The sequence below is a fragment of the Roseovarius sp. genome, assembly GCF_030373445.1.
Lineage (GTDB): Bacteria > Pseudomonadota > Alphaproteobacteria > Rhodobacterales > Rhodobacteraceae > Roseovarius.
Map to the genome: position 1 here is coordinate 107,478 of NZ_JAUCYU010000009.1, position 57,671 is coordinate 165,148.

At 67.0% G+C, this 57,671-nt stretch carries 46 protein-coding genes, 1 tRNA gene and 1 pseudogene (1 of these 48 only partly in view); 23 read left to right on the forward strand and 25 right to left on the reverse strand.

Features of this window, described 5'->3' with window-relative positions:
• Positions 1-50: 50 nt before the first annotated feature.
• The gene (locus QUV18_RS16510; RefSeq protein WP_300895117.1) at positions 51-488 is read left to right on the forward strand and encodes a MaoC family dehydratase; all 438 of its coding nucleotides are present in this window, start codon (positions 51-53) and stop codon (positions 486-488) included.
• A 10-nt stretch (positions 489-498) separates the two neighbouring features.
• Positions 499-1,272, forward strand: a complete 774-nt coding sequence (locus tag QUV18_RS16515) for a ZIP family metal transporter (protein WP_300895118.1) — start codon at positions 499-501, stop codon at positions 1,270-1,272.
• A 5-nt stretch (positions 1,273-1,277) separates the two neighbouring features.
• On the opposite strand, the gene QUV18_RS16520 is transcribed toward QUV18_RS16515, so the two are convergent.
• The 3 genes from QUV18_RS16520 to QUV18_RS16530 all read right to left on the reverse strand — a co-directional run bounded on the left by QUV18_RS16520 (position 1,278) and on the right by QUV18_RS16530 (position 3,334).
• Positions 1,278-2,081: a hypothetical protein gene (locus QUV18_RS16520; protein ID WP_300895119.1), complete on the reverse strand. Its 804-nt coding sequence runs from the start codon at positions 2,079-2,081 to the stop codon at positions 1,278-1,280.
• Entirely contained in the window at positions 2,078-2,869 is a 792-nt protein-coding gene (trpA, locus tag QUV18_RS16525; RefSeq protein ID WP_300895120.1) for a tryptophan synthase subunit alpha, read from the reverse strand. Before trpA ends, QUV18_RS16520 begins: the two co-directional genes overlap by 4 nt.
• A 63-nt stretch (positions 2,870-2,932) precedes the next feature.
• On the reverse strand, positions 2,933-3,334 hold the full coding sequence (locus tag QUV18_RS16530; protein WP_300895121.1) for a VOC family protein: 402 nt from the start codon (positions 3,332-3,334) through the stop codon (positions 2,933-2,935).
• 131 nt (positions 3,335-3,465) lie between these two features.
• Here QUV18_RS16530 and ychF point away from each other — a divergent pair, with 131 nt between their 5' ends.
• Positions 3,466-4,563, forward strand: a complete 1,098-nt coding sequence (gene ychF / locus QUV18_RS16535; protein ID WP_300895122.1) for a redox-regulated ATPase YchF — start codon at positions 3,466-3,468, stop codon at positions 4,561-4,563.
• Between the two features lie 234 nt (positions 4,564-4,797).
• Here ychF and cysG read toward each other — a convergent pair whose 3' ends face one another.
• The 11 genes from cysG to QUV18_RS16590 all read right to left on the reverse strand — a co-directional run bounded on the left by cysG (position 4,798) and on the right by QUV18_RS16590 (position 19,784).
• A complete protein-coding gene (cysG, locus tag QUV18_RS16540) occupies positions 4,798-6,225 on the reverse strand; it encodes a siroheme synthase CysG (protein WP_300895123.1) in 1,428 nt (475 codons plus the stop codon).
• Positions 6,226-6,238: 13 nt separating this feature from the next.
• Positions 6,239-7,189 carry a glycosyl transferase family protein gene (locus QUV18_RS16545; protein WP_300895124.1) on the reverse strand — a complete coding sequence of 317 codons (951 nt, stop codon included), beginning with the start codon at positions 7,187-7,189 and terminating at the stop codon, positions 6,239-6,241.
• Positions 7,186-9,816: a nitrate reductase gene (locus QUV18_RS16550; RefSeq protein WP_300895125.1), complete on the reverse strand. Its 2,631-nt coding sequence runs from the start codon at positions 9,814-9,816 to the stop codon at positions 7,186-7,188. The genes QUV18_RS16545 and QUV18_RS16550 overlap by 4 nt, the downstream gene beginning before the upstream one ends.
• The gene (gene nirD, locus QUV18_RS16555; protein ID WP_300895126.1) at positions 9,816-10,145 is read right to left on the reverse strand and encodes a nitrite reductase small subunit NirD; all 330 of its coding nucleotides are present in this window, start codon (positions 10,143-10,145) and stop codon (positions 9,816-9,818) included. The genes QUV18_RS16550 and nirD overlap by 1 nt, the downstream gene beginning before the upstream one ends.
• A complete protein-coding gene (nirB, locus tag QUV18_RS16560; protein WP_300895127.1) occupies positions 10,142-12,580 on the reverse strand; it encodes a nitrite reductase large subunit NirB in 2,439 nt (812 codons plus the stop codon). Before nirB ends, nirD begins: the two co-directional genes overlap by 4 nt.
• Before the next feature lie 13 nt (positions 12,581-12,593).
• Entirely contained in the window at positions 12,594-13,538 is a 945-nt protein-coding gene (locus QUV18_RS16565) for a GAF domain-containing protein (protein WP_300895128.1), read from the reverse strand.
• A gap of 26 nt (positions 13,539-13,564) precedes the next feature.
• Positions 13,565-15,241 carry an ABC transporter ATP-binding protein gene (locus tag QUV18_RS16570; RefSeq protein ID WP_300895129.1) on the reverse strand — a complete coding sequence of 559 codons (1,677 nt, stop codon included), beginning with the start codon at positions 15,239-15,241 and terminating at the stop codon, positions 13,565-13,567.
• A 5-nt stretch (positions 15,242-15,246) separates the two neighbouring features.
• On the reverse strand, positions 15,247-16,323 hold the full coding sequence (locus tag QUV18_RS16575) for an ABC transporter permease (protein ID WP_300895130.1): 1,077 nt from the start codon (positions 16,321-16,323) through the stop codon (positions 15,247-15,249).
• 76 nt (positions 16,324-16,399) lie between these two features.
• A complete protein-coding gene (locus QUV18_RS16580; protein WP_300895131.1) occupies positions 16,400-17,767 on the reverse strand; it encodes a CmpA/NrtA family ABC transporter substrate-binding protein in 1,368 nt (455 codons plus the stop codon).
• A 266-nt stretch (positions 17,768-18,033) separates the two neighbouring features.
• A complete protein-coding gene (locus QUV18_RS16585) occupies positions 18,034-19,203 on the reverse strand; it encodes a CmpA/NrtA family ABC transporter substrate-binding protein (protein ID WP_300895132.1) in 1,170 nt (389 codons plus the stop codon).
• Positions 19,200-19,784 carry an ANTAR domain-containing protein gene (locus tag QUV18_RS16590; RefSeq protein WP_300895133.1) on the reverse strand — a complete coding sequence of 195 codons (585 nt, stop codon included), beginning with the start codon at positions 19,782-19,784 and terminating at the stop codon, positions 19,200-19,202. The genes QUV18_RS16585 and QUV18_RS16590 overlap by 4 nt, the downstream gene beginning before the upstream one ends.
• A 297-nt stretch (positions 19,785-20,081) precedes the next feature.
• Here QUV18_RS16590 and QUV18_RS16595 point away from each other — a divergent pair.
• Together QUV18_RS16595 and QUV18_RS16600 are read left to right on the forward strand one after the other, a co-directional pair.
• A tRNA-Ser gene (locus tag QUV18_RS16595) sits at positions 20,082-20,171 on the forward strand.
• A gap of 242 nt (positions 20,172-20,413) precedes the next feature.
• Positions 20,414-21,289 carry a hypothetical protein gene (locus QUV18_RS16600; protein WP_300895134.1) on the forward strand — a complete coding sequence of 292 codons (876 nt, stop codon included), beginning with the start codon at positions 20,414-20,416 and terminating at the stop codon, positions 21,287-21,289.
• 43 nt (positions 21,290-21,332) lie between these two features.
• On the opposite strand, the gene QUV18_RS16605 is transcribed toward QUV18_RS16600, so the two are convergent.
• The 4 genes from QUV18_RS16605 to QUV18_RS16620 all read right to left on the reverse strand — a co-directional run bounded on the left by QUV18_RS16605 (position 21,333) and on the right by QUV18_RS16620 (position 25,515).
• Positions 21,333-22,112, reverse strand: a complete 780-nt coding sequence (locus QUV18_RS16605) for an IclR family transcriptional regulator (RefSeq protein WP_300895135.1) — start codon at positions 22,110-22,112, stop codon at positions 21,333-21,335.
• Between the two features lie 13 nt (positions 22,113-22,125).
• A complete protein-coding gene (locus tag QUV18_RS16610; RefSeq protein ID WP_300895136.1) occupies positions 22,126-23,484 on the reverse strand; it encodes a TRAP transporter large permease in 1,359 nt (452 codons plus the stop codon).
• Position 23,485: 1 nt separating this feature from the next.
• On the reverse strand, positions 23,486-24,154 hold the full coding sequence (locus QUV18_RS16615; protein ID WP_300895137.1) for a TRAP transporter small permease subunit: 669 nt from the start codon (positions 24,152-24,154) through the stop codon (positions 23,486-23,488).
• A 125-nt stretch (positions 24,155-24,279) separates the two neighbouring features.
• The gene (locus QUV18_RS16620; RefSeq protein WP_300895138.1) at positions 24,280-25,515 is read right to left on the reverse strand and encodes a TRAP transporter substrate-binding protein; all 1,236 of its coding nucleotides are present in this window, start codon (positions 25,513-25,515) and stop codon (positions 24,280-24,282) included.
• Positions 25,516-25,632: 117 nt separating this feature from the next.
• On the opposite strand from QUV18_RS16620, the gene QUV18_RS16625 reads away from it, so the two are divergent.
• From QUV18_RS16625 to QUV18_RS16665, 9 genes are all read left to right on the forward strand, one after another.
• On the forward strand, positions 25,633-27,264 hold the full coding sequence (locus QUV18_RS16625) for a choline dehydrogenase (RefSeq protein WP_300895139.1): 1,632 nt from the start codon (positions 25,633-25,635) through the stop codon (positions 27,262-27,264).
• A gap of 202 nt (positions 27,265-27,466) precedes the next feature.
• Positions 27,467-28,504 carry a LacI family DNA-binding transcriptional regulator gene (locus tag QUV18_RS16630; RefSeq protein WP_300895140.1) on the forward strand — a complete coding sequence of 346 codons (1,038 nt, stop codon included), beginning with the start codon at positions 27,467-27,469 and terminating at the stop codon, positions 28,502-28,504.
• The gene (locus QUV18_RS16635) at positions 28,501-29,868 is read left to right on the forward strand and encodes an FAD-dependent oxidoreductase (RefSeq protein WP_300895141.1); all 1,368 of its coding nucleotides are present in this window, start codon (positions 28,501-28,503) and stop codon (positions 29,866-29,868) included. The genes QUV18_RS16630 and QUV18_RS16635 overlap by 4 nt, the downstream gene beginning before the upstream one ends.
• Complete coding sequence (gene ilvD, locus QUV18_RS16640; protein WP_300895142.1) at positions 29,865-31,559, forward strand: dihydroxy-acid dehydratase; 1,695 nt, start codon at positions 29,865-29,867, stop codon at positions 31,557-31,559. The genes QUV18_RS16635 and ilvD overlap by 4 nt, the downstream gene beginning before the upstream one ends.
• On the forward strand, positions 31,556-33,022 hold the full coding sequence (locus QUV18_RS16645) for an aldehyde dehydrogenase family protein (protein ID WP_300895143.1): 1,467 nt from the start codon (positions 31,556-31,558) through the stop codon (positions 33,020-33,022). The genes ilvD and QUV18_RS16645 overlap by 4 nt, the downstream gene beginning before the upstream one ends.
• Before the next feature lie 57 nt (positions 33,023-33,079).
• Positions 33,080-34,084, forward strand: coding sequence for a TRAP transporter substrate-binding protein (locus QUV18_RS16650; RefSeq protein WP_300895144.1), 1,005 nt, complete (start codon positions 33,080-33,082; stop codon positions 34,082-34,084).
• A 62-nt stretch (positions 34,085-34,146) separates the two neighbouring features.
• Complete coding sequence (locus QUV18_RS16655; RefSeq protein WP_300895145.1) at positions 34,147-34,671, forward strand: TRAP transporter small permease subunit; 525 nt, start codon at positions 34,147-34,149, stop codon at positions 34,669-34,671.
• Positions 34,662-35,939, forward strand: a complete 1,278-nt coding sequence (locus QUV18_RS16660; protein ID WP_300895146.1) for a TRAP transporter large permease — start codon at positions 34,662-34,664, stop codon at positions 35,937-35,939. Before QUV18_RS16655 ends, QUV18_RS16660 begins: the two co-directional genes overlap by 10 nt.
• Positions 35,940-35,942: 3 nt before the next feature.
• Positions 35,943-37,646, forward strand: a complete 1,704-nt coding sequence (locus tag QUV18_RS16665) for a GMC family oxidoreductase N-terminal domain-containing protein (protein WP_300895147.1) — start codon at positions 35,943-35,945, stop codon at positions 37,644-37,646.
• 9 nt (positions 37,647-37,655) lie between these two features.
• Here the strand turns inward: QUV18_RS16665 and QUV18_RS16670 are convergent, their stop codons facing one another.
• From QUV18_RS16670 to QUV18_RS16680, 3 genes are read right to left on the reverse strand one after another with little or no spacing between them, the layout of a single operon-like run.
• Positions 37,656-39,206 (reverse strand): TRAP transporter large permease subunit, encoded by a 1,551-nt coding sequence (locus QUV18_RS16670; protein WP_300895148.1) that lies wholly within the window; start codon positions 39,204-39,206, stop codon positions 37,656-37,658.
• The gene (locus QUV18_RS16675; protein WP_300895149.1) at positions 39,203-39,697 is read right to left on the reverse strand and encodes a TRAP transporter small permease subunit; all 495 of its coding nucleotides are present in this window, start codon (positions 39,695-39,697) and stop codon (positions 39,203-39,205) included. Before QUV18_RS16675 ends, QUV18_RS16670 begins: the two co-directional genes overlap by 4 nt.
• A 58-nt stretch (positions 39,698-39,755) precedes the next feature.
• Complete coding sequence (locus tag QUV18_RS16680; protein ID WP_300895150.1) at positions 39,756-40,841, reverse strand: TRAP transporter substrate-binding protein; 1,086 nt, start codon at positions 40,839-40,841, stop codon at positions 39,756-39,758.
• 370 nt (positions 40,842-41,211) lie between these two features.
• Here QUV18_RS16680 and QUV18_RS16685 point away from each other — a divergent pair, with 370 nt between their 5' ends.
• From QUV18_RS16685 to QUV18_RS16700, 4 genes are read left to right on the forward strand one after another with little or no spacing between them, the layout of a single operon-like run.
• Positions 41,212-42,384, forward strand: a complete 1,173-nt coding sequence (locus QUV18_RS16685; RefSeq protein WP_300895151.1) for a glycosyltransferase family 4 protein — start codon at positions 41,212-41,214, stop codon at positions 42,382-42,384.
• Positions 42,381-43,337 carry an NAD-dependent epimerase/dehydratase family protein gene (locus QUV18_RS16690; protein ID WP_300895152.1) on the forward strand — a complete coding sequence of 319 codons (957 nt, stop codon included), beginning with the start codon at positions 42,381-42,383 and terminating at the stop codon, positions 43,335-43,337. Before QUV18_RS16685 ends, QUV18_RS16690 begins: the two co-directional genes overlap by 4 nt.
• On the forward strand, positions 43,337-44,578 hold the full coding sequence (locus QUV18_RS16695; RefSeq protein ID WP_300895153.1) for a glycosyltransferase family 4 protein: 1,242 nt from the start codon (positions 43,337-43,339) through the stop codon (positions 44,576-44,578). The genes QUV18_RS16690 and QUV18_RS16695 overlap by 1 nt, the downstream gene beginning before the upstream one ends.
• The gene (locus QUV18_RS16700) at positions 44,575-45,333 is read left to right on the forward strand and encodes a hypothetical protein (RefSeq protein ID WP_300895154.1); all 759 of its coding nucleotides are present in this window, start codon (positions 44,575-44,577) and stop codon (positions 45,331-45,333) included. Before QUV18_RS16695 ends, QUV18_RS16700 begins: the two co-directional genes overlap by 4 nt.
• Here QUV18_RS16700 and QUV18_RS16705 read toward each other — a convergent pair.
• The gene (locus QUV18_RS16705; protein ID WP_300895155.1) at positions 45,300-47,006 is read right to left on the reverse strand and encodes a DUF2194 domain-containing protein; all 1,707 of its coding nucleotides are present in this window, start codon (positions 47,004-47,006) and stop codon (positions 45,300-45,302) included. The two genes, QUV18_RS16700 and QUV18_RS16705, sit on opposite strands and share 34 nt — an antisense overlap.
• Before the next feature lie 297 nt (positions 47,007-47,303).
• Between QUV18_RS16705 and QUV18_RS16710 the strand changes: the two genes are divergently transcribed.
• From QUV18_RS16710 to QUV18_RS16730, 5 genes and pseudogenes are all read left to right on the forward strand, one after another.
• Positions 47,304-48,488: a nucleotide sugar dehydrogenase gene (locus QUV18_RS16710; RefSeq protein ID WP_300895156.1), complete on the forward strand. Its 1,185-nt coding sequence runs from the start codon at positions 47,304-47,306 to the stop codon at positions 48,486-48,488.
• Between the two features lie 36 nt (positions 48,489-48,524).
• Positions 48,525-49,529 (forward strand): annotated as a pseudogene (locus QUV18_RS16715) (glycosyltransferase family A protein).
• A gap of 3 nt (positions 49,530-49,532) precedes the next feature.
• Positions 49,533-50,858 (forward strand): glycosyltransferase family 2 protein, encoded by a 1,326-nt coding sequence (locus QUV18_RS16720; protein ID WP_300895157.1) that lies wholly within the window; start codon positions 49,533-49,535, stop codon positions 50,856-50,858.
• Between the two features lie 307 nt (positions 50,859-51,165).
• Positions 51,166-51,840: a sulfotransferase family 2 domain-containing protein gene (locus tag QUV18_RS16725; RefSeq protein ID WP_300895158.1), complete on the forward strand. Its 675-nt coding sequence runs from the start codon at positions 51,166-51,168 to the stop codon at positions 51,838-51,840.
• A gap of 65 nt (positions 51,841-51,905) precedes the next feature.
• The gene (locus tag QUV18_RS16730; protein WP_300895159.1) at positions 51,906-53,009 is read left to right on the forward strand and encodes a Stf0 family sulfotransferase; all 1,104 of its coding nucleotides are present in this window, start codon (positions 51,906-51,908) and stop codon (positions 53,007-53,009) included.
• A gap of 21 nt (positions 53,010-53,030) precedes the next feature.
• On the opposite strand, the gene QUV18_RS16735 is transcribed toward QUV18_RS16730, so the two are convergent.
• The 3 genes from QUV18_RS16735 to QUV18_RS16745 form a co-directional block, all read right to left on the reverse strand.
• Positions 53,031-55,946 (reverse strand): glycosyltransferase, encoded by a 2,916-nt coding sequence (locus QUV18_RS16735; protein ID WP_300895160.1) that lies wholly within the window; start codon positions 55,944-55,946, stop codon positions 53,031-53,033.
• A 6-nt stretch (positions 55,947-55,952) separates the two neighbouring features.
• Positions 55,953-57,002, reverse strand: coding sequence for a hypothetical protein (locus tag QUV18_RS16740; RefSeq protein ID WP_300895161.1), 1,050 nt, complete (start codon positions 57,000-57,002; stop codon positions 55,953-55,955).
• A gap of 69 nt (positions 57,003-57,071) precedes the next feature.
• Positions 57,072-57,671: the final stretch of a mannose-1-phosphate guanylyltransferase/mannose-6-phosphate isomerase gene (locus tag QUV18_RS16745; protein WP_300895162.1), read on the reverse strand. Its footprint extends 825 nt past the window's final position; the window shows 600 of its 1,425 coding nt (coding positions 826-1,425); its start codon lies off the right edge, out of view; the stop codon is at positions 57,072-57,074.

Genomic DNA, 57,671 nt, shown 5'->3' on the forward strand with positions numbered 1-57,671 from the left:
GCAGGACAGGAGGGCGCGCTGTGACAAATACGAGCAGGACAGGGGACGCGATGTTTTTCGACGATTTCCCGGTGGGGTACACCTACGAGACGGCGAGCCGGGAGATGCCGCGCGACGAGATCGTGGATTTCGCCGGCGAGTGGGACCCGCAGGCGTTCCACATCGACGACGAGGCGGGGCGTGCCTCGCCCTATGGCGGGCTGATCGCGAGCGGGTTTCACACGCTGGTGACGGCCTATCGCCTGACGCTTGAAACGGGGATCTGGACCGAGGCCTCGATGGGCTCGCCGGGCATGGAGCACGTGCGCTGGTTGCTGCCCGTGCGGCCCGGCGATACGCTGCGGGTGAAGGCGACGGTGACGGCGAGCCGCGCCTCGGCCTCGCGCCCCGACCGGGGGCGGACGACGATCCTCTACGAGGTTCTCAACCAGAAGGACGAGATCGTGATGAGCTACAGCGCCATCCATATCCTGCGGCGCCGGGCATGAGGGGCGGCGCATGAGCCTGACCCTGATCGGCCTTCTGGCCAGCCTCTGCGCCGGGCTGATGACGGCGGTGGGGGCGATCCCGGTGCTGTTCGGGCGGAGCCTGTCGGCGCGGCTGAGCGATACGCTTTTGGGGTTCGCCGCGGGCGTGATGCTGTCGGCGTCGTATTTCTCGCTGATCCTGCCGGGGATCGAGGCGGGGGAGGGCTTGTATGGCTCGACGGAATGGGCCGCGCTGGTGGCGGGCCTGGGCATCGCGCTGGGCGCGGGGGCGGTGGCGGGGCTGAACGCCTTCGTGCCGCACCGGCATTTCGTGTCGGGGCCGGAAGGGTCGGACCCGAGCGCCTTGCCGAAGATCTGGCTGTTCGTCTTCGCGATCACAATTCACAACTTTCCCGAAGGTCTCGCCGTGGGCGTTGGGTTCGGCGGCGGGAACCTGACCAACGGCATGTCGCTGGCCACCGGCATCGGGTTGCAGAACGCGCCCGAGGGGCTGGCCGTGGCGGTGGCGCTCAGGGGGCAGGGGTACAGCCGGGGCTATGCCTTCATGGTGGCCATGCTGACCGGATTGATCGAGCCGGTGGGCGGGTTGATCGGGGTGAGCGCGGTGCAGGTGTCGCATCACATGCTGCCGCCGGGGCTGACCTTTGCCGCCGGGGCGATGCTGTACATCATCAGCCACGAGATCATTCCGGAGACGCATCGGCGGGGGCACCAGACCTCGGCCACGACGGGGCTTCTGACGGGTCTGATCCTGATGATGCTGCTGGACGTTATTCTCGGGTAGGCGCTTTAGCGGAAGGTAATGCGCGCGCCGGGCAGGTCGATGCCGGTCAGGCGGGTTTCCCACGTGTCGCCGGGCGAGAGCGGGACGGCATCGGTGAGGGTGCCGGTGGTGATGATCTCGCCTGCGGAGAGCGGGGTGGCTTGCGGGTCGGCGGCGAGCGTGTCGAGGAGGTAAGACAGCGCCTGAAGCGGGCCGTCGAGCACGTCGGAGCCGCGGCCTGTGAGGCGTTTGCCGTCAGGGCCGTCGAGGGTGATCGAGAGGTTGGGCAGGGTCGCGGCGCGCTCGGGTGTGAGCGGCAGGCGGGGGCCGGTGAAGAGGGCGCCGTGCAGGCCGAAGCCGGCCTGGCAGTCGGTGACGTCGAATGTCCAGCCCGGGAAGGGGGAGAAGACGATCTCGAACCCGTGGGAGACCCAGTCGATGCAGTGGGCGAGGTCTTCGAGACTCATGCCCGCGGAGGGGGCGGATTTCAGGCCGAGGATGATTTCGGGTTCGAGCCGGGGCTCGGGGAGGTTCGGCAGGGTGACGGGGTCGTCGGAAAGCTCGTGAAGGGTGGTGTTCCAGACCGGGCCCCAGATCGGGCCGGTCACGCCGTAGATCGGCCAGATCGAGCGGTTGGTGAAGCCGATCTTGCGGCCGACCATCCGCTCGCCCCGGGCCGTGCGGGTGGCGGTGATGTGGTGGGCGACGCGGCAGGCGGTGGCGGCGTCGAACCCGTGTATGCGGCCTGACAGCGGGGCGAGCGGGCGGCCGCTGTCATAGGCCTCCAGCAACGCGGCGGCAAGGCCGGGCGCGTCTGGATCCGGTGTCACGCGCTATGGGCCCCGTCGGCGAGGCCGCGCACGAAATCAATCACTTGGGCCGGGGTTTCCCCCTCGGCCAGCTTGGCGACGATGGCCGAGCCCACGACCGCGCCGTCGGCGACGCTGGCGATCTCGCGGCTGGTCTCGGGCGTGCGGATGCCGAAGCCCACGATGACCGGCAGGTCGGTCTTGGCCTTGATGCGCCTGACCTCGGGCCCGACATCGGCGGCCTGCGCCGCGGCTGCGCCGGTGATGCCGGTGATCGAGACGTAATAGACGAAGCCGGAGGTGTTGGTCAGCACCTTGGGCAGGCGCTTGTCATCGGTCGTGGGAGTGGCGAGGCGGATGAAGTTGAGGCCGGCCTGCTGGGCGGGAATGCAGAGCTCCTCGTCCTCCTCTGGCGGCAGGTCGACCACGATCAGCCCGTCGATGCCGGCTTCCTTGGCGTCGGCGAGGAACTTGTCGACGCCGCGGTTATAGATCGGGTTGTAGTAGCCCATCATCACGATCGGGGTGGTATCGTCGGTCTTGCGGAACTCGGTCGCCATGTCGAGCGTGCGTTGCAGGGTCATGCCGCCTTCGAGGGCGCGCTGGCCGGCGAGCTGGATGGTGGGGCCGTCGGCCATCGGGTCGGTGAAGGGCAGGCCCAGTTCGATGATGTCGACGCCGGCGGAGGGCAGGCCCTTCACCACTTCGAGGGAGGTCTCGTAATCGGGGTCGCCGGCCATGACATAGGCCACGAAGGCCTTCTTTCCGGCGGCTTTGAGCTCTGCGAACTTGGCGTCGATACGGGTCATCCGGGCATCCTGCAGTCTGGTTCCCGGTGGTTTCGCGCAAACGGCGCCGGAGTGCAACAAGGATCATGCCTCGGTCATGATCATCCAGTGGGTGCCATACCGGTCGCGCACCATGCCGAAGCCGGGGGAGAAGAATTTCTCGCCATAGGGGTCGATCACCTCGCCGCCATCGGACAGCCGGTCGTAGAGGGCGCGGCCTTCGCCCGCGTCGGAGACAACATGGGAGATGGAGACGGCCTTTTGGGGATCGCCCTCGAACCCCGGGGGGAAATCGCTTGCCATCAGGCGCGTGCCGTCGGGCAGGGCGAGATGCGAATGCATCACCCTGTCGCTGTCGATCTTCCGTGGCGTGTCGGCGGGCAAGTCGGAGTATTTCATAACGGTTAACTCACCGCCGAAAACGTCGGCGTAGAAGGCCATGGCGTCGGCGCAGTGGCCCTGGAAGTGCAGGTAGGGGTAGGGCATCGCGGTTTCCCTCTGGTTAAGGCGCGGAACGCTTCATCGTGCAACGTGGGCAGGCCTTGCGGCAAGCGGCGCCTTGCAACGCGCCCGGTTGCGGCATAGAAGCGCCGCGTTGCCGTAAAGGAGGGCGCGAGATGGGTTTCAAGATGGGTATCGTGGGCTTGCCGAACGTGGGGAAATCCACGCTCTTCAACGCGCTCACCCGCACCGCCGCGGCGCAGGCCGCGAACTTCCCCTTCTGCACGATCGAGCCCAACGTGGGCGAGGTGGCCGTGCCGGATGCGCGGCTGGACAAGTTGGCCGAGATCGGCAAGTCGAAACAGGTGATCCCGACGCGGATGACCTTCGTGGATATCGCGGGCCTGGTGAAGGGCGCTAGCAAGGGCGAGGGGCTGGGCAACCAGTTCCTGGCCAATATTCGCGAGACGGATGCGATTGCCCATGTGCTGCGCTGTTTCGAGGATGGCGACGTGACCCACGTGGAGGGCCGTGTCGACCCGGTGGCGGATGCCGAGGTGATCGAGACCGAGCTGATGCTGGCCGACCTCGAGAGCATCGAGAAGCGGCGCGCGGGGCTGGTGCGCAAGCTGAAGGGCAACGACAAGGAGGCGGTGGTGCAGGACCGGCTTCTGGCGCAGGCGCAGGAGATGCTGGAAGAGGGCCGCCCGGCGCGGCTGGTGCAGGTGGGCGACGAGGACGCCAAGGCGTGGAAGAACCTGCAATTGCTGACCACGAAGCCCATTCTGTATGTCTGCAACGTCGACGAGGCGAGCGCGGCGGAGGGCAACGCCCATTCCGCCGCCGTCGCCGCGATGGCCGCCGAGCAGGGTGCGGCGAGCGTGGTGATCTCGGCCCAGATCGAGGAGGAAATCAGCCAGCTCGACGCCGATGAAGCGGCGATGTTCCTCGAGGAGATGGGGCTGGAGGAGGCCGGGCTCGACCGGCTGATCCGGTCGGGGTACGACCTGTTGCATTTGCAGACGTATTTCACCGTGGGCCCCAAGGAGGCGCGGGCCTGGACCATCCGGCGCGGCACGCTGGCGCCGCAGGCGGCGGGGGTCATTCACGGCGATTTCGAGAAGGGCTTCATCCGGGCCGAGACCATTGCCTACGACGATTTCGTGGCGCTGGGCGGCGAGCAGGGAGCCAAGGACGCCGGCAAGATGCGCTCGGAAGGCAAGGGCTACCTCGTCAAGGATGGCGACGTGCTGCACTTCCTGTTCAACAACTGAGTTCGCGACTGTCCTAACGTTTGGTTGCGCCCTGCGGACGGTGGGGGTTTGCCTGCTTGAGGCGAATCATGCCGTGCGGCCCGGTTAACAAGGGGTTTGGGGCCAGTTTGGCGATGTCGGTATTACGTCGGTATCTTGTCGGTATCGCGTCGGTGCGGGCGGCGGTGGAACCTCGGGTTGATGTGGCGCTCGGTGTGGGGTGGCCCGAGATGTGGTGCCGGGCGCAACAGGGCATCACAGGGCGATTGCCGGTTTTCTCCATGACGCGTCGTGCCCAGCAAGGCCCCGATCGTGGGCCCGGTGGGCGTGCTGCCGCTTCGGCCAGGTCACCAGCAGCACGGCACATCCGGAGACGTCGTTCCCGTGCAGGGTTTCGGCCAGGGCCCCGAGCGTGGTTCCGATATGCCGCTGGCCGGGCTTGGAGACGTCGACCGCGACATCGACCGGGGCGCTGGCCGGCATCCCCTTGGCCATGAGATCGCCGGCAAGGCGCCCGGCATGGCGCACCCCCATGTAGAACGCGGTCGTGGTGCCGGGCCCGGAGTGACGGGTGCTGTCCGGCGCGGGGTCGCTGGCGCAGCCGGTGCCGGTTGCCAGAACGAGCGTGTCGGCGACGTTCCTTTCCGTCAGGCTTTGGCACAGCATGGCGCCCGCGGCCGAGGCCGCGGTCACGCCGGGCACCAGTTCGATCGGAATGCCGGCGGCGCGGGCGGCCTCGATCTCTTCGGTGGCGCGGCCGAAGATGCCCGGGTCCCCGGATTTGAGGCGCACGACGCGTTGCCCCTTGCCCGCCGCGGCCACGATCATGCGGTTGATCCGGTCCTGCGGCCAGGCATGGGCGCCGACATGCTTGCCGACGAAGACCCGTTCCGCGTCGCGGCGGGCCAGTTCGAGCACCTCTTCATCGACGAGGCGGTCGTAGAAGATGACATCGGCCTCCTGCAGCCGTTCCACGGCGCGCAGGGTCAGCAGGTCTCGGGCGCCGGGGCCGGCGCCGACGAGGCTGATCTGGCCGGAGGTTTCCCCGTGCGGCGGTGCGCCGGCCTCGATGGCGGATTTGAGCGCGCGGGCGGCGGCGCGTTCCTGCCCCCGGGTCCAGGCGTCCCTCGGGGCGCCCTTGAAGACCCAGGACCAGAAGGCGCGGCGCCGGGCCCGGGGCACGCGGCGCTCGACCGCCGGGCGCAGGCGCCCGGCCAGCGCGGCCAGTCCGCCGAGGGATTGGGGCAGCATCTGTTCCAGGCGGGTCTTGATGTCGCGGGTGAGAACCGGCGCCGTGCCCTCGCTGCCGATGGCCACGACGATGGGGTCGCGGTCGACGATGGCCGGCGTGGTCATGTCGCAGAGATCGGGCCGGTCGACGACGTTGACCGGGCAGTGCGCGGCCTTGGCCAGCGCGTGGGCCGCGGCATCGAGCGCGGGGCACCCGGTGCCGATGAAGGCCATCGCCGCGCCGGTGAAGCATTGGGCGGAGAGGTCGGGGTGATGCGAGGCCCGCCCGTTGTCCACCAGCGCCTGCAGCTCGTCCTCGAGGGTGGCGGCGACGAGGACCAGGGTGGCGTCGGTCTTGAGCAGGAGGCGGGCTTTCTGCGCGGCCTGTTCGGCCCCGCCGACGATGACGACGCGGCGGCCGGTGGTGCGGATGAACATCGGGAAGGATTTCATCGGGGAACTCCTGTCATGCGGCGCGCCGGGCGGCGCGGGATTGCCAGAGCGTCCGGGCGCGGGCGGCGGCATTGCCGTCGCCCAGCGTGTCGAGGGCCAGTGCCGCCGTTTCGAGGATCACTTCTGTCTCGAAGGCGGCGGTGTGCCGGCCCTGCCAGAGGTCGGTGAGAGAGAGCGCGGCGCTGTCGGACAGCCTGCGGGTTTCGTCGTTCGTGGCGGCAAGCGTGCCGTCCCAGGCGCGCCCGGCCCGCAGGCCGAAGGCCGCGATCTCCTTGGCGGGGTTGCGTTCGAACTCGCCGCCGCCGCCCTTGATGACGCTCAGCGCGTCCCAGCCGAGACGGGCGGCGGCATCGGACTGGAGCAGCCGGTAGGAGGGATGAAAGACGCCCTGCACGCTGGCCGGTGCGCCGGTCGGGTTGAGCATCCGGCAGACGGTGTTGACGCAGGACCGCAGGCCGAGGGCATCGCGCAGGGCGAGCAGGCGGAACAGCTCGGGGTGCAGGTGATCGAGTGGCATGTAAGCGATGCGGTCACGGTCCAGCAGGCGGGCGGCCGCGTCGGGGCGGGTGGCGATGCCGATGCCCGCCTCGGCCAGCCCGTCGCGCAGCTTTCCGTGGGGGCCGTTCCAGCCGTGCAGCAGGACGCGGTGCCCGGCATCGGCCACCAGGCGGGCGGAGAGCAGGAACCACGGCTGCCCGCGCGTGCGCCCGGCGGCGTAGCTGGGCCAGTCGAGGTCGACGGGCGGCAGGGCCGGGGCCGCGGCTGTGGCCGCCTCGGCAAGGCCCGCGATCTCGTCCGCGGTTTCGCCTTTCATCCGCAACAGCATCAGCAGGGCGCCGACGGCCTCGGGCGCGGCCTGGCCGGAGAGCATGAGCCGCATGGCGTCGCGCGCCTCGTCCCGTGTCAGGCTGCGGGACCGTCCGGGCCCGCGCCCGAGGGTGCGCACGTGATCGGACAGGGTCATTCCGCGGCCTCCTTCGAGGTCAGGCTTTGCAGCAGGTCCACGATCTCGGGGCGGCAGGAGCCGCAATTGGTGCCGGCGCCGAGGAGCTCTCCGATGGCGTCGACGGTGAGGGCGCCGCGGGTTTCCGCCGCCTCGATGATGGTGTTCACGCCTACCCCCAGGCAGGCGCAGACCATCGGACCGGGATCGGGCGTGTCCGCGGGCGTGCGGCCGGTCAGGCCTTCGGCGCCGGTGCTGCCCGGCAGGGTGGCGAGGTAATCGCGCATCACGGCGACGGGACGGGGCGCCACGAAGAGGGCCCCGACGACGACGCCCTCTTCCTGCAGGACGACCCGCGCGATGCCGCGCGTGGCGTCGGTGATCGTGGCGGCGGTGGCGTCGGGGGCGGCGAACAGCCTGCGGGCCTCGGCCTCCCAGTCGTCGACCGCGGAGCGCCCGGCCAGTTCGGCGCGGTAGCCGGCCTGCGTGCGGACCCGGGCCCAGTAATCGGAGGCCGGGGCCATTGGCCGGGAGGAGACGGCAAAGCCGTACCACGCGGCCTCGAAGCGGGTCACGGCGACGACCCCGGCCTTGCTTTCCGGTTGCCCGGACACGGGGTCGGTGGCGGCGGCGACAAGCGCGTCGATCCGGGCCGAGGGGGCGGTTTCGCCTGTCCAGTGCATCGGCGCGAAGACCTGTCCGGGCGCGACGGCGTCGGTGATCCGGGCCCGCAGGATGGCCGTGCCCGACGGGCTGGTGACGCGGACGAGGTCGGAGCTGTCGATCTTCAGCTGCGCGGCATCGGCCGGATGGAGTTCGAGGAACGGTTCGGCCAGGTGGGCCGAGAGGCGCGGGCTGAGGGCCGTGCGGGTCATCGTGTGCCATTGGTCGCGCACGCGCCCGGTGTTCAGGCGGAAGGGAAAGCGCGGCTCCGTGCGCGCCGCCGGGGCGCGCCAGTTCACCGGGAGGAGGCGTGCCTTGCCGCCGGGGTGGTAGAAGGATCCGTCGCCGAAGAAGCGCCCGCCCCGGCGCGTGGCGGTGACGGGCCAGCGTTGGGGCGCCATCTGTTCATAGGCGCGGTCGTCGATGTCCGACAGGCCGGAGATGTCGAAATCGCGGCCGAAGCGACTGGCGATGCCGGACAGGGCGGCGTGTTCGCGGAAGATCTCGGCTGGGCTGGCATAGTCGAAGGCGCGGGTGAAGCCCATGTGCTGGCCGACCTGGGCGATGATCTGCCAGTCGGGCCGGGCGTCGCCGGGCGCCGGCAGGACGCGGCGCTGGCGGCTGATGGTGCGGTCCGAGTTGGTGACGGTGCCGTCCTTCTCGGCCCAGGCCGCGGCGGGCAGGAGAACGTCGGCCAGCCGCGCGGTATCGGTCTGGCCGGTGATGTCGCTGACGACGGTGAAGTCGCAACCGGCGATGGCCGCCTGCACGGCGTCGGCCTCGGGCATGGTGACGGCGGGGTTGGTGTGGATGATCCAGAGCGCCTTGATGCGCCCGTCGCCCACGGCGCGGAAGAGGTCGACCGCCTTGAGGCCGGGCGCCTCGGGCATGCGGGGGGCGTTCCAGAAGGCGCGCACGGCGCCGCGATGGTCGGCGTTCTCGATATCGAGGTGGCAGGCCAGCATGTTGGCCAGCCCGCCCACTTCCCGCCCGCCCATGGCGTTGGGCTGGCCAGTGACCGAGAACGGCCCGCGGCCCGGCTTGCCGATCCGTCCGGTGGCGAGGTGGCAATTCAGGATGGCGTTGACCTTGTCCGAGCCGGAGGTCGACTGGTTCACGCCCTGCGAATAGATGGTGACCACGCGTTCATGGCGCATCCAGAGGCGGCAAAAGGCCGTGACCTGGTCTTCGTCGAGCCCGGTGACGGAGAGGTCGGAATTCCGCGCGGCTGCGAGCGTGGCGTCGAAGCCCTCGGTGCGCGCGAGGAATGCCGTGTCGAGCGCGCCGCCTTCGTAGAGTGTCGTGAACAGGCGGTTGAACAAGGCCACATCCGAGCCGGGCTGCAAGGCAAGGTGCATGTCCGCGCCATCGCAGCTGGCGGTGCGGCGCGGGTCGATGACGACGATCTTCGTGCCGCGCGCTTTCCGGGCGGCGAGCAGGCGCTGGTAGAGAACCGGGTGGCACCACGCGAGGTTGGAGCCGACCAGCACCACGAGATCGGCCTCGGCGATATCCTCGTAGGTGCCGGGCACGGTGTCGGTGCCGAAGGCGCGCTTGTGGCCGGCGACCGAGGAGGCCATGCAGAGGCGGGAGTTGGTGTCGATATTGGCCGAGCCGATGAACCCTTTCATCAGCTTGTTGGCGACGTAGTAATCCTCGGTCAGCAACTGGCCGGAGACGTAGAAGGCCACGCTGTCGGGCCCGTGTTTCTCGATGGTGTCGGTGAACCGGTCCGCGACCAGTTGCAGGGCGTCGTCCCAGCCCGCGTCGCGCCCGTCGATGCGCGGGCGGAGCAGGCGGTGGTCGAGCCCCACCGTTTCGGCCAGCGCCGTGCCCTTGGAACAGAGCCGCCCGGCATTGGCCGGGTGGGTGCTGTCGCCTTTCACCTTCAGCCCGCCCGTGCCGTCGCGCTGCAACAGAACGCCGCAGCCGACGCCGCAATAGGGGCAGGTGGAGCGGGTCCAGCCCTGGTCGGCCCCGTCCATCACGCGGCGGTCCGACCGGTCAGGCCGGAGGCGTCGATCAATACGCGCCCCTCCTCGACCCTGAGCGGGTAGGTGGCGATGCTGCCGGCCTCGCCATGTGCCTGGCCGGTTTCGAGGTCGAAGACCCAGTTGTGCAGCGGGCAGGTCACCGACTGGCCATGCACGATGCCGTCGGAGAGCGGCCCGCCCTTGTGCGGGCAGGTGTTGGAGGTGGCGAAGACCTCGTTCTCGGCGGTGCGGAACACGGCGATGCAGCCCTGCGCCGTCTTGAGTTTGCGCGCGCCGCGCAGGGGGATGTCGTCGATGGCGCAGATGTCGGTCCAGCTCATTCCGCGGCCTCCAGTGTCAGGTCGGCCAGCGGCTGGTACCGCTCGGCCTGTTTCGCGTGCTCGGCCCAGGGATCCTTGCGGTAGATCGACTGGCTGAGCTCGAAGGCCTCGACCAGGCGGGCGCGTTCGTCGGCACTGGCCAGGGTTTCCTTCACCCAGTCCAGCCCCACTTTGGCGATCCACTTGTAGGGGCGGTCGAGGTACTTGGCGTTCTCCCGGTAGAGCTGGATGAAGGCGGTGGTCCACTCGATCGCCTCGGCCTCGGTGGCGACGTCGACCAGCCTTTCGGTTTCCTTCACGTCCATGCCGGCCGCGCCCCCGATGCCGACCTGGTAGCCGCTGTCGACGCAGACGATGCCGACATCCTTGCAGGTGGCCTCGGCACAGTTGCGGGGACAGCCGGAGACGGCCAGCTTGACCTTGTGCGGGGTCCATGACCCCCAGAGGATCTGTTCCAGCTTGATGCCGAGGCCGGTGCTGTCCTGCGTGCCGAAGCGGCAATGATCGGTGCCGACGCAGGTCTTCACGGTGCGCAGCCCCTTGGAATAGGCATGGCCCGAGACCAGCCCCGCCTTGCCCAGGTCATCCCAGATGGCGGGGAGATCCTCGCCCCGGACGCCGAGGAGGTCGATCCGCTGGCCGCCGGTGACCTTGACGGTGGGCACGTTGTATTTCTCGGCCGCGTCGGCGATGGCGCGGAGCTCGGCGGCGCTGGTGATGCCGCCCCACATGCGCGGCACGACGCTGAACGTGCCGTCCTTCTGGATGTTGGCATGCTTGCGCTCGTTGACGAAGCGGCTTTGCGGGTCGTCGCGGTATTCGAGCGGCCAGTCGGCGAGCAGGTAGAAATTCACCGCCGGGCGACAGACGTGACAGCCGTTGCGCGTCTTCCAGCCCAGCTCCTGCCAGACGGCCTCCTGGCTTTTCAGCTCGCGGCCCTTGATCAGGCGGCGGACGTCCTCGTGGCTGAGGTCGCAGCAGGCGCAGATGGGTTGCGCGGTCGGCGCCTCGAAATCATCGCCCAGCGTGACCTGGAGCAGCTGTTCCACCAGCCCGGTGCAGGTGCCGCAGGAGGCGCTGGCCTTGGTCTGGGCCCGGACGGCCCCGAGATCGGTCGCGCCACCGGCGATGGCGTCGGTGATGGTGCCCTTGCAGATGCCGTTGCAGCCGCAGATCTCCGCGTCACGCGGCAATGCTGCAACGGCTGAGAGAGGGTCCGCGTCGGGCCCTCCCTGGTAGGCGGGGCCGAAGATCAGCGTCTCGCGCATGGCGGAGATATCCTCGCCCGACTGGATCAGGCCGAAGAACCAGTTGCTGTCGGCGGTGTCGCCGTACATCACCGCGCCGATCAGGCGGTCCGCCTCGATCACCAGGCGCTTGTAGACGCCGCGCGCCGGGTCGCGGTAGACGATATCCTCGCGCCCGTCGCCTTCGGCGAAGTCGCCGGCGCTGAAGAGGTCGCAGCCGGTGACCTTGAGCTTGGTCGACAGCTCCCTGGGTTTGAAGGCGGCCTCGGTGCCGGTCAGCGTCGCGGCGGCGACCTTGGCCTGGTCGTAGAGCGGCGCGACAAGGCCGAAGACGGCGCCATCATGCTCGATGCATTCGCCGACCGACAGGATGTGCTCATCCGAGGTGATCATCTGGTCGTCGACATGGATGCCGCGGCCCACGGCCAGCCCCGCCTCGGCGGCGAGCGCGGTATTGGGGCGGATGCCCACGGCCATGACCAGCAGGTCGCAGGGAAGCTCGGTGCCGTCCTCGAGCACCAGCGCCTTTACCTTGCCGTTCTCGCCGAGGATTTCCTTGGAGTTGGCCGAAACCCGCACGTCGATGCCGCGGCCTTCGAGATCCTTGCGCAGCAGGTATCCCGCGGCCTCGTCAAGCTGACGGTCCATCAGGTGCCCCATCAGGTGCACCACGGTCACCTCCATCCCCCGAAGGCGGAGGCCGGCCGCGGCTTCCAGGCCCAGAAGGCCACCGCCGATCACCACGGCGCGCGCGCCGGGCGTCGCGGCGGCGTCGATCATGCGGTTGGTGTCCTCGAGGTCGCGATAGGCGATGACGCCGTCGAGGTCGTGGCCGGGCAGCGGGATCATGAACGGGTTCGATCCGGTCGCGATGAGCAGCTTGTCATAGGCCACCGTGCCGGTCTCGCCCGTCACGGTTCTTGCCGCGCGGTCGACCGCCAGCACCCTTTCGCCGAAGCGGCAGGTCACGCGATGATCGGCGTACCAGTCATCGTCATGGATGACGATTTCCCCGTAGGATTTCTCGCCCGACAGGACGGGCGACAGCATGATGCGGTTGTAGTTGCCACGCGGCTCGGCGTTGAACAGGGTCACGTCCCAGCCGTCGGGATCGGCGTCGAAGAGGTGTTCCAGCGCACGGCCCGAGGCCATTCCTGCGCCGATCACCACGAGTTTCTTGCGTGTCATGGCTTCGTTCCTCTCAATTGTACCAGGCGACGATGTGGGTGAGCGTCTCGCCGCGGTAGACCGGCAGGCCGACGAAACTGGTGTAATCCGCCGGGAGGCCGGAGCCGCCCTGCGCCGCCACGGGCAGGCCGGAGCCAAGCACCTGGCCCACCATGCCCTTCCAGGCGACGGCTGTGGGTGCCTCGCCCCGTGTGCCGTCGCCGTCGTCGCGCCAGAGCGGACCTTCGCGTTCGCAGATGCCGTCAGACAGGATCGCGCGGCCATCGCGGGCGGCGCGGGCGTCCCAGATCTCGAAGCGGCGGGCGATGGGCGTGCCACGGGCCGACAGGAGCGTCAGCACGTAGGGCTGCAACGTCGGGGTCGAGACGGGAAGGCCGAGCCCGGTGGTCAGCCCGGCCTTGCCCGCGGCGGAGGCGCGGATGAACCTGTAGCCCGAGCCGAGGTCGCGCATCAGGATCGGGGCCTGCGCGGCCCAGACGCCGCCGGGCAGGCCCTGGCCCTTGGGGAAATGGGTGTGTTGGGAGACGAAGGCGAACTCCTCGGCGGCGCCGTAGTAGCCGTCATCCAGCATCAGCATGCCGCTGCGGTCCTCGGTCCAGACCTCGATGGCGCCGATGCGGGTGTCATCGTCGCCGCAGAGCACGACCAGCACGGCCCTCAGCGTGGCCCCGGCGAAGACCGGCACGGCGACCGCGCTGGTCAGGCCGGCCTCTTTCGCGGCCTCGATGCGCCGGAAATACGAGCCGTCGAAGCCCTTGAGGACGACCGGCCGCGCCTCGTCCCATGCCTTGCCGGGGAGGCCCTCGCCCTTGGCGAAACTGGTCTTGCGAGAGGTTTCCTCGAACGCGGCAAGACCGTTGTAGTTGCCGTCCGCGAGGACGAGACGGTCGTTCTCGGGCACCCAGACCTCGCAGACCTGGATGAAGGTGTCGGACGTGGTTTCGGGGATAGCGTCCATGGCAGGGCTCTCCTTGACGGGCGCGGTCATGCCGCCGCCTTGCGCGATGCGCTGGGCCCGGGTTTCGCGCCGTGCTCGTATTCCTCGAGGAAATCGAGCACCTGCTGGCGATAGCGGTAGTAATCGGGATGCGCGAGCAGGGCCTTGCGGGTGCGCGGGCGGGGCAGATCGACCTTGGTGATGCGGCCGATCGTGGCCTGCGGGCCGTTGGTCATCATCACCACGCGGTCGGCCAGCAGGATCGCCTCGTCCACGTCATGGGTGACGCAGATGGCCGTGACCTTGGTGCGTGACCACACTTCCATCAGCACTTCCTGCAACTCCCAGCGGGTCAGGCTGTCGAGCATGCCGAACGGTTCGTCGAGCAGCAGGAGCTTGGGCGACAGGGCGAAGGCGCGGGCGATGCCGACGCGCTGTTGCATGCCGTTGGACATGTCGCTGGCGGTTTTGTCCATCGCGTCGGCCAGCCCGACCCGTTCGAGGTAGTATTCCACGACATCCTGCCGCTCGGACTGGCTGGCGCGGGGGTAGACCTTGTCGACGCCGATGGCGCAGTTCTCGCGCGCCGTCAGCCAGGGGAAGAGGTTGGGCGACTGGAAGACCACCGCCCTTTCCGGGTCGGCGCCTTCGACGTGGCGCCCGTCGAGCTTGATCGCGCCTTTCGAGATCCCGTTGAGCCCTGCCGCCATGGTCAGCACCGTGGATTTCCCGCAGCCCGAGTGACCGATCAGCGAAATGAACTCCCCCCGGTCGATCTTGAGGTCGAAATCCTCGACCACCGTCAGCGGGCCCTTGGGCGTGGGGTAGACCTTGTGCAGTTCGCTGAAGTCGAGGAAGCGTTCATCGACCAGCCCCTGCTGCGCCTTCTTGACCGCGCTTGGCAGGCCGTGGATCGGTGTCACGTCGGGCAGGCGGCGGGTGCCTTCGACCTTGGCTTCGATGCCGACCTCCATCAGGTAGCTGGTCACGTCGGCGCGCAGGCGCCTGAAGGTGTCGTCGGTGTTCATCTCCATCCGGTCGCGGGGGCGCGGGATGTCGACGGTGAACGCCTCGCCCAGCGTGCCATCGGGGTTGAGCGCGATGATCCGGTCGGCGAGGATGATCGCCTCGTCCACGTCGTTGGTGATCAGCACGCAGGTCTTGCGGTCGGCCTGCCAGATGCGCTCGATCTCGTCGGCGAGGTTGGCGCGGGTCAGCGCATCGAGCGCGGAGAGCGGCTCGTCCAGCAGCAGCATCTCGGGGTTCATGGCCAGGGCGCGAGCCACGTTGACCCGCTGCCGCATCCCGCCCGACAGTTCCGCCGGGCGGCGTGTCGCGGCGTGGCCAAGGCCGACCATGTCGACGTAATGGGCCACCTTCGCGGCCTTTTCGGCGCGGGAGAGGTGGGGGAACACCGTGTCCACCGCCAGTTTCACGTTCCCGTTCACCGTCAGCCACGGCAGGAGTGAATAGCTCTGGAAGATGACGCCCCGCTCGGGCCCCGGCCCGGTGACGGGGGCGCCCTTGAAGGTGACGCTGCCTTTCGTGGGCATTTCCAGCCCGGCGATCAGGTTGATGAGTGTCGTCTTGCCGGTGCCGGAAAAGCCCAGCAGCACGAGGAATTCGCCTTCCTGCACCTCGAGGTCGATGTTCTTCAGGACGTGGGTGGCATGCAGGCCGGTGCCGTAGCTCTGGCTGACATTGTCGAGTTTGAGAATGCTCATTGCGATCACCGGTTGTTCGTGAAGGTGAAGAGGGATTGCAGCGCGAACATCACCCGGTCGAGCAGGAAGCCGATGATGCCGATGGTCAGCACCGCGACCATGATCCGGGCGAGGCTTGAGGAGGACCCGTTCTGGAACTCGTCCCAGACGAATTTCCCGAGGCCCGGGTTCTGGGCCAGCATCTCGGCGGCGATGAGGACCATCCAGCCGACGCCGAGCGACAGGCGCAGACCGGTGAAGATCAGCGGCAGCGCGGAGGGCAGGACCAGCTTGGTGATCTTGGTCCAGGTGTTCATCTTGAGCACCTTCGAGACGTTCACCAGGTCCTTGTCGATCGAGGCGACGCCGAGCGCGGTGTTGATCAGGGTGGGCCAGAGCGAGCAAAGCGTGACGGTGACGGCGGAGATGATGAAGCTCTTGGGAAAGAGCCCGTCCTCTGTCGCGGCCAGCGCCGAGACGATCATGGTGACGATCGGCAGCCATGCCAGCGGCGAGACCGGCTTGAAGATCTGGATCAGCGGGTTGAGGCCGGCATTGGCGGTGGGCGAGAGCCCCGCGAGGATGCCAAGGGGGACGGCGACCAGCGTGGCGAGAAGGAAGCCGAAGAACACCGTCTGGATCGAGGTCCAGATCTGCTGGTAGTAGCTGGGGGCGCCGGTATAGGCGCGCTCCTTGGGCTCGCGTCCGTTGGCGATCAGCCGTTCGTTGAGCTGGTCGACCTTGGCCTGGAACTCGGCGCGCTTGGCGGCCTTGGCCTGTGCGTCCTCGTGCAGGTTGATGGCCTCTTCCCAGACCTGCCCCGGGCCGGGCACCGCCCCGAGCGAGGTTTCGACCTTGGGCGCCAGCAGCGCCCACAGCAGCAGGAAGGCGGCGATGGCCAGAAGCGGCACGGCCAGCAGGCGCCAGATTTCCCTGACCTGGGCCCTGGGATTGTCGCCCGCGGCGGCCCTGAGCAGCGGTGTTGCCCAGCTCAGCCCCAGGACCTGGAACCACTTGTCGGCGGCGTTGATGCGGGTGAAGAGCCGCGCGCGCCGCGCCTCGCGATCGGCGGTCTCGGTGAAATTCGGGTCGACGGTTGTCATCTGAAAGCTTCCTTGGTGTCCGGGTGGCGATGGTGCCACGCCGGCCCCGCGGGGGGGCGGCGTGGCACGGCGGGCGTCAGCCCTCGACGTCGGTGCCGACGACGACCTGCTCGCCCTTGAGGCCGATGGGCAGGCTGTCGAGGTAGGCGTTGGGTGTGCGGCCGTCATAGGCGATGCCGTCGATGATATCCCCGGCCGGGGTCGGCGCCTTGTAGCCGTCGCTGTCCCAGGGGAAATCCTCTTCGTCGGCCAGCCCCTCGTCGACCAGCATCCGGGCCGCTTCGAGATAGATCTCGGGCTTGTAGACCGAGCGCGCGACCTCGTCGTACCAGCTGTCGGGCCGGGGCTCGGAGATCTGGCCCCAGCGGCGCATCTGGGTCAGGTACCAGACGGCATCCGAGTAGAACGGGTAGGTCGCGTTGTAGCGGAAGAAGACGTTGAAATCGGGAATGTCGCGCTTGTCGCCCTTCTCGAACTCGAAGAAGCCGGTCATCGAGTTGGCGATCACCTCGGCATCCGCGCCCACGTATTCCGGGCGGCTGAGGATCTCGACCGCCTCGGGGCGGTTGGCGTTGTCGTTGGCATCCAGCCACATGGCCGCGCGGATCAGCGCCTTGGTGACCGCCAAGGTGGTGTTCGGGTTTTCCTCGGCGAATTCGGCCGTGATGCCGAAGACCTTCTCGGGGTTGTTCTTCCAGAGCTGGTAGTCGGTGATGACCGGCACGCCGATGCCCTTGAACACCGCCTGCTGGTTCCACGGCTCGCCCACGCAGTAGCCGTAGATCGTGCCGGCCTCGAGCGTGGCGGGCATCTGCGGCGGCGGGGTCACCGAGAGCAGCACGTCGGCGTTGATCTGGCCCGAGATGTTCTCGGGGCTGTAATAACCCGGGTGCAGGCCGCCGGCGGCGAGCCAGTAGCGCAGCTCGTAATTGTGGGTCGAGACCGGGAAGACCATGCCCATGTTGAAGGGTTTGCCCTGCGCCTTGTAATCCTCGACCACCGGTTTGAGCGCCTCGGCCGAGATCGGGTGCTGCGGGCGGCCGTCGTCGAGCTTGGGGATATGCGGGAGCATCTGTTCCCAGATCTCGTTCGAGACGGTGATGCCGTTGCCGTTGAGGTCCATCGAGAAGGGCGTGATGATATGCGCCTCGGTGCCGAAGCCGATGGTGGCGGCGAGCGGCTGACCGGCGAGCATGTGCGCCCCGTCGAGCTGCCCGTCGATCACGCCGTCGAGCAGCACCTTCCAGTTGGCCTGTGCCTCGAGCGTGACGAAGAGGCCTTCGTCGAGGAAGTATCCCTGTTCATAGGCAACGGCGAGGGGGGCCATGTCCGTCAGCTTGATGAAGCCGAACGTCAGTTCGTCCTTTTCCAGGTCCAGCATCTCGGCCGGGGCCGGGCTGGAGAACGCGGTGGCGGCGGCAAGTCCGATAAGAAGTCTTTTCATCATTCGTCCTGTCGATGCGCCCGGGATGGCGTGAGGAGAAACCGGGCTGGAAACGCAAAAAAGGCCGTTCACCATCCCCCGACGCGTGTCGGTGGAGAGCGAGCGGCCTTGCTCAGACTGTCCCTGTCATTGGGAAGAATTCGGTTCGATCCACCCCGTTGCGGATCGACGCCTCCCTTCTGACGCGTCTGTGGTCACGTGGCCAGAAATTTCCGGGCGGACCGGCCGGAAAAGCCGGATCGCCTGGCCCGGCGCCTAAAAAGTGATCAGCCCGGATCGTCCGGGTCGAAAACCGCGCCATCAAAAAAACGATCCGGCAGCAGGTTCAGCTCCCCTCGGGAGGAGGCCACCGCCGTGGGATGGAGAATCGCCCCCTCCAGTTTTGCCGAGGCGCCGGGCAGGTCCGCATCGGTCTGCGCCATGTGCTGGCGGTAGAGATCCGACCGGAAGACCGCGGCGGCGGCGTCGGTGTCTGCTGCCATGCCATGCGCGGCGGCGAGGCGATGGGCCAGCCATTTCGACTGGCTGCGCCAGGGGAAGGTGGCGGCGGAGCCCTGGAAGCGGAGGAAGCCGTCGCAATCGCGCTGCTCGCCCTTCCGTGACAGGATCATCCGGCCCGACAGCGCCCGGTCGATCAGTTCGAGCGGCAGGTCGAGATATTCCTCGCGGGAGAGGATCTGGGCCGCGGTGATCCGGCTGTCGGGCTTGGCCAGCCAGCGGCTGGCCTGCCACACCGCCCGGATCAGCCGGCCCAGCAGGTCCGGTTCGGTCTCGGCCCAGTCGGTGCGCGTGGCCAGCACTTTTTCCGGGGCCCCCTGCCAGATCGCGCGTCCGGGCAGCAGCAGCGCGCCGACGCCACGGTCTACCGCGACCGAGCCCCAGGGCTCGCCGACACAGAAGGCATCGATATCGCCGGCCTCGAGCGCGTCGGCCATGAGCGGGGGCGGCACGGTGCGGATCTCGATACTGTCGAGGCCCAGTTCGGTACGCTCAGCCCAGTAGCGCAGGAGCTCCACGTGCATGGAGAACGGGAAGGGTACGCCGAACACCAGTTTGCCGGTGCTCGCCCGTTTCAGGGCGGTGGCCGCGGCGGCGGCATCCTCGAAATCGAACCCGTATTCCGCGGCGCGCAGCCTGTCCTCGAGCGGTCGCCCGACACCGATGACGTTGCCGTTGACCGAAAGAACGCAGACCGCGGCGAGCGAGGTGCCCATGCCGCCCAGCCCCATCTTCATGGCGACGGGCACCGGGGACAGCATGTGCGCCGCATCGACCCGGCCGAAGCCCAGCATGTCGCGCAGCGACGACCACGACGGGGCGGGAACCAGTTCCAGTCCGATGGCCTCGGCCTCGGCGAAGCCGAGTTCGTGGGCGACGATCAAGGGGGCTGCATCGACCAGCGGCATGTAGGCAACTGGAATGGTGACACGCCTCATCCCAGCAACCCTGCCGCCGTGACGAGCGCCTCGGCCACGTCGGCCACCTTGCGCCCCTGGTCCATGGCCGTCTTGCGGAGGAGGGCATAGGCGGCGTCCTCGTCGAGCCCCTTGGCCTTCATCAGCAGACCCTTGGCGCGGTCGATCACCTTGCGTTCTTCCAGTGCGCGGCGGGTTTCTGCCAGTTCGTTGCGCATCTGGCGGACCATGCTGAACCGCGCGATGGCGGTGTCCATCACCGGCTTGACCCGCTCGGGCGCCAGGCCGTCGACGACATAGGCCGAGACGCCGGCCTCTATCGCCTCCCGCGCCAGCCCGCCGGCCGCGCCCGAGACGAACATGGCGACAGGCCGGTCCAGCGGGCCGGAGGCCAGCGTCAGTTCCTCCATCGTGTCGCGGGTCGGGTTGTCGATATCGATCAGGACGATATCCGGGGCATGCTCGGCGATCTTGCGGGCAAGGCTTGTGTAATTGCCGATCACGTAGACGTCGCAATCGCCGGTCTTCTTGAGCGCGTCGACGATCCCGGTGGCCCGGTCCCGATCCTCTTCCACAACGACGACTGTCAGCCGGTTTTGCATGGGACCTTACTGCAGTTCGGCGGGGCGGCACTCAATAGGCGCGGTTTCCTTATCCGTCGACCGGGATCGTTTTGCCGCGGCGCCGTGGTGCTTGCGTCCATTTTTTAGGCAGTCGCGGGGGCGCCGGACGGGGCGGGACAGGGCACTTTCGATCGGGGGGCGAGGGGCGCGGGACGGCCACGAATTTCGATCGCGCCACGCGCCAGCACCGGCGGGTTCCGCCTGCCGCGGGGGATTGCCCAAGTTTTTGAAGTTTCGCCTTGTAATGCGGGGGATTGCCCAGCTATACGCGTCGGCGGAGACGTGGCCGAGTGGTCGAAGGCGCTCCCCTGCTAAGGGAGTAGACGGGAAACCGTCTCGAGGGTTCGAATCCCTTCGTCTCCGCCACCCACCCATTATCAGACATTGCGCCCCGCGACGCCGAGCGCCGGCCGCAGGGGTGGTGGTCCCTTCGCTGGTCGGGGGGAGATACGCCGGTGCCCCCGTCATGTTAGATTGCCTTTCGCCGGATAACGCGAGATGGTGCCGCAAATCGCGCCATGATCTTCGAGGCCGGGGCGGCCCGTGTTGCACGGGTCCTTCAGATTGAAGAGGGCGCTTCAGACGCGAAGACAAGCTTGGAGCCGCAGTTGAAGCCAAAACTCATCTTGCATGTCGGCCTGCCGAAGACCGGCACCACGTCGATTCAGGAATGCCTCTACATCAACCGCGACCGCCTGGCCGGTATGGGGCTGAGATTCGCGGACCGGCTGGGGCGTGAAAAGGGCTTCGGGCATCACAAGCTGGGGCGCCTGCTTGCGACATCCGGGCCGGGGGCCTTCATCGACCAGCTTGGCCGGCAGGACGCCATCGTTTCGGCCGAGAACCTGTCTTACATTTTCCTGCGCGACACGGAGGGCAAACTGGCCGCGCTGGCCGATGTCTACGATCTTCATGTCATCGTCTTCGTGCGCCGGGCCGATTACCTGCTCGAAAGCGCCTTTGCGCAGATGGTCAAGATGGGCATGAAACTCAATATCGAGCGGTTCCGTCACGCCATCCTGGAGCCCGCGGCCATCGTCAACAGCATCACGAATGTCATCGGCGACGAAAGGGTGTCGTGCGTGCTGTATACCGATCCGGGGTTCGACAGCTGGGCGGCGTTCTGTGCCGCGGCCGGGTTTCCGGAGCTGCCCCGGGCCGAGAAGCGGGCGAATGTCTCGATGCACCGCCGCAAGACGCTGTTGCTGTCAAAGGTGGCGATCAAGAAGCGCGAGCTGGCTATCAAGCTGAGCGAGCACGTGGCCGCCTGCGACACCGTCGAGGATGACGGTATCAGGTTCCTGGCATCACTCGACAAGCGTCGGTCTGTCATTCGGGATCACGAGCTTGCCAACCGGGATCTTTGCGAGCGTTTCGGTCTGGATGCCGATTACATGATGGCCGAACCTGATGACGACTGGCACAAACCGAAGCCGATTACCCCGCAGGAGTGGGTGGACACGCTTTGGCTGTCGCGAGACTGACGGTCCGGTAGACCGCGATGTGCGGTATCTGCCCGGCAGCGCGTCAGGACGGTTCGGTATCGGAAACGAGGTTGGAGAGGTCTTTCGCCGCCTCTTTCATCGGGTCCAGGTATTCCAGGGCGCGGGGGATGTCGAAGCGCTGGCTCGGGGCGTGGAAGGAGAGGGTGGCCATCAGGCGACCATTGGTGTCCTGGATCGGGACGGCGACGGCGATCATGTCTTCCATGAATTCCTCGCGGTCGAGGGCGTAGCCGGCATTGCGCACCTCGGCGATCTCGTCGAACAGCGCGTCGGGATCGGTGATGGTGTTCGGGGTGCGCTGTTCGAGGTCGGTGGCTTCGAGGTAGGAGCGCAGGTGATTGGTTGCCAGTGAACTGAGGTACATCTTGCCGCTGGCGGTGCAGTAGAAGGGCACGCGCGTGCCGATGGGCAGCTGGATGCGCAGGGGCCATTCGGTTTCGACCCGCTCGAGATAGGTCATGCAGTCGCGGTCGGGCAGGGCGATGTTGCAGGTTTCGCCGATCTCGCGGCTGATGCGCTTGAGCACCGCCTGGCGGGCCGTGCGGATGCGCAGGGAGGACAGGATGCCGCCGGCCATCTCGCGCAGGCGGGGGCCCGGGGAATAGGTGCGTCCGTCCATGTCGCGCTGGAGGAAGCCTTCCTCCTCGAGCGTGCTGAAGAGGCGGTGGATGGTGGGCTTGGGCAGGCCGATCTGGGCGTTCACCTCGGTCGGCGTCACCGGGACGCCGGCGCTGGCGATCTGTTCGATCACCATCAGCAGCCTCAGGTTCGTCGGGATCGACCCGGATTTCTCGCCATCCATCAGCCTGTCTTCTTCATCGTTGCGGCAGCAGCGCGGTCGAGAGGGCCGGAACGAGGGCCACGATGATCCAGACCGCGATCAGGGCAATAAGGTAGACGAGGGAATACCGCAACAGCCTGAAATAGGGCACGCCGGTCACGCCGGAGGCCACGTAGAGGTTGAGGCCGTAAGGGGGCGTGATGAAGCCGATCGAGGCGCCGACGAGGAAGATGACGGCGAATTGCACCGGTTCGACCCCCACGGAATGGGCGACGGGGGCGAGGATCGGGGCGAGGATGATCGTCACCGGCAGGCTTTCCAGCACCATGCCGAGGACGAAGACGATGGCCATCGAGGTGAAGAGCACCGCGTGGTAGCCGCCCATGGAGGTGACGAAATCGCCGATCGCCTGCTGGGCGCCGAGCACCGAGAGGATCTGCTGCATGACGACAGAGACGGCGATGAGCGGTGCGAGGATACCGGTGATCTGGGCCGAGCGCATGGTGATCGAGGGCAGTTCCAGCGGGCCGAAGCCGTGGACGACCAGCATTTCGGAGATGGATTTCTCGGAGACGTCCTTGTCCTGCCGTCCGCCGATGAGGCGGTGGATGGGCAGGCAGAGGAAGCCCACGATGACGCAGAAGCCGACGGTGACGCCAGCCGCCTCGGTCGGGGAGAACTTGCCGGTGTAGATGCCCCAGAGCACGAGGCCGATGGCGAAGAAGCCGAGCCAGGCGCCCACCGCCGTCTTGATCACGCGCAGCGGGCTGAGGGCGATCAGGTGGCCCCAGGCGTTCTTCCAGCAGACGATGAAGCAGGCGATCATCATCCCGCCCACCATCATCGCGCCCGGGATGATGCCGGCCACGAAAAGCTCGGAGATCGGCAGGTTGAGGAGGAACCCGTAGACGATGAAGATGATCGAGGGCGGGATGATGATACCCACCGTGCCGCCGGCCGCCGCGGTGGCGGCCGAGAAGCGTTCGTCGTAGCCGCCCTTGACCATCTCGGGATGCAGCATCGAGCCGATGGTGGCCGTGGTGGCGGAGTTGGAGCCGGAGATCGCCGCGAAGAGCCCGCAGGCCCCGAGCGAGGCCATGGCGAGCCCGCCGCGGATCCAGCCGAGGCAGGCATAGGCGAAATCGGAGAGTCGCCGCGCGATGCCCGAGCGGTTGATCAGGTCGCCGGTGAGGATGAAGAGCGGCATGGCGAGAAGCGCGAAGCCGTCGGTGAAGACGTCGGCCAGCGCCGCGCCGATATTGTCGAGCGGCATGCCCAGCAGGAAGGACATGCCGATCACCCAGTAGCCGATCACGAGGAAGACCGGCACGCCGAGCATGAACAGGAACGTCACCCCGATCGAGATGAGCGTGATGATCATCGGGTCGCTCATGTCAGTCTCCTCCGATCACGGCCTGGCGCAGGAGCGGCGCGCCGCTGCGGTAATTGGCAAAGTCTTCGATCAGGTTCTCGAGCACGCGGGCCACCAGCACGGTGAAGGCGAGCGGCACCGAGATCAGGAACCACCATTGCATGATATTGTCGGTGCCCAGCATGATCTGGAAATTCGAGGCGGAGTTGGCGACGACCCGGGTCGAGGTGACGACGACGACCCAGGAGAAGCCGATCCAGAGTGCCGCGTCGAGCAGCAGGCAGGCCATCTGGCCCGTGCGCGGCATGGCGGTGCGGAACTCGGCGAAGGCGAGGTGGGTGCGCAGCTTGACGTTATAGCTGCAGCCGAACCACGTCATGATCAGGAACAGGAAGGGCGGCAGGGTGGTCGACCACGGCGCCTGTTCCGACAGGACGAAGCGGCGGAAGACCTCGACGAAGATGATGCCGCCGATGGCGAGGTAGGAGACCACCATGACGGTGGATTCGAAATTGCGCTCGAACCAGGGGCTGAGGCGGTAGAGGAGGAGGATCAGGACCGCCGCCGCCAGCATGGCGGCCAGCCCCAGCGGCCAGACGGCCGGGGCGCGCATCGCCTCGCTCAGCATCCATGAATCGCCTTCGGCGAGGGCGCTGAAAATCTCGCCTGCGCCGTCGAACCAGCCGGTCATTGCCTGTTCCTCCTGTTGGGTCGCGGATTGGGTCGCGGTGTGCCTGCGCGGTCTTGGATGCCGCGTGTGCGGGGCCGGGCCGCGCGCGTGTCGCGGCGGCCCGGCCCGGTCTTATCGGTAGCAGGTCAGGCCGAGCGCCACCAGCGGCGCGGCTCGACATTCTCGGGCTTGGTGTCGGCCGGGATCTGGCGGGCGACGTCGTAGATTTCCTGGTAGGTGTCGAGGCCGCCGGCCCAGTTGTTGAGCCGCTCGCGCCATTGTGCCCAGGGCTCGGGGTTGTACTCGGGCGAGCACATTTCCTCGGCCATCTTGATCTGGTCGTCGGCGAGGAAGGCCGGACGCACGTTTTCCTTGACGAAGATCGTGTCGGGAAGCTGCGGATCGGAAAAGCCGACGGTCTTGACCAGCGCGGCCTCGTTCGCGGCCTGCACGTGGGCCTGGGCCCAGTAGGCGGATTCCATGATCGCGTCCTGCAGGTGCGGCTCCATGCTGTCGAAGACCTTGGCGGACATCGAGGTATGCTCGGTGCCGCAGAAGAACTTCAGGTCGACCGACTGGCTGACCACGGGCGACATGTTGGCATAGGCCACGGCCGAGGCCCATGTCTCGGCACCGTCGATCAGGCCCTGCTTGAGGCCGTCGAGCGTTTCCTCCCATGCCACGGGCACGGGGTTGAGGTTGAGAAGCTGCATGGCGATGCGGCCCAGCTGGGTGCCGGTGACGCGGTTCTTGGTGCCGAACAGTTCCTCGAGCTTGGTGACGGTGGGCTTGTCGGCGAAGGACTGGCCCATCTGCAGGCCGCGGAGTTCGCAATGGCTGAAGAGGAATTTCAGGCCGTGGCGTTTTTCCAGCGGCTCACGCAGGAGTTTCATGGATTCCGGGCTGTAGAGGAAATGGTACTGCGAGGCCCGGGTGGGGAACATGTAGGCGTAGTCGAGCACGTTGAGATAGGGTGCTCCGCCCGCCGAGTTCTGGGTGGAGGCCGCGTACATGTCGACCACGCCGAGCTGGGTTTTCTCGACGCAGGAGAGCTGGCCGCAGATCTGGTTGTCTCCGATGAACTCGACGCGGATCTCGCCCTCGGTGCGTTCCTCGAGGTCGCGGCAGAATTCCAGCGCGCCCATGCGTTCGATCAGCAGGTTGCGCGCGTTGAAGCCCGAGGCGCCCATCTTGAGGGTGTGCTTGGCTTCCTTGGCGAAGCGCTTCTCATAGGTGCTTTCGGCGGCCTTGGCCAGCGAGGACAGGCTGGCCGCCCCTGTGAACGCCCCTGCGCCCAGCAGCACCGACGACATGCCGAACTGTCCCGACAACCGGAACAGATCCCGGCGGGTGATCCCGCTCAGGGCTTTGGATACTTTCATGGTCTCCTCCCACGTTGCGTATTTTTGATACTTGCAGTCTCAATATTGGTCGACCTATGTTCGATCTGGCAAGAGAAATCTTTTCTCTGCCCAATGTTTGGAGGAGGACGCCCGAAAATGCCCGAATTGTCAGCGGATTACGTGATTGTCGGTGCTGGCTCTGCGGGCTGTGTTCTGGCGAATCGGTTGTCGGCTGACCCGACCATCAAGGTCGTTCTGATGGAAGCGGGCGGGCGGGACTGGAACCCGTGGATCCATATCCCGGTGGGGTATTTCAAGACCATGCACAACCCCTCGGTCGACTGGTGCTATCGGACCGAGCCGGACCCGGGGCTGAACGGCCGGCGGCTTGACTGGCCGCGGGGCAAGGTGCTGGGCGGATCGTCGTCGCTGAACGGGTTGCTGTATGTGCGGGGGCAGCCGCAGGATTACGACCGCTGGCAGCAGATGGGCAACCCCGGCTGGGGTTGGGACGACGTGCTGCCGTTGTTCAAGCGGTCGGAGCGTCAGGAGCGGGGGGCGGACGAGTTTCACGGTGACCAGGGCCCGTTGTCGGTGTCGAACATGCGGCTGCAGCGGCCGATCTGCGATGCGTGGGTCGCCGCGGCGCAGGAGGCGGGGTATCCGTTCAACCCGGATTACAACGGGGCGCAACAGGAGGGAGTGGGGTATTTCCAGCTCACCGCCCGCAACGGGCGGCGGTGTTCGAGCGCGGTGGCGTTCCTGCATCCGGTCAAGTCGCGGCCGAACCTGACGGTGCTGACGAAGGCGGCGGCGAGCCGGATCGTGTTCGACGGCAACCGGGCCGTGGGCGTGGCCTATCGCGACGGGGCGGGGCAGGAGCATGTCGTCAAGGCGGGGGCGGAAGTGATCCTGTCCTCGGGCGCGATCGGGTCGCCGCAGCTTCTGATGGTGTCGGGGATCGGCGAGGCGGAGCAGTTGCGGGAGCACGGGATCGAGGTGCGCCGCGATATCCGGGCCGTGGGCAAGAACATGCAGGATCACCTGCAGGCGCGGCTGGTGTTCAAGTGCAACGAGCCGACGCTGAACGACGAGGTGCGCAGCCTGTTCAACCAGGCGCGGATCGCGGTGAAGTATGCCATGTTCCGCTCTGGCCCGATGGCGATGGCGGCGAGCCTTGCGACGGGGTTCCTGCGGACGGGCAAGCATGTGGAGACGCCGGATATCCAGTTCCACGTGCAGCCCTGGTCGGCGGACAGCCCCGGGGCCGGGGTGCATCCGTTCTCGGCCTTTACGATGTCGGTCTGCCAGTTGCGGCCCGAGAGCCGGGGGGAGATCCGGCTTGCGGGGGCGGATGCGGGAATTTACCCGACGATCCATCCGAATTACCTGTCGACCGAGACCGATTGCCGGACGATCGTGGAGGGGATCAACATTGCCCGCCGCATCGGCCGGCACGAGCCGCTCAGCCACAAGATTTCCGAGGAGTTCCGCCCGGACGCGACGCTCGACATGGACGATTACGAGGGCACGCTCGACTGGGCGCGGAACAATTCGACGACGATCTACCACCCGACCGGCACCTGCAAGATGGGGCCGGGCCCCGATGCGGTTGTCGATGCACGGCTGCGGGTGCATGGCATTGCCGGGCTGCGGGTGGCGGATTGCTCGATCATGCCCGAGATCGTGTCGGGCAATACCAACGCCCCGGCGATCATGATCGGCGAGAAGGCCTCGGACATGATCCTCGAGGACCGGAAGGCGGCGGTGGCCGCGGCGGTGTCCTGACCCGGGAGCGGCGCCGTTTGGCGGTAAGGGTCTGAGCTAATTCCAGAATCAGAGTGACGGGCAAGGGGCCGTGCGGGCCCCCGCGGTGGTTCACGTGGCGTTGCGGCCCGCGGGGCGTGCCGGCCGCAGGCGTGTCTTTTCCATTGAATGACTACGTAATCATAGATTAGATGCAATAAATGATGATTCGGAATCGGCATTCATGAAATCGAAATCAACTGCCACGAGCAAAGACCTTGCGCTGGCCGCCGGCGTGTCGCAGGCGACGGTGTCGCGGGTGTTCCGGGGCGAGGAGAACGTGAATGCCGAGACGCGGCAGCGGGTTCTGGATGCCGCGAAGCTGATCGATTACCGGCCGAACGCGCTGGCACGGGCGATGCGCACCAGCCGTCTGGGCGTGATCGGGGTGGTGGTCGCCCGGCTGAGCAACCCGCTTTACACGGAAATCCTGTGCGCGCTGAACGAGGTGCTGGCGCACAAGGGCCTCAAGGTGGTGCTGTGGGACACGGAGGGAACCGGCGAGGTGGCGGCAATCGACGCGATCAGCCAGTCGCTGGTGGACGGGCTGATCTTCGCGGCGGTGACGCGGAATTCGCCGGTGCTGCACGAGGCGATCCGGGCGTCGGCGCCGCTGGTGCTGATCAACCGGACGATTGACGACCTGAGCTGTGACCAGGTGTCGAGCGACAATCATGCCGGGGGGCGCGCGGTGGCGTCGTACCTGCTGGACCATGGCAAGCGGCGGATCGGCTTCATCAGCGGGTCGCTGGACGTGAGCACGGTGCGCGACCGCGAGGCCGGGTTCCTGGAGGCGATGGCGGAGCGGGGGCAGGAGATCGAGACCTCGATGATCCGCCGGGTGCCGTTTTCGCATGAAAGCGGGCGGTCGGCGATGCAGTCGCTTCTGGACCTGTCGGACCCGCCGGACGCGGTGTTCTGTGCCAACGACCTGCTGGCGCTGGGGGCGCTGGACGGGGCGTACGAGCGCGGCTGCCGGGTGCCGGAGGATTGCTGGATCATGGGGTTCGACGATGTGGAGCAGGCCTCGTGGTCGACGCTGTCGCTGACCACGGTGCGCCAGCCGGTGCAGAAGATCGTCGAGGACGGCGTGAACCTGTTGCTTGAACGGCTGGCGGAGCCGGCGCTGGAGCCCCGCCGGATCGTGCATCCGGTCGACCTGATGATCCGGCGCAGCACCGCGAGGGCGCGGCTGGGCACGAATGACGAGGCGAAGACATGACGCATGTGACCGAACCCGAAAGACGCACCGAGATCCGCGAGCGTGTCGACGTTCTGGTGGTGGGCGGAGGCTCGGCCGGGATTGCCGCCGCCGTCGCTGCGGCGCGCAGCGGCGCGCGGGTGATGCTGGTGGAGCGGATGGGGTTTCTGGGCGGGACGCTGACGGCGGTCACGCTGGGCAGTATCTGCGGGCTGTACGGGCTTGACGGCGGGCGGGTGCAGCGGCTGGTGCGCGGGTTGGCGGACGAGATCATCGAGCGGGTGCGGGCGCGGGGCGGGGCGGCCGCGCCCAAGGTGTGGCTGCAGACCGCGTCACTGCCCTATCACCCCGAGCCGATGAAGCGGGTCGCCGACGACATGCTGCGCGAGGCAGGTGTGGCGGTGCGGTTCCATTCGCTGGCGGTCGAGGTGCTGAAGCGCGACGGGCGGGTGAGCGGCGCGGTTTTCGAGTCGATCGACGGGCGCTGGGCCGTTGAGGCGGGCGTTGTCGTCGATGCCAGCGGCGACGGGCAGATTGCCGCGCTGGCCGGGGCGGAGTGGGCCTGCGACGTGGAGGATCTGCAGTTTCCGACGACGATGATCCGGTTTGGCGGGGTCGATACGCGCAAGGTCGAGGAGACGGACAGGGCGGCGCTGCACGGCTATCTCGAGACGGCGGTTGCGGCGGGGTTCGACCTGCCGCGCACGGCGGGCGGGATCTTTGCCTTCAACGAGGCGGTGGTGCACCTGAACATCACCCGGATCGAGCAGGATGGCCGGGCGCCGAACCCGCTGGACATGGCGGAGATGAGCGCCGCCGAGGCCAGTGGCCGGCGGATGGCGGAGCTGTACCTGGAGGCGTTCCGGGCGCATGTGCCGGGCTATCGCGATGCGTGGCTGCTGGATACCGGCACGCAGATCGGCGTGCGCGAGAGCCGGCGGGTGGCCGGGGATCACATGCTGACCGAGGAGGAGGTGCTGGGCGGCGCGCGGTTCGCCGATGCCATCGGCGCCTGTGCGTGGCCGGTCGAGGAGCATGGCGCCGACCGGGCGACGCGCTGGGTCTGGCTGCCGGACGGGAGTTACTACCAGATCCCGTGGCGCTGCCTGTTGCCGCGGGGCATCGACGGGCTGGTGATGGCGGGGCGCTGCGTGTCGGCGACCCATGTGGCGCAGGCGTCGCTGCGGGTGGCGGGCACCTGCTTTGCCATGGGCGAGGCGGCGGGGATCGGCGCCGCGCTGGCGGCGGAGCGGCATGGCGGCGACCTGCGTGCGCTGGACGTCCAGGCGTTGCGGTCGGAGCTGGCGGCGCGGGGCGCGTACCTGGGCGATGCCGCGCCGGAGTGTTTCGTGCCGGGCGAGCCCGTGCTGGAGGGCGCGCAATGAGGAAGCTGAGGAGCAATTTCGCCGAGGGCAGCACGCTCTGGGCGCTGCGGCGGGCGCAGTGGACGGCGCTGGGGATCGACGAGGCGGACATGGCGAAGCCCAAGATCGCCGTCATCAACACCTCGTCGGAGCTGTCGAGCTGTTTCTCGCATCTCGACCGGGTGGCCGAGGCCGTGAGCGCCGCCATCCGCGAGGCCGGGGGGCTGCCCTTCGTGGTCAAGACGACCGCGCCGAGCGATTTCATCCACTGCGCGGGCTCGTCGGGGAGTTACATCCTGCCGTCGCGCGACCTCGTGGTGAACGATATCGAGGTGTCGGTCGAGGGGCCGCAGCTTGACGCGATGGTGTGCCTTGCCTCCTGCGACAAGACGGCTCCGGCGCAGCTCATGGCGGCGGCGCGGCTGGATATTCCGACGCTGCTGGTAATTGGCGGCTACCAGGCCTGCGGGGCGCTGAACGGCGAGACGGTCGATATCGAGGACGTGTTCGAGAGCGTCGGCAAGCTGGGCACGGGCGAGCTGAGCGTGGCGGATATCGAGTGCATGTCGCGGGTGGCGGTGGCGGGGCCGGGGGTCTGTGCCGGGATGGGCACCGCGAACTCGATGCATATCATGAGCGAGGCGCTGGGGATGACCCTGCCCGGCAGCGCGCCGATCGCGGCGGAAAGCGAGCGGATGTACGAGCGCGCCCGCGCAGCGGGGCGGCGGATCGTCGAGATGGTTGACGAGGATTTGCGCCCGTCGGCGATCCTGACGCCCGAGGCGTTCCGGAATGCTGCGGCGGTGGCGATGGCGCTGAGCACGTCGATCAACGTCATGCGCCATTTGCAGGCGGTGGCCGAGGAGGGCCAGGTGCCGGTCGATATCTACGATGTGTTTGCCGGGCTTGACGGCAAGGTGCCGGTGCTCTGCGCGATCAAGCCGAATGGCGACGGGCGGATCGAGGATCTCGATGCCGCGGGCGGCACGCTGGCGGTGATGAGCCGGCTGCGCGGGCTGCTGGACGAGGCCTGCGTGGGCGTGGACGGGCAGAGCCTTGGCGCGCGGCTGGATGCGGCCGGGGTGGCCGAGGGCGGCGCGGTGGCGTCGGTGGGCCGGCCGGTGGCGGAGGGGCCGTCGCTGATGGTGCTGAAGGGGAACCTGGCGCCGGAGGGGGCGATCATGAAGCTGGGGACCGGGGCGTATCAGAGCCTCGTGTTCGAGGGGCCGGCGCGGGTGTTCGAGACCCAGCAGGCGGCGCTTGACGCGCTGGAGGCGGGCGAGATCCGGGAGGGTGACGTCGTTGTGCTGCGCGGGCTGGGGGCGCTGGGCGGGCCGGGTGTCGCGTCGGCCTCGTGGTTCGCGGCGGCGCTGGCGGGCAGTGCTCTGGCCGGGCAGGTGGCGCTGGTGACGGACGGGCAATTGTCGGGGCTGAACCGGGGGATCGTCGTCGGGCAGATCATGCCGGAGGCGGCGATGAACGGGCCGCTGGGGCTGGTGGCGGATGGCGACCCGATCCGGATCGATATCGCGGCGCGGGTCGTCGACCTGGAGGTGCCGGAGGCCGAGCTGGCCCGGCGGAGGAGCGGCGGGCGGCCGAAACTGAAGATGCGGGACGGCTGGCTGGGGTTCTACCAGCAGCTTGTGACGCCGCTCAGCCGGGGGGGGATCCTTCGGCCCGGGCGCGAAGCCTCGGAGGAGGGGAAACGATGACGGCGCATTTCGATTTCACGCAGAAGCCCTGGCCGCTGTTGATCGGCGGGCGGGAAAGCGCGGCCGAGAGCGGGCGGATGTTCGAGACGCTGGACCCGTCGACGGGCAACGTGCTGGCGCGGGTGGCCGATGGCGGGGCGGCGGATGCCGACCGGGCGATTGCCGCCGCACGGGAGGGGTTCGAGACTGGCTGGGGCACGCTGACGCCCAAGGCGCGGTCGCGGCACCTGATGCGGTTTGCCGATGCGATCCGGGCGCGGGCCGAGGCGTTTGCCTGGGCCGAGACGCTGGACGTTGGGCGGCCGATCTCGATCACCTCGACGGAGGTGGAGGGGCTGGCGGATTCGGTGGAGTATTACGCCGGTATCCTGCTGGGGCTGTCGGGGGAGACGCTGAACGTTTCGGACCCGACGCTTGCGGATTTCACCCTGCGCGAGCCGATCGGGGTGTGCGGGCTGATCACGCCGTGGAATTACCCGGCGCTGCTGGCGGTGCTGAAGATCGCGCCGGCACTGGCGGCGGGGAACACGGCGGTGCTGAAGCCGTCGGAGGTGACGCCGGTGTCGTCGGCGCTGCTGGCGGAATGCGCGCTGGAGGCGGATTTGCCGCCCGGCACGCTGAACGTGGTCCATGGCGGGGCCGAGCCGGGAATGCGGCTGGTGACACATCCGGACGTGGGCAAGATTTCGTTCACCGGCGGCACGGTCACCGGGCAGCGCATCTTCGAGGCGGCGGCGAAAGGCATGAAGCGGATGACGCTGGAGCTGGGGGGCAAGTCGCCGCTGCTGGTGATGGAGGATGCCGATATCGGCGCCGCGGTGGAAGCCGCGTTTACCGACAACGTGCGCAATTCCGGGCAGGTCTGTGCGGCCTGCACGCGGCTGATCGTGCAGCGTTCGGTGCACGACGAGTTCGTGGCGGCGCTGGAGGAGCGGTTGCGCGGGGTGCGCGTCGGGCGGGCGCAGGACCCGGAGACGCAGATGGGCCCGGTGGTCAGCGCGGCGCAGCGCGACCGGATCGCGGGCTGCATGGCGGCGGCGGAACGCGAGGGGGCGGAGGTGCGCCGCTACGTCGATCTTGACGGGCGGGACGACCTTGAGGGCGGTTATTTCCTGTCGCCCGCGCTTCTTCTGAATGCCCGCGCCGGGATGAGCACGACGCGCGAGGAGATTTTTGGCCCGGTGCAGAGCGTTCTGTCCTTCGACACCGAGGCGGAGGGCATCGCATTGGCCAATGACACGGAATACGGCCTCGCCGCCGCGGTGTTCACCCGCGACAGCGGCAAGGCGATGCGCGCGGCCCGCCAGATACGGGCCGGGACGGTCTGCATAAACGCGGGCCGGAAGGTTTCGGTAGACGCCCCGTTCGGCGGCTTCCGGATGAGCGGGTTCGGCAAGGAGCGCGGGAAGGATGCGCTGCTGGACGATACCCAGTTGAAGAACGTCCGCTATGCCCTGGACTGAGAGGAAAAACCGGCAGGGCGCGGCCGATCGAACCATAAACTGAAATGGGAGGATGACATGAGTTTTATCAGGAGCGTGGCGCTGGGCGCCGCGATGACGTTGACCGGTACGGCCGGGGTTCTGGCGCAGGAGGTGGAGGAGCGGACGATGACGCTGGGCCACGTGGTGGCCGAGCAGTTCCCTTACCACACCTCGGCGATGTTCATGAAGGAGACGATGGCGGAGGAGACCGATGGCAAGTGGACGCTGGAGGTGCATCCGAGCGGCGCCATGGGCGGCGAGCGCGACGCGCTTGACGCGCTGCTGCTGGGCACGATGGATTTCACCTGGGTTCACACGGCGGCGATGGCGAGCTTCGTGCCGTCCTTCGAGCTGTTCAACATGCCCTTCGTGTTCCACAGCCCCGAGCATATCGAGGAGGCGCTGAGCACGCTGGACTTCTCGAAGTTCTACGAGGAGGCGGATGCGGCGGGCTTCAAGCTGATCGGCATCGGCTCGCCCGCGTTCCGCTATCCGATGAACAACATCCGCCCGATCGAGACGGCCGAGGATTTCGCCGATATCAAGATGCGGACGATGGGTGTTTCGGCGCATATCGACACCTACGAGGCGCTTGGCTCGCAGGTGGCCTCGACCTCCTTCGCGGAGCTTTACGGTGCGCTGCAGACCGGCACGGTGGACGGCAACGAGAACGCGCTTTCGGCGCTGAGCGCGATGCGCTTCAACGAGGTGCAGGAATACCTGACCCTGTTGCCGACGGTGGCCAATATCGCGGTTCTGGTGATGAGCAAGTCGACCTTTGACGCGATGTCGCCCGAGGAGCAGGCGCTTGTCGAACAGATCGGCCAGCAGACGGTCGAGAAGAACAACAGCGACTACGCGACGCTGGATGCCGAGGCGCTGGAGGCGATGAAGCAGGAGGGCCTGAAGGTCAACGAGGTGGACGACCTGTCGAGCTTCGTCGAGGCCACGGCGCCGGTGCGCGAGAAGTACTCGGCCGAGCTGGAACCGTGGGTTCGTGACCTGATGGCCGAGATCCAGGAACTGCCCTCGGCCAACTGAGGCAAACCCGGCCCGGCGCGTTGCGAGGCGCGCCGGGCCCTGAACGCGGGAGGAGGTTCGCCTTGGAGCGGATACATCGCATCAGCCTCGTGATCGAAAGCCTGGTCCGCATCCTCGTGGTGGCGGTAATGCTGTTCATGCTGGGCGCCGTGCTGCTGGACGTGCTGGTGCGCAACTCGTCGCTGCGGGTGCGCGGGCTGGACGAGCTGGCGCGTTACTCGTTGGTCTGGATCGTGTATTTCGCCACGGCCGCCGGGGCGCGGTATGGCGACCTGATCGGCATGGAGAGCCTGGCCAATGCCTGCCCGCCGAAGGTGCAGGTGGTCCTGTGGCTGCTGCGCCGGCTGATCCTGCTGCTCTTTCTGGCGGCCTTCACTTGGTACGCGCTGGGGCTCGTGCGGCTGATGATCCAGACCGGGCGGTCCTCGGCCAACCTTCATATTCCCCTCTGGCTGGTCTACGGGCCGCTTTTCCTTGGGACGTTCCTGATGTTTCTTTCCCTGCTGGTGGACGCGATGCGCCGCGTGGCGGTCAACGACATTCTGACCCCGCCGGACCCGGATGACGGGGGGCGCCTGTGGAACTGACCGCGCTTGCCGTCACCTTCTTCCTGACGCTGCTGATCGGGCTGCCGATCTATGCCGTGATGGGCGCGTCGGTGGTGGTGTATTTCATCTTCTCGGGCGTCAACCCGGTGACCATTCCGCACCGGGCCTTTGCCGGGATCGACGTCTTCGTGCTGATGGCGGTGCCGTTCTTCATGCTGGCGGGCAACCTGATGAACGCGGGCGGCACGACGCGGCGGCTGGTGGCGCTGGCGGAGGCCATGGTCGGCTGGGTGCGCGGGGGGCTGGCGCATGTGAACATCGTGGTGTCGATGCTGTTTGCCGGCATCTCGGGCTCGGCCGCGGCGGATACGGCGGCGGTGGGCAGCATCATGATCAAGTCGATGCGCGAGCGGGGCTATCCTACGGAGTTTGCCACCTCCGTCACGATCTCGTCGTCGCTGATCGGGCCGATCATTCCGCCGAGCATCATCCTGATCGTCTATGCCGTGGTGGCGGGCGTGTCGGTCAACGCGCTGTTCCTTGCAGGGATCGTGCCCGGCATCCTTCTGGGGGTGGCGCAGATGCTGCTGGTCTCGGTCTATGCCTGGCGCTACGGGTTCGGCGAGAGGGGGCGGTTTTCATTCATCGCCTTCCTGCGGGCGTTTCTTGACGGGCTGGTGCCGCTTGGCATGCCGATCATCATTCTCGGCGGGATATTCTCGGGGTTCTTCACGCCGACCGAGGCGGCGGCGGTGGCCTGTCTTTACGCGCTGGTGGTGGGGATGGTGATCTATCGCGAGATCCGGTTCCGCGACCTGCCCGGCATCGTTCTGCAGAGCGCCCGGACGACCGGCAGCGCGCTGGTGATCGTCGCCATCGCCGCGCCGCTGAGCTGGATCCTGACCAAGGAGCAGGTGCCGGCGACGGTAACCGCGGCGATCCAGTCGGTGTCGGACAACCCGATCGTGATCCTGTTGCTGATCAACCTGATGCTTCTGGTGCTGGGGGCGTTCATGGAGATGATCGCGGCGCTGATCATCCTCGTGCCGATCCTGCTTCCCGTGGTGACGGGGCTGGGGGTGGACCCGGTGCATTTCGGGATCATCGTGGCGATCAACCTGACGATCGGGATGATCACGCCGCCGGTGGGGATCAGCCTGTTCATCGGGGCGACGATCGCGAAGATATCGCCGGAGCGATTGGCGCTGTCGAACATGCCGTTCCTGCTGGTCTCGATCCTGGTGCTGCTGATCATCACCTTCGTGCCGGGGCTGGTGATGGTCCTGCCCGATCTTTACGGCGGGTAGGCGATGGCGGAGCGGTACGATTACGTCGTGATCGGCGGGGGGTCCTCGGGCTGTGTCCTGGCGAACCGGCTGTCGGCGGACGGGCGCAGCCGGGTGCTGCTGGTGGAGGCGGGGCCGGATACGCCGCCCTATGCCGTGCCGGCCTCGATCTATGCCGATGGCTACCTGCCGGATTATTTCAAGGACAACCGGTACTGGACCGGGCTGACCGTGACGCGCGATCCGGTGGGCAATGGCAGCGGGAGGGAGCTGGAGGAGCACCGCTACGAACAGGCGCGCGTGATGGGCGGCGGGTCGAGCGTGAACGGGCAGGTGGCGCTGCGCGGTATCCCGTCGGATTACGACCGGTGGGAGGAGCTGGGCGCGGCGGGCTGGAGCTACGAGGAGTGTCTGCCCTATTTCCGCAGGCTGGAACGGGACATGGATTTCGGCGGGCCGAAACATGGCCGTGACGGACCGGTGCCGCTGCAGCGGACCTTTCCCGAGAACTGGTCGCACTTTGCGCTGGCGTTCCGCGATGCGCTGGAGCGGCGGGGGCTGCCCTATCACGACGATTGCCACGACACGACCAGCGACGGGTGTTTTCCGTTTCCGAAGAACAATGTCTATGGCCGGCGGGTTTCGGCGGCAGTGGCCTACCTGGACCAGGGGGTGCGGCGGCGGGAGAACCTGCGGATCGTGGCGGAGACGGTGCTGGAGCGGATCGTGTTCGACGGGCACCGGGCGACGGGCGTGCGGCTTGCCCGCGCCGACGGGACGGTCGAGGCCTGCGATGCCGGCGAGGTGATCCTGTGTGCCGGGGCGCTGCATACGCCGGCGATCCTGATGCGGCACGGGATCGGGCCGGGCGCGCACCTGGGCGAAATGGGCATTCCGGTGCTGGCGGATCGGCGGGGGATCGGGCGGAACCTTCAGGATCATCCGCTGGTGGGGGTGGGCCTTCACCTGCGGCCAGGGGCGCGGATGGCATCGAACATGGCCAACGCCTTTCTGGTTTACACGCGGTTCACCTCGGGGGTCGAAGGCTGTGCGGCGGGGGACATGAAGATGTCGCTCTCGGCTCGGTTCGACCAGACGCCGATCGGGCACCAGATCGGGGTGCTGCGGGTGGGACCGGACCAGGCGCATTCGACGGGGTTCGTGGAGCTGCGCTCGCCCGATGCGGGGCAGGAGCCGTTCGTGGCGTTCAACCTGTTATCGGACCCGCGCGACATGGAGCGGATGAAGGCCGGGGTGCGGTTCGCGATAGAGCTGTTGCAGTCGGAGGAGTTGCAGGCTGTCGGGCAGGGAGCGTTTGCCGGGGCCTATACCACGTGGATCCGGCGGCTGGGGCACAAGGACCCGGTGTCGCGGACGGTGAATGCGGTGGGCGGCCGGCTTCTCGACCTGCATCCGGCGGTGCGCAAGGCGCTGATCGGGATGGCGGTGGCGGGCTACGATATCGAGCGGATGAAGTCCGACGATGCCGAGCTGGAACGGTTCATCCGCGACACGGTGCTGGGCAACTGGCATGCCTGCGGGACGGTTGCCATGGGCCGGGCGGATGACCCGGCGACGGGTGTCGGCCCGGATGGGCGGGTGATCGGGGTGGAAGGGTTGCGGGTGGCCGATGCCTCGGTCTTTCCGCGGATCCCTTGTGCCAACATCAACCTCACCACGATCATGGTGGCGGAGAAGCTGGCGGACGCGATCCTCGGGAAAGGTTGATGGTGCCCGTCAGAACAGCGCGCCGGGCAGCCATGTCGCAAGTGACGGCAGCAGCCAGACCAGCAGGACGCCGATGGCCTGAAGGCCGATGAAGGGCACGACGCCGGCGTAGATATGGCCGGTGCTGACCTCGGGCGGGGCGGCGCCGCGCAGGTAGAAGAGCGAGAAGCCGAAGGGCGGGGTCAGGAAGCTGGTCTGCAGGTTGATGGCGATCAGGATGCCCAGCCAGATCGGGTCATGCCCCATCAGGATCAGGGTGGGGGTGACCAGCGGCAGGACGATCACCGAGATTTCCACGAAGTCGAGGAAGAAGCCCAGCACGAAGACGAAGAGCATGGTGAAGAGCAACGCGCCGGTGGGCCCGCCGGGGAGATCTTCGAGCAGGGCCGCGACGCGTTCCTCGCCGCCGAGGCCGATGAAGACGAGCGAGAAGATACCGGCCGCGAGGATGGTGGCGAAGATCATCGCGGTCATGGTGAGGGTCGAGGTGGCGGCCTCCTGCATGACCTTGGCCTTGATGGTGCCACGCAGGGCAAGCAGGAGGGCCACGATGCCGGCCACGGCGAGCCCGGCGTAGAGGGCGCCGAGCGTGTAGTCGGTGGCGGAGAGGTCGCTGCGTTGCAGGCGGACGGGAAGGGCGCCGGAAAGGATGCCGAGGAGGATCAGGGCGGCGGCGCCGAAGACGATCAGGCGCGGGCTGTAGCCGAGGCGGTGGCCTGCCATCAGGATCGCGCCGACGGCGCCGACCGAGGCCGCTTCGGTCGGGGTGGCGACGCCGCCGAGGATGGCGCCGAGCACGGCGAAGATCAGCAGGACGGGCGGCACCACGGCGCCGAGGATCTCGGAGCGGTCAGGCTTGGCGAGGTCGGCGGCTGCGGGGGGCATGTCCTGCGGGCGGAGCATGCCGCGGAGCAGGATGTAGACGAGGTAGAGCCCCACCAGCATGAGCCCCGGGATCAGTGCGGCGGCGAAGAACTGGCCCACGGAGAGCGCCTCGACCGAGAACTTGCCCTGTTCATATTGCGCCTGCTGGTAGGCGTTCGACATCACGTCGGCGAGGATAATCAGCAGGGTTGAGGGTGGGATGATCTGGCCCAGCGTGCCGGCGGTGCAGACGATGCCGGAGGCGACGCGGGGGTCATAGCCGGTGCGCAGCATGGTGGGCAGGGCGATCATGCCCATCGCCACCACGGTGGCGCCGACGATGCCGGTGGAGGCCGCGAGCAGCGCGCCCACCAGCACGACGGAGATGCCCAGGCCCCCGCGAAGCTGCCCGAAGAGGCGGCCCATCGTGTCGAGCAGCACCTCGGCGATGCGGCTTTTTTCCAGCACCGCGCCCATCAGCACGAAGAGGGGGATGGCGATCAGCACCTCGTTGCTGAGCAGGCCGAAGACCCGCTGGCCCATGGCGCCGAGAAGCGAGATATCCATCGCGCCCGTCAGCCAGCCGAGATAGGCAAAGGTGATGGCCACGCCCGCGATGCTGAAGGCGACGGGGAAGCCGCAGAGGATCACCGCGACGAGGGCCGCGAACATCAGGAGGTCGAGGTTTTCCGTCACGACGGGTCACGCAGGATCAGCTTGAGGATCTCCGACAGCGATTGCAGCATCACGAGGACGCAGAAGGCCGGGATCAGGGATTTCAGGAGGAAGACCGCCTCGATCCCGCCGACGGAGATCGGGCCTTCGAGGATGTTCCACGAGTTGCGCACCGAGGGCCAGGACCAGTAGAGCAGCGCCGCCATCGACGGCATCAGCAGGCAGATGTGGCCGAAGAGGTCGATGGTGCGTCGGGAGAGGCGGCTGGCCTTGGCATAGAAGATATCGACGCGGACGTGCTTGTCGACCAGCAGGGTATAGCCCGCGCCCAGCATGAAGAGCGTGGCATGCATGTAGAGCACGCTTTCCTGCACGGCGATGGAGTTGACGCCGAAGACGTAGCGGCCCAGCACGATGCCGAACTGCACCAGCACCATCAGGAGTGCCAGCCATTTCGTGACGATCGCCACGATGGTATTGAGCCCGTCGATCGTTGCGGCGATGCGGTTCATCTGTCCCCCGGAGAAAGACGGTGCGGCGCACGGGGCGCCGCACCGGTGGTTTGCGTGGTCAGTAGCCCATCACGCTGGCGCGGGCGTTCATCTGGCCGTTGTCGGCATAGGTCATGTAGCCGCCGACGAGGTCGCGATAGGCGATGAAGCTTTCGGTGATGCGTTTGACCAGTTCGTCCTCGTCCTGGCGCAGCTCGTCGATGACTTCCTCGGCTGCCGTGCCCATCGCCGCGATGACGTCGTCGGGCAGCTTGCGGACGGTGACGCCGTGCTCTTCGACCAGGGTCTTTAGCGCCTGGGCGTGCTTGGTGGTGTATTCCGTCCAGACCGGGTTATAGAGGCTTTCGCAGGCAAAGCTGACCGCCTGTTGCAGGTCTTCGGGCAGCTCGGCGAAGATGTCGGCGTTGACGCCGCATTCCTCGGCCGAGGAGGGCTCGCCCACGCCGGGCCAGTAGTAGTTCTTGGCAATCTGGTGGTAGCCGAGGGCGCTGTCGGTCCACGGGCCGATGAATTCGCCGGCGTCAAGCGCACCGGTCTGCAGCGCCTGGAACATGTCGGGGCCGCCCATGGCCTGGGCTGCCATGCCCATCTTGCTGGCCATTTCCGAGGCGAGGCCGGTGGTGCGGAACTTCATGCCCTTGAGGTCTTCGGCGGAATTGACCTCCTCGCGGAACCAGCCGGCCCATTGCGGGCCGGAATTGCCGCAGAGGAAGGGCTTGATGCCGAAGCGGCCGTACATCTCGTCGTAAAGCTCCTGCCCGCCGCCGTGGTAGAGCCAGCCGACCTGTTCGTCGGCGCGCAGGCCGAAGGGTTGCGAGCCGAAGAGCAGGATGCCCTTGGATTTCGAGCCCCAGTAGGCGGGGACAGCGTGGTAAAGCTCGGCCGTGCCTTCGCTGACGGCGTCGAACACGCCGCGGCCGGGGACGAGTTCACCGGCGGCGAAGAGCTTCACCTCGATCCGGCCGCCCGAGAGGGTGGTGATCCGGTCGGCCAGCATCTGGGCCGCGACGCCCGGCCCGGGCAGGTTCTTGGGCCACGCAGTGACCATCTTCCACTGCCGCACGTCCTGGGCGATGGCCGGGGCGGCGAGGGCGGTGGCGGCGGTGCCGACGGCGCCGGCTGCCAGGAACTTTCTTCTGTCCATGTTATGTCTCCTTGCTGGTATCTCTGACTTGCCGGGATCGGTTCCTCGAACGCGACGGGAACCGCCCGGTATCATCCGGTAAGCTGACCAGCCCCTGCCAATCGGTGCAAGCTGAATTTTGCTTCCGGAGGCAGGAACGGCCCATCCGTCGTACGGCTTTGCCAGCGGCGCGGGCGGAGTGCGGGCGGCGGCAAATGCCGCGGAAGTGACCACGAGGGCGGACGGAAAGCCCCGTCAGCCGCATTAACATTGGTAATGAAGGCGCGGACCTGCTATCGATCCCGGGTGTTGAAACGCACCGGACGACCCAATTTGAAAGACCTATTGTTGCGATTGCGTTTCATGTGGTGGGATTTTCGGACTTGGCCGGATGCAACTCGTTGTAACGATTTTCTACGACGAACCCGATTGGGCGTTCCACAATATTGCCGTCAACCTGTCGCGGGTCGCGTCTGAGGGGATCGTGTTTCGCGCCATCAGCCGGACCGAGTGGTTCGGGCGGACGCGGGCGGCGGAAGAGGCTGTCGCGATCTCGGACGTGGTCGTGTTCCTGTGGCGGTTCGACCTGCTGGCCTATCTCGACACGCTGTCGCCCGAGGGTTGGGCGCGGCTTCTATCGCCCGAGCGCCCGGCGATCGTGACGATGATCTACGACCATCTCTATACCGATCCCGAGGACCTTGCCTATTACGGCGATCCCTTCGCGCTATCGGATGGATGGGCCGCATGCTCTGGCCGGCTACGGGATATCTACAGTGCGGCGGACCATCTGCCGGACCCGGCACACGTGGTGCCGGACGGCGTGGATATCGGGGTCTTCACCCCGGGAGACCGGCAGGCGGAGGGGCCGCTGCGCATCGGCTGGGTCGGAAACAGCGCGTGGGGCCTGACCGAGGGCGAGGATTTCAAGGGGCGGCATACGATCCTGGCGCCGGCGCTGGAATTGCTGAAGGCGCGGGGCGTTTCGTTCGAACTGCGGCTTGCCGACAAGGCCGAACAGAGGCGGCCACGGGCGGAAATGCCCGAGTTCTACCGCGATATCGACGTGCTGGTCTGTTCCGCCGCCATCGAGGGGACGCCCAACCCCGTGCTGGAGGCGATGGCGACGGGCACGGCGGTTGTCAGCACGGACGTGGGCATCGTGCGCGATGTCTTTGGACCGGAGCAGCGGCGCTTCATCCTGAAGGAGCGCAGCCCGGAGGCGCTGGCCGAGGCGCTGGGCCGGTTGGCGCAGGACCCCGGAGCACTGGTGCGCTTGCGCGAAGAGAACCTGGCGGCGCGGCCGCGGATATCTTGGGAAAGCCGCTGGCCGGCCTGGGAGGCTTTGATCGCGGATGCGCTGGCCGCGCGGGCGGCGGGCCGGGGGGACGAGGTTTCCGGGCGTCTGAGGCTTTTTCGCACGCGCAAGCGGTCGCGGCTGGAGCGGTTGCGGCGCACGGTGGCGGGCAACCGGATTGCGTTCCGGGCCTACGAGACCGCGGTCAGGCGGTTCCCGAGCCTTGTCCGGCGCACGAAACGCCTGATCGAGAGGAACACGCCGTGAAGCATTGGCTCGTCACCGGGGGAGCCGGTTTCATCGGCAGTCATCTTGTCGAACTTCTGTTGCAGGCGGGCGACTCGGTGACCGTCGTCGACGATTTCTCGACCGGGCGGCGGGAGAACCTGGCCGGGGTGGCGCAACGGCAGCGGCTGACGGTCGTCGAAGGGGACGTGGGCGATGCCCGCGTGCTGCACCGGGCGATGACGGCGCCGCTGGACGGTATCTTTCACCTAGCGGCGACGGTGCAGGTGCAGGACTGCATCCGCGACTGGCTGGGCAGTCACCGGGTGAACGCGACGACCACGCTGACGGTGATGTCGGAGGCCTGCCTGCACGGGGCGATGCCGGTGGTCTACGCCTCGTCGGCGGCGGTGTACGGGGACCGGTCGCAGGATATCTGTCACGAGGACCTGGTGGAGCGTCCGCTGTCGCCCTACGGGGCCGACAAGCTGGCCTGCGAGCATCACGCGCGGGCCTTCGGGGCGATCCACGGGCTGGCCTCGGCCGGGCTGCGGCTGTTCAACGTGTTCGGCCCGCGGCAGAGGGCGGATTCGCCCTATTGCGGTGTCCTGGCCCGGTTCATCGCCGATGTGGAGGCTGGTCAGCCGCACACGATTTTCGGAGATGGCGAGCAGACCCGCGATTTCATCCACGTGGCCGATGTCGTTGCGATCATGCAGGCCATCATGGATCACACGATCGCCGCCCCGGAGGCGCGGATCATCAACGTCTGTTCCGGGCGGTCGACCTCGGTTCTGGAGGTGGCCGGGCTGATCGACGGGATCGCCGGAAGCGAACCGGCGTTGCGCCATGCCCCGGCCCGCGCAGGAGAGATCAGACACAGCCGGGGCAGCACGGCGCTCATGTGTCACCTGCTGGGCCCGCGTGCCTTCCTGAGCCTCGAGGATGGGGTGGCATCGATGATGGCCGCGCAGGCCCGGAAGCGGATCGCGTGATGAAGCCCCGCGTGCTGCTTCTGCCCGATGTGCCGGACTGGGCCTATGACAACATCTGCGATCATATCGTGGCCAACCATTCGGACCGGTTCGAGTTCGAGCGCTATTACATGGCCGGTGTCGCGGGCTATCCGGAGGTGTTCCTGAACCAGGTCTTCGGGATCATGAAGCCGTTCGACATCCTGCACTTCTTCTGGCGGGAGGATGTCCAGCACCTGCTGAACCCCGAGGCGGTCTTCAAGGCGGCGTCACGGTTCTCGCGGAGCGCGGATGCGCTGCTGGACGCGATGGCGCGGCCGGTGGTGACGACCTCGGTCTACGATCACCTGCATCTCGAACCGCAGCATTTCGCGTGGCGGTCGCGGGCCTTCTGGTTCGCGGACGGGTATTCGGTGTCGTCGGGGATACTGGACGACATCTATCGCGGGATCGAGGCGTTTCCCGACCCGATCGCGGTGCTGCCGGATGGGACCGACACGCGGCGGTTCCGGCCGGAGAAGCTGGAGCGGCTGACCGAGGAGCGGCCACTTCGGATCGGCTGGGTGGGCAACCCGAACTGGGGCAACGACCCGGTGCGGGACCCCAAGGGCGTGCGGACCATCCTGAACCCGGCCATCGAGATGCTGAACGCCGAAGGCTGCGAGGTGGAGGCGCATTTCGCCGACACCACGGTGCGAAAACGGACCCGGGACGAGATGGCGGAATATTACGGCGAGATCGACGTGCTGGTCTGTTCGTCGGAGATCGAGGGCACGCCGAACCCGGTTCTGGAGGCGGTGGCCTCGGGCGTGCCGGTGGTGTCGACGCGGGTCGGGATCGTGCCGGACGTGCTGGGCCCGAAGCAGAGCCGGTTCATTCTTGCCGAGCGCTCGCCCAAGCCGATGGCCGCCGCGCTGAAGGAGCTGGCCAGGGACAGGGCGCAACTGGCGGAGCTGTCGGAGGAGAACCTTGCAAGGGCGCCAGCGTGGGACTGGACGGAGACGGCGAAGGGCTGGCCCGGTTTCTGGGAGGCCGCTATGGCGCGGCAGAAGGAGGGGCAGCGCGGGCCGCTGAAACAGTACTTCCTGCGGGAGCGTTACCTCGCGTGGTATGCGGACAACGTGAAATACGCGAACCTCTGGCAGGATGCGGGCGGGTCGCGCGGGGCGGGCCGGGGCAAGGCGCGTCAGGCGGTGTCCGACTGGATCACCCGCTCGCCGAGGCGGCAGGAGATCTACGACCGTTTGCGGGGACGGCGGTGACGGAGGATACCCGGCGGTTCGCGATCCTGATGCCGTGGGGGCGGGTCGGCAGCAACCTTGTTGCCGCGACGCTGAACCGTCGGCGGGGTATCCGGATCGACAATGAGCCCACCACGCGGATACGGACCTTCGGAGAACGGGACGGGGTTCCGAAGGACGAGCAGGCGAGGCAGCAGATGGCCGAGCTCGACGCGTTTCTCGGGCCGTCCGAGGATGAACGGCGGGCCGGGCTGAAACTGTCGTACCGGTCGCTGCTGGAGCCCGGGGCGTATCTCGGGCGGCTTCGGTCGGCCGGGGTACCGCTGGTGCTGATGATGCGGGCCAACCATTTGAAATGCGCCGTGTCACAATTGCGGGCGCGGGTGCGGGCCGAGGAGGAGGCCAGCCAGTGGCAGAGCCCGTGGGCGGTGCGGGCCGACGAGCCGAAACCGGGCGCCGTGGAGCTTGATTGTGCCGAGGTGATCCGGTTGACCGGGCTGTTCCAGCGGCTGCATGGGGAGACCCTGGCGTCGGTGCGGGAGGTCTTCGGCGAGGCGTGGCTGGGCGTGGAATACGCCGAGCTGGCGGCTGACCCGCAGAGGGAGTTGCAGCGGATCTGCGAGTGGTTTGGCATCGAAGGTTTCGACACGTTCGAGCTTCCGCATCGCAAGGCCACGTCGGACGACCTTGCGGAGGATGTGCTGAACTACGAGGAACTGGCGGAGCGCGCCCGGGAGGCCGGTTACGGGGCGTTGCTGAGGGCCGGGGACGGGTAGGCCGGGGCGGGCGTTTCGACGGTTGCGGTGGAGGTTTCCAGCTCGATCACGCGAATGCGGAAGCCGGGGCCCTCGTCTTCGTGCAGCGTTCGGGCGCCGGTCATGTGGCCGAAATTGGGGGCCGGGTCGCCGTTGAGGCGGAGTTCGATGGTGCCGCCGGCAGGACCGGAGATGCGTAGGCCGGCCGGGCCGGTCTCGATCGACCAGTCGCTTTCCAGGTGCGCCTTGAGGCGGCGTGCGCCTTCCGAGGTCGTGCAGCCGCGGAGCCACGGATGGCGCCAGCGCATCTGCGACAGGAAGGTTGACAGGTCGCGCCGCAGGCTGCGCCAGGATTGGCCCTCGGGGTTGCGGCGTAGAAAGGGCGGGTCGCCGGGCCGGGGGCGGTCTTCGACGTCGTCGGGGTGAAGGAAATGCGACCAAACCCCGGTGGCCGCGACCTGTGCCACCGCGGCGGGGAGCACTTCGGGGATGCAGCCGCTGCCCCAGCTTGCGCGGGGGAAGGCAAAGAGGTGCGGGGCGAAGGGCTCGGGGCCGTATTCGCGGTTGCCGCCAAGGTCGAACGACCCGATGACGTGGTTGCCGCAGATGGTCGAGATCGATGGAACGGCTTCGGCAAGGGCCTGGACGCCCTCGGCGTCGTACTCGTTGTTGGGCGGGACATATGCCATGGGTGGCGGCCCCAGCCGCTGTTCCTGCCAGAGATGCATCGCGTGGCGCAGGCCCTCGGTCATGCGGTCGCGCCCGCCCCAGGCGGAGGCCAGGAGGGGCGTGTGGTTGAACCCGTGCAGCCCGACCTCGCCGCCGCGGGCGCGGAAGGCGGCGAAACAGTCGTTCCGGCTGTCCTCGGTCACCGGGGGAAGGAGGTCTTCGCCTTTCCAAGTGTAGCAGAACACGGCGAAGCAGGTGAGCGGGAAGGCGTGGCGCGCAGCGATGTCGAGGACGTCCGGGTACCAGCGGGTGGCGTAGAACCGCGCGGGGGCGGGCATGGCGGCGCTTCGCCGCAGGAGGCTGCGGGATCTGACACCCATGGGGGCCGGGAAATCGTCGGCCTGAAGGAGCGCGACATTGGCCTTGGGCACGGCCGACACGGCCATGACGGCGGCCAGCGACTCGATGATCAGTCCGCGCCATGCCTTGGCGGCCAGCATCGCGCTGTTCCAGTAGAGCACATGGCCCTTGCCCCGCCGGACACGCCATGCCAGCGGCCGGCCGACGCCGGTGCGGGCGACGATCTCGGCCTCCGGCCCAGGGAGGATGTCGAGCGCGGCGTGGCCGATGCCGAACCCCTTGGGGAGTTCGAGCCCGGCGAACGAAGGGAATATGCCGCCGCGAAAGACGAGCCCTTCGCTGTGGTGTTCGGAATAGAGATGCCCGGCCGGTTCGCGCGGGGGCGCGATGCCGAAGAGGTCACATGCGCTGTCGGCGCGGGCGGGCAGGAGGCTGAGGAGGCCGCCGCCGGCGGTCACGAAGGCTGCCAGGTTGTCTGTGAGGGGGGGCTCGGCCATCTCGACCGCGAGAACGACTGCCGCGTAGGGGCGAAGCTCGGGGAGAGGGGCTGTCGTGATATCGACGTGATCATGGTGGAGGCGGGCCTGCCGGAACGCAATCTCGGCGTTGGCCGCCGTGGCAGCCGCGCTGGCATCTGAGACGAGAAGGATCCGGAGCTTCGGCATGGCTTTCGAACGTTCAGGCGGTGGCGTGCCGGCCCGAGCACGGCGGGCCCGCACGACCGGTGTATCGAAGATTAGCGAAGGAACGGCGGTGGTGCCATCCACAAGGTAAGGGGTGCCGCAGGATTCCCGTGCGAGGCCCGTCGGCGGGGCGGGTTGTGGCGTTTTATTGCGCGGAGTGCCGCAAACCCGGCATTGGGTCGCGGGTTTCGCGGCGTTCAAGGTCTCGCCTGCGCTTGCACCGATCGAGGATATCTGGTCTTTGCGGAAGCGACTGGGTCATCAATTCAGAGAACAGCCATGCCCGCCACACCTCGAACCAAGATTGCCGTTGCCGGGCTGGGATATGTCGGGCTTTCGAATGCCGTGCTGCTGGCGGGGCAGCATTCGGTGGCGGCGCTGGAGATCGATGAAGGCCGGGTGGCGCATGTGCGCGCGGGGACTTCGCCGATCGAGGATGCCGAGATTTCAAGGCATCTCGCCGAACGGGAGCTGGACCTGCACGCCACGACCGAGGCCGCGGAAGCGCTGACGGGGGCGGAGTTCGTGGTTGTCGCGACGCCGACCAACTACGATCCGAGGACGAACCATTTCGACACGTCGAGCGTGGAGGCGGTGATCGCGCAGGCGAGGGTGCATGCGCCGGAGGCCACGATCATCATCAAGTCGACGATCCCGGTGGGGTTCACGGAGCGGATGCGGGCCGAGACGGGCTACGAGGGGATCCTGTTCTCGCCCGAGTTCCTGCGCGAGGGGAAGGCGCTTTACGATTGTCTTTACCCGTCGCGGGTGATCGTGGGCGACCATGGCGCGCCGGCGCACCGGTTTGCCGATATGCTGGTGGCCGCCGCCGAAAAGGACGATGTGCCCGTGCTTTTCACGTCGTCTTCTGAAGCGGAGGCGATCAAGCTGTTCTCGAACACCTATCTTGCCATGCGGGTGGCATTCTTCAACGAGCTGGACAGCTATGCCGTGGCGCACGGGCTGAACCCGAAGGAGATCATCGACGGGGTCAGTCTCGAGCCGCGGATCGGCGGGCACTACAACAACCCCTCGTTCGGCTATGGCGGGTATTGCCTTCCGAAGGATACCAAGCAGCTTCTGGCCAATTACGAGGCCGTGCCGCAGAACCTGATCGCCGCGATCGTGCAATCGAACCGGACGCGGAAGGATTTCATTGCCGACCAGATCATCGCGCGGGCTCCGAAGGTTGTCGGGGTGTACCGACTGGTGATGAAATCGGGGTCGGACAACTTCCGCGACAGTTCCATCCAGGGTATCATGAAGCGCGTAAAGGCGAAGGGGATCGAGTGCATCGTCTACGAGCCGGCGCTGCCCGGGGAGGATTTCTTCAACTCGCGCGTTGAGCGTGATCTTGCCACGTTCAAGCAAAAGGCCGACCTGATCATCGCCAACCGCCGGTCGCCCGAGTTGTCGGACGTGGCCGATCGGGTGTATACACGCGACCTGTTCGGGATCGATTGATCGCCGAGAGGCGGCGAGGGAAGGAAGGCGGCCGAGATGGACGGCACAACGGTGCCCTGCGACCTGAGCGTGATCGTTCCCGTCTACAACGCGGCCGGAACGATCGAGCGTGTGGCGGGCGACGTACTGGCCCTTCGGCGCGAGGGTGTGCGGTGCCAGGTGATCTTCGTCGATGACGCCTCGACCGATGGCAGCATGTAGATTGTCCGCGGGCTGGCGTCTGAGCATGCGGACGTACTTGGCCTGCAGCACGAGGTCAACGAGGGCGCCGGGGTGGCCCGGATGACGGGCTGGCCGCACGCGACGGGGCGCTATACGCTGTTCTTCGATGCCGATGACATTCTGCATGGCGACGTGCTGTGCCTGACCCTTCAGCGGATGGAGGCGCACCCGCAGGTAGATACCGCGATGCTGGCCTACCGGTACGAACGGGGGCGGGCGAACACGGGGCTCGGGATGTCGTTCGAGGATACCAAGGTCTTTCGCCAGTTGTTGCGGGCCGGGGCGCCCGCCATCGGCACGCCGGGGGAAATGGGCGCGTTGCTGACGGTGACGAATTACCCGTGGAACAAGGTGATCCGCACGGCCCGTTTCCGGCAGGCCGGGCTGCGTTTCGGCACGACCCAGGTGAACAACGACATTCTCGGGCATTGGGAGATGATCGTGAAGGCGCGGCGGGTGATGTTGTCGGACGAGGTGATCTGTACCCACCTGGTCGATCCGGAGGGGCCGAATATCACCAACCAGTTCGGCGCGGAGCGCTTGCAGATGCTGGAAGCGCTGGGCGACGTTTACGACATGCTCGAGCGCGACCCCGACCTGAGGCGGCGCGAGGCGCACCGGTTCTGGAAAAGCGCGTATCGGCTGTATCGGTGGGCGCGTCCCAGGCTGGAGCCCGGTATCGCGACGCGGTTCGACGTGCGCTGGCGGGAGCTGATCGGGCGGATCGATCTTGGCGATTACGCCGATTTGCGCCTGCGCCATGATGCCGACCTGGCCGATGCGCTTGCCAATCACGTGCTGGCCGCGCAAGGTCCGTGAACCATGCCGAAGCTGTCGATCATCGTGACCGCCTATAACGTGGCAGGTTATCTCGGGCCCTGCCTTGACGGCATCCTTGGCCAGACGCTCGGGGATATCGAGGTGATCGTGGTCGATGACGGTTCGACCGACGGGACGTGGGAGATTGTCGAGACCCGCGCGGCGGCGGATGGGCGAGTGCGCCCAGTCAGGTTCGAAGAAAACACGCCCGGCGGTGTTGGCCCGGCGGCCAATGCCGGGCTTGCGCTGGCGACGGGGGATTTCATCGGGTTCGCCGATGGCGACGACCTGTACGATCCGCAGATGTTCGCCACGCTCTACGACGCGGCAGTGAGGCATGAGGCCGACCTGGCGATGTGCCGGTATCACCTGATGGATGACGCGACGGGGGAGCTGACAGAGCCGGACGAAGAGAGGTACTGGCAACCCTATCGGACGACGACGGCGGTGACGCTGGACGCGGCACGGCGGAGCGAGATTCTGCGGTTCATCGCGGTGCCGTGGCGGAAGATCTACCGTCGCGACCTGGTGGAGCGGGTGGGGCTGCGCTTTCCCGAGGGGGAACATTTCTTCGAGGACAACCCGGTGCACTGGGCCGCGGTGTTGGGCGCGCGGCGGGTGGTGATGTTGCCCGAGCACCTGTGCCGGCATCGCGTGGCGCGGCCGGGCCAGACCATGGAAGCCAACGATCACCGGCTGCCGCAGATATTCGACCATCACGACACCATCCAGGACCTTTTGCAGTCAACGGAAGCATCGGAGGCGCACAGGGACGATCTGCTTTTGTGGCTCGCGACGCAGCTTGCCTGGGTTAGCATGCGGGCAAGGGGGGAGGTGGTCCGGCAGCTTTACGACACGCTGCTGCCGATCATGGACCGGTATGACGCGGGCGAGATCGACAGGTTCTGCCGGAGGGCTGCACCCTTCGGGACGGCCCCCATGCTCGGCGCGCTCAAGGCGCGGGATTTCCCGGAATTCGCGCGGAGGGTCGAGGCACGTGGAGATGCGGCAAAGGCCGGGGTGGCGCCGGGGGCGGCGAAGGGGACCTCGCTTTGGGCGCTCGGGTTCTATCACCTGCGGCATTCCGGCCTTCGCAGAACGGCCCGGCTGACCGGCCGCTACGCCATGCAAAAGCTCGGCCAGGTAGGACGACCCAAAGAGGAGAGAAGTGCGGTGACGCAGAAGGACCTGATGATGGGGCTGGTGGTTCTCCAGCAGGAGGTGAGGCAGCTTCGGCAGGAAGTCTCGGCGTTGCGCCGGGAACTCGCGGACGGGGAGGTTCCAAGGGAGATACCACAGGCACCTGTTCCGGATGAAGAGAGGGGCTGAGGGATACGCCTTGGCAGTTCGTTCGGGGCGTGCGGTGGCAGAGAACGTGATACTGACCTGAATAGCGGCATTCCGTCCGCAAGGTTCTGCGCGTTTCGGAGGCGCCCGATTGCCTGAATGGAAAGCCCTTGTACTCTTAAAGTAGACATGCCTAAAAGCGCCCCGCCGGCCCTGCAATCCGGACCAACGGCCGCAGCCCGGCGGGGCGGTTCCGCATGAATGGCACGCCGAAGGTCCGGGTAAACGAGGCAAACGGAGACGGTCTTGCCATCGGACCGCGAATGAGAAGACGGCATCGGAAATTCAAATGGCAGTGATCTCCCGCGACCACAGGTTTCTTTACTTCCTGAACCCCCGCACGGCCAGTACGGCCACGGCCGCCCTGCTGCGCGAGGTGGCGAAGGGCGAAGCCGTGCCTGAAAAGAACATCCTGAACGATGACGGTACGATCCTGGTCCCGGCCAAGCACACCCGGCTTGAACAGTTGATCGCGCATGGCCTGATCAGCGAGGATGTTCGCCGTGATTACCTCAAGATCGTGACGGTCCGGAACCCGTTCGACTCGCTCGTTTCTCTTTGGGCAAAGATGAACCACGATTACGTGAAGTTGCTGGAGGACGAGACTTCGTGGGTGCACAGGAAGCCCGACTACAAGGAGAAGCTCGAAGCTTCGGTTGGGCTCGATTTTCCGGAATGGGTGCGCTTGCATCACGGCGAACGCTTCCGGAAAGGGAAAACGACCCAGGCCAACGGCTCTTACATGGTCGGCATGGATGTACTGCTGCGATTCGAACGGCTGCAGGACGATTTCGCCGATATCGCCCGCAGGCTGAACTTGCCGGGAGACCATCTTCTTCCGCGACGGAACGTGACACAGGGCCGTGAAGAGACCGACTATCGCAGTTACTACGACAAAGAGACGCGCAAAATCGTGGCGAGCGTGTTCGCGCCGGAGATCGAGGCACTTGGATATGAGTTCTAGAGTTTGCCCGGGGGCGGTATCACGGGCCGGCCTGTTCGGTCGCGCCAACCCGGGGTCGGTTGCCGATGCTTGAAATGTTCCGGGAGAAATCCGAGGTCAGCGCCCTCGAGTTCTTCAACGCCAATGCCGATGACCTGGCACTTCTGGTGGCGCCGGGCTTTTACAAGAAGATCAACGCGCTTCATCCCGATGTTTCGGTTGAGGACCTGCTGAAATGCGACGTTCTCAAGCTTGGCAACGTGCAACAGGTCCTGGCGAAGCGGGAGAAACGCGGGGATCGCCGGACCCATGTCGTGGCCGATCATGCCGGCGAAGCCAAGCGCGTTGCACAGCTGCGGAAGTTGTTTCCGAAGCTGTCGTTTGCCGGACTGGGAGAGGCGGTCTTTCCCGCCATCGTGACGCGACAGGCCACTGCGGCGCTTCGGCCGATGCCGACTAGGCTCAAGTGCCATACGATCGTCCTGATTTTCGCGACGCCCCGTAGCGGATCGAGCCTTGTGGCCGACATACTGGCAGATCTGGGTCTGGGTGACACCCGAGAGCACCTTCGCGGGGACGAGATAACAGCCTTGGCCAGTTCCTACCTTTTCAGCCGGCGCGCCGCGTTGCGAAACCTGGTCAACCTGAGCGCGAACGATGGGGCCTTCAGTACCAAGATCATTTCGCATTTCCTGATAAACTACATGCGGGAGGTTCGCGATTTCCGACCGCTGAAGATTTTCGGTCCGAAGGTAAAGGTCAAGGCGATCGTACTTGACCGCACCAGCAAGGTCGACCAGGCCGTTTCGGCCGATGTGGCCATGCAGCGGGGTATCTGGCATGTGAGGTCGGGTGCGGATGCCGAGAAGGTAAAGACCGAAAAGACCCCGAAATACGTGTTCGAGCGGCTGAACTCGAGGTATTTCGAGTACCGTCAGCAGAGTTTCATTCTCGACTTTGCGCGTGAGATGTTCCCGGACCATCTTGCGCTTGATTACGAGTCCGACATTGCCGGTGTCGAGTTGGGCATGCTGGGAGGGCGCATTGCCAAGGCGCTGGACCTGAAGGACTATCCCACGGATTTCGCCCGGTCGCGTGCGCGGCAGAAGATCGCCAACGAAGACAATACCGTCCTTGCCCGCCAGTTCCGGAAAGACTTCAACAAGGCGTTCGGGTTCCGGCCGAAATGACACGTGTTCCGGTCGGCTGACTTAAAGGCCTGCGTAAAGCGTTTCGGCCACATCGGGCCACTCCTGTTCGCGCGCGCGGTTGAGCGCGGCTTCGGACATCGCGCCGATCGTACCGTCGTCCTTCCTGGCGAGCAGGGCACGCATCGCGGCCAGGAGTGCGCCGTCGGCCTCGGGATCGTAGAGGATACCGGCGTCGGTTCCTTCCAGCACCTCGCCGGTCATGCCGACGCGGGGGACGATGGTCGGCAATCCGAAGCTGAGGGCGAGAACAAGTGAGCCGGAGGTGAGGATGCGTGAGTAGGGAAAGACGGCAAGGTCGGCCGCACGGAGGAAGAGTTGCAGTTCGGGTTCGTCGAGGAAGCGGTCGGTGGCGAGGATACGGCTTCTTTCCGCCCGGCTGAGCGCCGGCCTGAGCTTGCGCAGCACCTTGTGATGCATTGCTCCCGCGATCACCAGCCGGGCGTTGGGGCGCTCCTTCAGGATCTTGCGAAAGGCTGTCACCAATCGGCCGACGCCCTTGTATGGCCGGACCTGGCCGGCAAACAGGATCACGTCGTCATCGGGGGCGAGGCCGAGCGTTTCACGCGCGGTTTCGCGGGTGACGAAATCGGGATAGACGCCGAAATAGTTCCCGTGCGGCGAAATGCGGACCTTGTTCGGTTCAATGTGGAAAACGTCGCGTATTTCCGGCAGCGAAGCGGCGGCGTGCAGGTGGATCACATCGGCGAGTTCCGCGATACGCTGGGAGAGGCCGGTTTCGAGATCGGGGAAGGCGGCGTCGTGGGAGATGACATTGTGCACCGTCCAGACGATGCGGCCGCCCTCGTGCTTGAAGGCCTCGAGGTCCCTGAGGAAGGCCGCCACGTTGCGCCTTGCCTGGTTTTTGAGGCGGACATCCTTGAACAGGAAGTTGACCCAATGCAGGTGGAAAATGATCCGTTGTGCCCCGCCGGCCTGCCGTAATGTCTTGAGGGCCGACGCGATCGGGGCTTCGACGATCTCGTGGGTAAGGCTGGCCTTGCGGTAAAGCTGGTTCTGGTAGGGATTGGCGCGGTCGTAGTTGGGGTAGAAGAAGACTCGTGGGTTGCGTGACTTGCAGCGGTAGCTGACCCAGCGGGGTTCGTCGGGGTTGGGCAGGTGCACTTCCCAGAACCGGTCGAGGCCCTGACGCTTCAGCGCCTCGGTTTGTACGCGGTAGGTGTTGGTTGTTTGCGAGCGTTCATGCATGAAGGAGGTGTTCCGCCCGTGCCAGCGGCGCTGGTAGAGGACCTGGTCGACGTGGTGGAAGGCGCCGGTCTCGCTGAGTTTGAGGAACATGTCGTAATCGATTGCGTTCCTGATGTCGGTGCGGAAGCCGGTGGTCCGTTCCCATGCGGCGCGGCGGAACATGCGGAAATGGTGGGCGATCGAGGTGATCATCATCTTCTCGCGGGAGAAGACGGGCCAGTTGTACTCGTTCTTGATGTGGTGCCCGTCCGCGTCGATGCGCTCGGCCGAACTGTAGCAGCAGGCGGCCCGCGGGTGGGCGTCGAGGTATCCCATCAACTGGCGGACCGCACCGGGTTTGAGCACGTCGTCAGAATCGAGCTGCCCGACATAGAGGCCGCGGGTCATCCGCACCGCGCGGTTGGAGGCATGGCCGATGCCGCCGTTCTCGCCGTCTTCCCAGCGGACGCGCGGCTCGTCGCCGAAGGCGCGTTCGAGCACGGCAAGCGTGTCGTCGCGTGAGCCGTCATTGGCGATGCAGACCTCGAGATCCCGTACATCCTGTTCGAGCACGCTTTGCACTGCGCGCTCGATATACTTGGCGGCGTTGTAGGCCGGGATGTAGATGCTGATCTTCGGCACCCGGTAAAGCCCGTCTTTCGGCCTGTCGGCCGGGCTTGGGCAGAGCTCCGTCATGAGGCGGTTGTCGGCAGTCAGGTCACCCGAGGGGTGGGGCGGGGCCAGGTGCGGCACGAGCAGGGGAGAAAAATAGGCGCCGAGGTTGAAGAAGCGGTAGGCCATCTCGCGGGCGGCATGATCGGGGGAAGTGAAGCCGGTTTCGAGCCCGCCGGCGCGCTGGAGCAGGGCGCGGGGCACAACCATGTTGAGCCCGTTGACCTTCCGGAACGGCAGGTCGTGGCCGAACGGGTGGGGAGCGGACTTGATCGCGTAGGGCGTCGGGTGCCGCATGTCGGGCGTCTGCATCAGCGGCTGGACGACAGCGTCCGAGACCCGCCCGAGATGCACGGCGCGGGCCAGCGCGCCCGGGTCGAGCCGCACCTCGCCCTGCAGGAAGAGGAACAGGTCGGCCTGTGTCACGGCCTCGGCGATGTACGACGCGGCGAGGGGAGAAAGGATGGGGGCCTCGATGACCTCGACTTCGTGCGGGGAGGCAGAGGCCGCGGCGTCGAGCGCGGGGCTGCGAGCGGGGGTGAATAGCGCGATTTTCGTCGGCGTATCGCTTTGCTGGCCGTCGAGTTGGCTGAGCATTCGCTGGGCTTGGTCCGCATCCGCAGCGCCGAAGAAGACATGAACGCGGCTTCGATGTGTATCGGCGACCGAGGCCAGGCTTGCGGCGGCGGTATGGAGAAACTGGAAATCGTTGCCGTGGCCCGCGATCTCCGGAAGCGCCATGTCCGGTGGGTAGGGGCGGGGCACGTAGCGGTCGGCTTCGACCACGCGAAAGGGCACGCGCAGCTGGCCCGAGGCGTTGGCAGTGAAATCTGCGGGGCAGTTGACCTTGTGAAGGCGGTGTTCCGGGGGAATCCGATCTTCGACATGCCGCCGAAGCAAGGCGAAGAGCCCCGGATCGACGTCGGGATGAAAGCGGATGGAGTCGAGCCTCAGGCGGGCGGCGGAGGCCTCGCCCTGGTTGCCGAGATGCAAGGCCTCGACAGCCTGACCCCATGGGTTGCGGGGGCCGTAGGAGGAGGATGGCGGGGTATCGGACACGGTGTCTTACCTCCGGCGGAACCGTCGGAGGGCACGCACCACGCCACGCAGCGGGCCGGTGACCCGCCAGCTTGTGCTTGACCGAAGTGCCTTCAGGTCGCGCTCGCCTTCCAGGACGCGCTGCTGGAGGAAGGCGATTTCGGCTTCCATGTCCTGCAGGCGGTCCGAAAGGTCCGGCCCCTCGCCGGGTTCCTGCGGGGCGGACAGGTCGGGCTCTCCTGCGTCCGCCTCGGGGCGGTCATGCTGCGCCAGGCTATGCGTTTCCTCGAGTTCCAGAAGCTTGGCGAGCAGCCGTTCGACATCCTCGGCGTGGCGTGACGGCGGCGGCGCAATGTCCCGCACGGTTTCCGCGGCGCGCGGACCCGCACCGCGCGCCATGAGGTCGAGCCGGTGCATTTGTCCCTGCCGGTCGAGAAAGTCGTCGAAGGCACGACGCTCTGCGCTGTCGGGGGGCAGGGCCGCCAACTGGGAGAGGGGAGAGGGTGCGCCGGGAGCGAGGTACAGCGCCACTTGCGGGGCGCTGCGACCGAAAACCATGATCTTCATGCCGGCGGCCGGCACGCCGGCGATCAGGCTTTCGGTCAGGCCGGGCCCGTACAGGAGGATGGCACCGGCGCGGCCGGCATGCGCTGCGATCCGGGAGATGTCCTGCTCTCGGCGGGAGCTGTCCTGGGGCAAGTTGACCGTGAGGATGTCGATGCTTCCGGCCTGTGCGGTGGCATCGTCTGCCTGCGGTGCACGCGCGCCATCCGACGTGTCGTCCGGCGCTGAGCCTGTATCGAGGCACCGGGTTGTCAGGCAAAGCCGGTCTGCCGCCTGCCGGAAGGCCCGATGAGCCGTTCTCGTCGTGCCGCCCGTGGTCAGCACTGTTTCGGGACGGAAGACCTCGGTCAGCCAGAAGATGAGAGGCAGGGCGGGGAGTGAGGCGGACTCCGCCAGGTAGGTGGCCGGCCATGTCAGCGGATGATTGACAAGCTCGAGAAGCCCGTCGATCCGAGGGGGTTCGGCAGCGGCAAGGCTGCCGGTTCCGGCCTTGGCCGGGTCGTCTTTATTCACCGGTGCCGTCACCCTCACTACCCCGTACGCAACCCGCGGTTCGCGCCAGACACGGTTTTCTGCACGGATTCAGTTGCGTGCATAAATATCTTCATACCGGATTATGTCGTCTTCGCCCAGATACACGCCGGTCTGAACCTCGATAAGTACGATCGGGACCTTCCCGGGGTTGGCCAGCCGGTGGACGGTGCCGACCGGGATGTAGACCGATTGGTTCTCGGTCAGGAGCTTGACGTCGTCGCCGACCGTGACCTCTGCCGTGCCCTGGACCACCACCCAGTGTTCCGACCTGTGGTGGTGCGATTGAAGCGAGAGCGAGGCGCCGGGGTGGACGTGAATGCGCTTGACCTGGAAGCGGTCGCCGAGGGCCAGGGTTTCGAACCAGCCCCACGGGCGGTGATCCTTGCGGAATTCGGTGGCCTGCTTGGCGCCTTTTTCCTTCAGGGCGCTGACCGCCTTCTTGACGTCCTGCGCGCGCGAGGCATCGGCAACCAGCACGGCATCGGGCATGGCGACCGTGATTATGTCCTTGAGGCCGATGCCCACGACCTCAAGGGAACTGTCCTCGGACCGGAGCAGGGTGTTGTCGCAGTCAATCGCCGTGGCATGGCCCGAGGTGCCGACGCCGCGGTCGTCGACCCCGCCTTCGCGCCAGACGGCATCCCAGCC

Bases quoted from the DNA above. Each gene is read 5' to 3' on its own strand.
- QUV18_RS16550 (WP_300895125.1), bottom strand. From the start codon at position 9,816: ATGGACGGGGCCGACCAGGGCTGGACCCGCTCCACCTGCCCCTATTGC.
- QUV18_RS16515 (WP_300895118.1), top strand. From the start codon at position 499: ATGAGCCTGACCCTGATCGGCCTTCTGGCCAGCCTCTGCGCCGGGCTG.
- QUV18_RS16645 (WP_300895143.1), top strand. From the start codon at position 31,556: ATGACGGCGCATTTCGATTTCACGCAGAAGCCCTGGCCGCTGTTGATC.
- cysG (WP_300895123.1), bottom strand. From the start codon at position 6,225: ATGAAATCCTTCCCGATGTTCATCCGCACCACCGGCCGCCGCGTCGTC.
- QUV18_RS16570 (WP_300895129.1), bottom strand. From the start codon at position 15,241: ATGAGCATTCTCAAACTCGACAATGTCAGCCAGAGCTACGGCACCGGC.
- QUV18_RS16545 (WP_300895124.1), bottom strand. From the start codon at position 7,189: ATGACCCTGTCCGATCACGTGCGCACCCTCGGGCGCGGGCCCGGACGG.
- trpA (WP_300895120.1), bottom strand. From the start codon at position 2,869: ATGACCCGTATCGACGCCAAGTTCGCAGAGCTCAAAGCCGCCGGAAAG.
- QUV18_RS16720 (WP_300895157.1), top strand. From the start codon at position 49,533: ATGCCGAAGCTGTCGATCATCGTGACCGCCTATAACGTGGCAGGTTAT.
- QUV18_RS16585 (WP_300895132.1), bottom strand. From the start codon at position 19,203: ATGAGGCGTGTCACCATTCCAGTTGCCTACATGCCGCTGGTCGATGCA.
- QUV18_RS16630 (WP_300895140.1), top strand. From the start codon at position 27,467: ATGAAATCGAAATCAACTGCCACGAGCAAAGACCTTGCGCTGGCCGCC.
- QUV18_RS16565 (WP_300895128.1), bottom strand. From the start codon at position 13,538: ATGGACGCTATCCCCGAAACCACGTCCGACACCTTCATCCAGGTCTGC.
- QUV18_RS16580 (WP_300895131.1), bottom strand. From the start codon at position 17,767: ATGAAAAGACTTCTTATCGGACTTGCCGCCGCCACCGCGTTCTCCAGC.
- nirD (WP_300895126.1), bottom strand. From the start codon at position 10,145: ATGAGCTGGACCGACATCTGCGCCATCGACGACATCCCCCTGCGCGGC.
- QUV18_RS16710 (WP_300895156.1), top strand. From the start codon at position 47,304: ATGCCCGCCACACCTCGAACCAAGATTGCCGTTGCCGGGCTGGGATAT.
- QUV18_RS16705 (WP_300895155.1), bottom strand. From the start codon at position 47,006: ATGCCGAAGCTCCGGATCCTTCTCGTCTCAGATGCCAGCGCGGCTGCC.
- QUV18_RS16625 (WP_300895139.1), top strand. From the start codon at position 25,633: ATGCCCGAATTGTCAGCGGATTACGTGATTGTCGGTGCTGGCTCTGCG.
- QUV18_RS16675 (WP_300895149.1), bottom strand. From the start codon at position 39,697: ATGAACCGCATCGCCGCAACGATCGACGGGCTCAATACCATCGTGGCG.
- QUV18_RS16685 (WP_300895151.1), top strand. From the start codon at position 41,212: ATGCAACTCGTTGTAACGATTTTCTACGACGAACCCGATTGGGCGTTC.
- QUV18_RS16575 (WP_300895130.1), bottom strand. From the start codon at position 16,323: ATGACAACCGTCGACCCGAATTTCACCGAGACCGCCGATCGCGAGGCG.
- QUV18_RS16730 (WP_300895159.1), top strand. From the start codon at position 51,906: ATGCTTGAAATGTTCCGGGAGAAATCCGAGGTCAGCGCCCTCGAGTTC.
- QUV18_RS16620 (WP_300895138.1), bottom strand. From the start codon at position 25,515: ATGAAAGTATCCAAAGCCCTGAGCGGGATCACCCGCCGGGATCTGTTC.
- QUV18_RS16590 (WP_300895133.1), bottom strand. From the start codon at position 19,784: ATGCAAAACCGGCTGACAGTCGTCGTTGTGGAAGAGGATCGGGACCGG.
- QUV18_RS16605 (WP_300895135.1), bottom strand. From the start codon at position 22,112: ATGGATGGCGAGAAATCCGGGTCGATCCCGACGAACCTGAGGCTGCTG.
- QUV18_RS16695 (WP_300895153.1), top strand. From the start codon at position 43,337: ATGAAGCCCCGCGTGCTGCTTCTGCCCGATGTGCCGGACTGGGCCTAT.
- QUV18_RS16615 (WP_300895137.1), bottom strand. From the start codon at position 24,154: ATGACCGGCTGGTTCGACGGCGCAGGCGAGATTTTCAGCGCCCTCGCC.
- QUV18_RS16665 (WP_300895147.1), top strand. From the start codon at position 35,943: ATGGCGGAGCGGTACGATTACGTCGTGATCGGCGGGGGGTCCTCGGGC.
- QUV18_RS16650 (WP_300895144.1), top strand. From the start codon at position 33,080: ATGAGTTTTATCAGGAGCGTGGCGCTGGGCGCCGCGATGACGTTGACC.
- nirB (WP_300895127.1), bottom strand. From the start codon at position 12,580: ATGACACGCAAGAAACTCGTGGTGATCGGCGCAGGAATGGCCTCGGGC.
- QUV18_RS16530 (WP_300895121.1), bottom strand. From the start codon at position 3,334: ATGCCCTACCCCTACCTGCACTTCCAGGGCCACTGCGCCGACGCCATG.
- QUV18_RS16725 (WP_300895158.1), top strand. From the start codon at position 51,166: ATGGCAGTGATCTCCCGCGACCACAGGTTTCTTTACTTCCTGAACCCC.
- QUV18_RS16610 (WP_300895136.1), bottom strand. From the start codon at position 23,484: ATGAGCGACCCGATGATCATCACGCTCATCTCGATCGGGGTGACGTTC.
- ilvD (WP_300895142.1), top strand. From the start codon at position 29,865: ATGAGGAAGCTGAGGAGCAATTTCGCCGAGGGCAGCACGCTCTGGGCG.
- ychF (WP_300895122.1), top strand. From the start codon at position 3,466: ATGGGTTTCAAGATGGGTATCGTGGGCTTGCCGAACGTGGGGAAATCC.
- QUV18_RS16680 (WP_300895150.1), bottom strand. From the start codon at position 40,841: ATGGACAGAAGAAAGTTCCTGGCAGCCGGCGCCGTCGGCACCGCCGCC.
- QUV18_RS16635 (WP_300895141.1), top strand. From the start codon at position 28,501: ATGACGCATGTGACCGAACCCGAAAGACGCACCGAGATCCGCGAGCGT.
- QUV18_RS16510 (WP_300895117.1), top strand. From the start codon at position 51: ATGTTTTTCGACGATTTCCCGGTGGGGTACACCTACGAGACGGCGAGC.